Raw genomic sequence first — 57671 nt, 5'->3', positions numbered from 1 at the left:
CCTGGTACTGCTCCCCGGGGAAGACGCTGATGGCCGTCGGGATGGTGACGCCCTTGGCGTCGAAGAAGCCGCCCCGGTACTCCCAGTACAGGCGGGACGCCGAGACGCCGGTGCCCGTCAGCCAGTAGAGCGTGATGTTGTCGAGGACCTCGTCCCGGGTCAGCTGCCCCGAGTCGCTCGTGGTGCGGTGCAGGGCCGCGGCGACCGCTGCGGCCGGCTGGCCGTCGGCGTCGTTGTGGTCCAGGAGCCACGCGGCCAGGCCGACCGGTGAGTCGGCGATGCCGTACAGGGTCTGCGGCCGCGCGGCCATGTACCGGGCGTACTCGACCTGCCGGTAGGTCCTGAGCAGCTGCTCGCAGGCCCGGTGCTCCTCCGCCGCGAGACCGGCCGGCGGCGGGCCGCCGGCCAGGAGCACCCGGTCGACGTCGGCCGGGACGGTCGCCGGCATGTTGGTGTGGATGCCCAGCAGGCCCACGGGTGCCTGCAACCCCATCTGGTCGACGACGAACGCGCCCCAGTCGCCGCCCTGCGCGACGTAGCGGGTGTAGCCGAGGCGCTCCATCAGGACCGCCCAGGCCCGGGCCATGCGCTCGGGGCCCCAGCCGGGGCTGGTCGGCTTGCCCGAGAACCCGTAGCCGGGCATCGACGGGACCACCACGTGGAAGGCGTCCGACGCGCTCCCTCCATGGGCCGTGGGGTCGGTGAGCGGCCCGATGATCTTGAGCTGCTCGACGACCGAGCCGGGCCAACCGTGGTTCACGACCAGGGGCAGCGCGCCGTCGTGCGGCGACCGGACGTGGAGGAAGTGGATGTCGAGCCCGTCGATCTCGGTGACGAACTGCGGCAGGGCGTTCAGCCGTGCCTCGCAGGCGCGCCAGTCGTAGTCGGTGGCCCAGCGGTGCGCGAGCTCCTGCATGGTGGCCAGCGGCACGCCCTGCGACGTGTCGGGCACCGTCTCGCGCTCGGGCCAGACGGTCCCGGCGATGCGCCTGCGCATCTCGGCGAGCGCCTCGTCCGGCACGTCGACGTGGAACGGGCGGATCGCCCGTCCGGTGTCGTGCTCGAGTGCGGTCATGGTGGGGGTTCCCCCTCGGTCTGCGGTGGCGGCGGCCGGTCACGCAGCGGGCCGGCCGGAGGTACGGGTCAGCCGAAGGTGACGGCGAAGGCCCGCACGCCGGGGTCGGAGAAGCTGATCTCGAACGTCCGCTCGACGACCGGGTGGCGCTGGCGGACGAGCTGGTGCAGCCGCGGCTCGGTGATCGTGCCGGTGCCGTCGTCGTCCACGTCGTCTCCGTGGTCGACCCCCGGCGGCCGGCCGTCGAGGAGCACGCTGAAGGGCACCGGACCGGTCGGGGCCGGTGCCATGACCAGGTGCAGGTCCCGAGCGGTGAACCGGCAGGCGATCCGCCCGCCGGGCTCGTCCAGCAGCACGGCGTCCGGCTGCACCGTCCACCCGCCGGCGAGGGCCCAGTGCTCCGCGGGCAGACGGGTGGGGGCGGTGTAGCGGAGCGAGCGACCGACCCCCGGCCGCTCCGGGGAGGCGAAGCGCTCGGTGCGCTCGGCTCCGAGGTAGGTCTCCGCCGAGGCGAGGTCGGCCCAGTCGGCGGCCGCCTCGATGCCCTGCCCTTGGACGCCCTGCCCTTGGATGCCCTGCCCCTCGGTGCCCTGCCCCTCCCCCGCGGCCGGCCCGGGGAGCGTGCCGTCGGCGCCGGCCTCGCGGAGCAGCTGCCGGATGACCCCCTCGGACTCCGCGTAGGCACCCTCACCGACGTGCGTGAACCGGATCTGCCCCCGCGCGTCGACGACGTAGAGGGCGGGCCAGTAGGTGTTGGCGAAGGCGGTCCAGATCGCGTAGTCGCTGTCGACCGCGACCGGGTAGCGGATCCGCAGGTCCTCGACCGCCCGGCGGACGTTGCCGACGTCGCGCTCGAACCCGAACTCGGGCGTGTGGACGCCGAGGACGACCAGCCCGACGTCCCGGTAGGCGTCGGCCCAGGCGCGCAGGTAGGGCGCGGTGCGCAGCCAGTTGATGCAGGTGTAGGTCCAGAAGTCCACGGCGACCACCCGGCCGCGCAGTACCTCCGCCGTCAGCGGCGGGGAGTTCAGCCACCCGGTGGCCCCCTCCAGGGAGGGCATGCTGCGGTGAGCGGGGTGGCGACCGGGTGCCCAGCCCGGGCCGCGGACCGCCTCCCGGAGCGCGGCGAGCAGCGACTGGCTCGTCTCCACGGCGAGCCCCGGTCAGCGCAGCGGCCGGAAGGCCGCCCGGACCTCGGCGGCGAACAGCTCGGGCTCCTCCCAGGCGGCGAAGTGGCCGCCGCGGTCGACCTCGCTGAAGTACGTCAGCGTGGGGTAGGACTGCTCGGCCCAGCTGCGCGGCGTCCGCCAGATCTCCCCGGGGAACGTGGTGAAGCCGACCGGGACCGTGACCGGCGGAGGAGCCTGCCCGGACGCCGCCGCGGCCGCCCGGGCGCCGCCGTCCTCCCAGTACGACCGGGCCGCCGAGGCCCCCGTGGCGGTCAGCCAGTACAGCGTGATGTTGTCGAGGACGTGGTCGCGGGTGAGGTTGCCCGCGGGCTGCCCGTCGACGAACGCACGCGCGATCTTGTAGTAGCTGTCGGTGTCGTGGTCGCACATCCAGGCCGCCAGGGCGACGGGCGAGTCCAGCAGGGCGTAGCCGACCGTCTGCGGCCGCGTGGCCATCTCCAGGAAGTACCCGAAGCCGCTCTGCTGGAAGGTGGCCAGCTGCTCCAGCGCCGCCCGCTCCTGCTCCGTGTCCCCCGACGGGGGCGCGCCCAGCACCGTCACGAGCAGGTTCACGTGGATGCCGAGCAGGCCCTCGGGCGCCTGCCGGCCCATCAGGTCGGTCACCGCGGCACCCACGTCGCCACCCTGGGCGACGTAACGGGTGTAGCCGAGGCGCCTCATCAGCTCCGCCCAGGCGCGGGCCACCCGACCCGAGTCCCAGCCCTGCTCGGTCGGCTCGGCGGAGAAGCCGTATCCCGGCAGGGACGGCAGCACCAGGTGGAACGCGTCCTCGGCCCGGCCGCCGTGGGCGGTGGGATCGGTGAGCGGACCGATCGAGTCGAGCATCTCGACGACCGAGCCGGGCCAGCCGTGCGTCATGATCAGCGGCAGCGCGTCCTCGTGCCTCGACCGCACGTGCAGGACGTGCACGTCGACGCCGTCGATCTCGGTCATGAACTGGGGGAGCGCGTTCAGGCGCGCCTCGCAGGCGCGCCAGTCGTAGTCGCTCGCCCAGTAGCGGCAGAGCTCCTGCACCGCCGCGAGCTGCACCCCTTGGGAGCGGTCGGTCACCAACTCCCGGGACGGCCACCGGGTGGCGGCGAGGCGCCGGCGCAGGTCGGCGAGGTCCTCCTCGGGGACGTGGACCTCGAACGGGCGGAGCGCGGTGAGGTCGGCCTCGGTGCGGGGGCCGGGAACGGCAGCGGTCGTGGTGTCGGTGGTGCCGGACGTGGGTTCGGTCGGTGCGGACATCTGCGTCTCCTCGACTCAGACGTCGCGAGGGGGATCCCGCCGCCTCGTCGCTCGGGACTCCCCGTCGCGTGCGTGGGTGGAGGTGGACTCAGCGGCTCGGCCGGTGATCGACGCTCCGTCAGAGGGGAGCTGCTCGGGCCCGTAAGCGATCGAAGCGCCGGCCGCAACTCGACGTCAAGCACCGCCGCGCGCGCCGTGGCGTGCGGTCACCACGCACCACGAGAGGATGCAGGACCACCGGGATCCCGCCGGCCCGGACGTGCACGTCCTAGCCGGCCAGCCGATCGGGCTGCTCGGGCTGCGGTCGGCCGCGCAGCTCGTCGAGGAACGCCTCGGCGACGGCAGCCACCTCGCCCTCGAGCTCGGCGATCGTGGTCCCGATGCCGAAGCGGTCGGTCGCGTCGCCGTGGTGCCCGAACACCGGACCGGCTTCGGTGTCCACGGAGGAGCCGGACACGGCCCCCTCGTCCGACGGGCGCCTGCTCGACCCCGCCGTCCGCCGGGGGTCAGCGGTCGCGGTGCAGGTGCTCGGCGCGGTCCTCGACGGCGCCGTGGCGCACCAGGCTGGCGATGGCCAGGGCGAGCCCGCCCCAGATCACGACCATCGCCACCACCATCATCACGATCGCGGCCGTGCTCATCGGGGTCCTCCCTCGTCGTCTCCCGTTCCCGGGCGGTGGCGGGGGGCCGGGTCCGTCACGGGGGTCGCGTGCAACGGCGCGGCCGGGTCGGAGCCCGGTGGCGGCCCGTCCAGGTGGGTCCCGGCGCGCCACGGCAGCCGGGCGAGGAGGAAACCGACCAGCGGCAGGGCGACGACCAAGCCCCAACCGCAGATCAGCAGCAGCCAGCCGGGGTAGTCCTCGTAGGGCGCGGTGAGGTCGTCCCGCAGCGCGAAGGCGAGCACGACGGCCAGGCCCAGCGGGGTGACGAAGCTCGTCAGCACGCGCCAGCCGGTGCCGACCCGGGGACGGCCGTGGACGTTGAGGTGCTCGCCGAGCCCGGTCAGGGCCCGGATGGCCCAGACGACGACCAGCATGCTGACCAGCGCCACGACCAGGATGCCGTACTGGTTGACGAAGTGGTCGACGACGTCGAGCACGTAGATGCCGCTCGTCGTGCTGAAGAGCACCAGGCTCAGCACCGCGGCGGGAACGCCGACCGCGAGGGTCGCGGTGAGGCGGCCGGTGTCGAGCTTGTCGCGGACGGCGGAGATCACGACCTCGATCACGCTGACCAACGAGGTGATGCCGGCGATGACCAGCGAGCCGAAGAACAGGACGCCGAAGAGGGCGCCGGCCGGGGCCTCGCTGATGATCGTGGGGAAGGCGATGAAGGCCAGCCCGATGCCGTCGCTGGCGACCTCGCCGACCGGGACCCCGCCGGCCTGGGCCATGAAACCCAGGGCGGCGAACACACCGATGCCGGCGAGCAGCTCGAAGCCGGAGTTCGAGAAGCCGACGACGAGGCCGGAGCCGATCATGTCCTCGCGACGGCCGACGTACGAGGCGTACGTGATCATGATGCCGAAGCCGATCGACAGCGAGAAGAAGATCTGGCCGAACGCGGCGGCCCAGACGGGAGCCGAGGCGAGTGCCGACCAGTCGGGCGTGAACAGCGCGTCGAGCCCGGCGGCAGCGCCGTCCAGGAACAGCGCCTGCACCACGAGGACGGCGAAGGCGAGCACCAGCACCGGGATGAAGACCAGCGAGGTCGCACCGATGCCGCGCTGGACGCCCAGGGCCATGATCACGAGGACGGCCAGCCAGACGAGCAGCAGCGGGACCAGCACCCCGGGCACCACGTCGGCGGTGACCTCGACGTCACCGGCCTGGAGGAACTCGCCGAAGAAGAAGCCCTCGGGGTCGGCACCCCAGGCCTCGTCGAGCGAGAAGAAGGTGTAGCGGAGCGCCCAGGCGATGACCGCGGCGTAGTAGACGGCGATGACGAAGCAGATGCCCACCTGCCACCAGCCGAGCCCCTCGGTGCCGCGGCGCAGCCGGGCGAAGGAGAGGGGCGCCGAGCCGCGGTGGCGGTGGCCGATCGCGTAGTCCAGGAGCAGGAACGGGATGCCGGCGGTCAGCAGCGCGACCAGGTAGGGCACCACGAAGGCGCCGCCGCCGTTCTCGTAGGCGACGTAGGGGAACCGCCAGATGTTGCCCAGCCCGACCGCCGACCCGATCGCCGCCAGGATGAAGACGCGCCTGGAGCTGAACGCGCCGCGACGGCGCGCCTCGTCGGGCTGCCCCGCAGCCCGCCCCTCCGTCGTGCTCATGCGACCTCCCGTGTCGTGAGCCGCCGAGCCGGCGAGCCCGTGGCGCACCGGTCGACGTCGCACCGTCGGAGAGAGGATGTCAGGACTGCGGCCCCTCGGCTGCCGGAGGGCCTCGCTCCCACGTGCCCGCGCACCCGCGGATGGGAGCGTCGGCCCCGGAGGAGACGACGAACCGCCCCGGACCAGAGGGTCCGGGGCGGTTCGTCGTCCTGCGGGGCCTCCGCACCACGTGCGGAGGCGGGGTGGAGGTGGCGGGAATCGAACCCGCGTCCTCCGACGCCAGACCAGGGCTTCTCCGAGCGCAGTCCGCTGCGTCTCTGCTCGGCCCTCCCGATCTCACGGACGAGACGGGATGACGGGCCCAGTCGCTGTGGGATGTCCCGGACGCGCCCGCGACCGGCACGCACGGTGAGTCATCTAGCTGATGCCAGGATCCGGGCCGATGACGAACCCGGGCTGACAGAGACGCCTACGCTACTTAGGCAGCGAGGGCGTACTCGCGCTGACTGGAGTCGGCGCTTGTGTTGGTTGCGACGCGTGGTTTACGAGCTCATCGTCGCCTTCCTCGGCTCGCTTCCCCTGGTCGAACGACCGAAGTCGAGACCATTCACCCCCTGTGTAGTTGTGCACCCAGGATAACCGGGCCGGCCACCGGGTTGTTCCCCGGACCGCGCGACCGGCCCCGCACCCGCCGCGTTCCCCCGTGATCACGGGGATCCGGCCCGCCGACACGCCGCCGACGGCGCGCCACCGGGCGAGAAGCCCATGATCACGGCGGAGGGGCCGGTCGTGGCGGGAGGCGACCGGCGAAGGGGCCGGTCACCGCGGCCGGTGGAGCGGCGGCGCAAGGTGCGGGTGGCGGCGTCAGATCCAGTCGCGGCGCTTGAAGACGGCGTACAGCGTGAGGCTGACCCCGACCATGAGCACCAGCGCGAACGGGTAGCCCAGGTGCCACGTCAGCTCGGGCATGTCCTCGAAGTTCATCCCGTACACGGTGCCCACCAGCGTCGGGGCGAACAGGATGGCCGCCCAGGCCGAGATCTTCTTGACCTCCTCGCCCTGCGCGATCGAGGCCTCGGTCAGCTCCCGGATCTCCTCGTTCTGCCGCTGGGCGACGAGGGTGGCGTTGACGGTGAGGATGTCGCGCAGCTGCAGCCGGAAGGCCTCCACCCGCTCGTTGACGCTGGTCACGTGGTCGGCGACGTCCCGGAGGTAGCTGCGCAGCTCCTCGTCGACGCCGTACTTGTCGAACCCGGCGGAGATCGCGGCGAGGATCCCGGTCAGCGGCTGCGCGGCGCGCTGGAACTCCAGCACCTCCTGCGACAGCTCGTAGATGCGCCGCGACACCCGCGGGTCCCCGCCGAAGACCTGCGTCTCGATCTCGTCGATGTCGTTGGCCAGGCCCGCGACCACGGGCGAGTACCCGTCGACGACGGCGTCCAGGATCGCGTAGAGCACCGCCTCGCTGCCCTTGTCGAGCAGGTCCGGCTCGCTCTCCAGCCGCCGGCGCACCCGGGCGAGGTCCGGCGACTCGCTGTGCCGGACGGTGATGGCGAAGTTGGCGCCCAGGAACAGGTGCAGCTCCCCGAACTCGACCTCCTCGGTCGCGTCCAGGTACCGCGCGGCCTTGAGGACGACGAAGAGCGTGTCGCCGTAGCGCTCGAACTTCGGCCGCTGGTGCGCGGTGATCGCGTCCTCGACGGCGAGCTCGGGCAGGTCGAACAGCTCGGCCAGCTCCCCGAGCTCGCGCGGCTCCGGGCGGTAGAGCCCCAGCCAGACGAGGCGCTCGTCGTCCTCGGCCAGCCACTCGTGGCTCTCGGCCACCGAGTCCGGCGTCGCCACCCGCCGGCCCGAGGAGTACACGGCGTTGTCGACGATCCGGGACGGCCGCCGGTCCGGGGCGGGCGCGGGCGCGGCCGCCGGGGCGGGCGCGGCCAGCTTGAGCGCGGGCCGCGGGCGGCGGGTCAGGCTGGACAGGGCGGTGAGGGGCGCACGGCGGCGGTCGGCCACGACGGGACTCCCGGGGGACGCTGGGGCGGGGACGCGTCGGGGGCCCGGCACCCCGCACGGCCGGCGTCCCGGGCCCACCCGGGGGTGGGGCGGACGCCGATCGTCAGCAGGCGGTGGTGCGGACCCCGGTGCCGGTACTGGGCGGTTCGCTGCGCATGCGCTCGACTCCCCTCCCGTACCCGATCACGACGGCCGCCACGGTGGCCGTCGACCATCGTGGCACGGCGGAGCGGCCCCCCGCCCGCCCGGACGGCGAACGCCCCGCCTCCGGGCGGTGAACATCACACGACGCCCGCCCTCCGGCGACCGCCCTCCGGCCCCCGCTGCGCCGCCTCAGACCTCGAGCACCAGGCCGATCATGACCGGCAGCAGCACCACGATCAGCAGCGCGCCGAGCACGTCGAAGCTGATCCCCGACCGGATCATCTTGGTGATCGGGACGACGCCGGAGCCGTAGACGATCGCGTTCTGCGGCGTCGACACCGGCAGCATGAACCCGAACGACGCGGCGAACGTGGCCGCCAGCGCCGGCACGAACGGGTTGATGCCCGCCGCCACGGCCACCGGGATGATGATCGGCACGACGACCGCGGCGGAGGCGGTGTTGCTCGTCGTCTCGCTGATGATGATCGCGAGGACGACGGCGAAGACGGTGATCGCGATCGTGCTGGTCAGCCCCAGCCAGTCGGCCGAGCTGTTGCCGATCGTCTCGGCCAGCCCGGTGTCGGCCAGCAGCGAGCCGAAGATGATCCCGGTGCCGAACAGCAGGATGGTGCCCCAGTCGATCCGCGCCGCGTCCGACCAGTTGAGGGTGAACTCCCGGCTCTTCCAGTCGGTGGGCAGCAGGAACAGCAGCGAGGCGCCGAGCACGGCGACGATGCCCTCGTCGAGGCGGTCGCCGACGGCGGTGTAGAGGCCGGACTCGGTGCCGGCGGTCAGCGCGATGACGCCGGGGAAGATCCACAGCGCCACGGTGGCGCCGAAGGCGATCAGCGTGTTCTTCTCCGCCCGCGAGACGGGGCCGAGCTCGGCCCGCTCGCGCTGCACGTACTCGTGCACGCCCTCGATCCGCCGGATCTCCGGCCGGTTGAGCAGCAGCAGGACCAGCGCCAGCGCGACGAACATCAGCGCGCAGATCGGCGCGGCCATGAGCATCCACTGGAGGAAGCCGATGCGCTCCCCCGTCGCCTCCTCGATCAGCCCGCGGCCGATGAGGTTGGGCGGGGTGCCGACGGGGGTCAGCAGGCCGCCGACGCTCGCGCCGTAGGCGAGCATGAGCATGATCGCGGCACCGACCCGCAGCCGCAGCGGGTCGAAGTCCGGGGCGACCAGCTCCTTGTCCTGGAGCAGCTTGGCGATCACCGAGAGGATGCCGATCGCCGTCGGCAGCAGCATGGCGACCGTGGCGGTGTTCGACACGAACGCCGAGAGCACCGCGGTGATCAGACCGAAGGCGATCACCAGCCGCGCCGTCGAGCCGCCGACCCAGCGCAGCGACAGGACGAACATGGCGAACCGGCGGGCGACACCGTGCTTGAGCATCGCCGCGGCGAGGATGAACGCCCCGATGAAGGTGAACACCGTCGTCGAGCCGAACGGGGCGAGCGCGTCGTCGGCCGGGACGACGCCCAGGACGGCGATGGCCCCGACCCCGATGAGGCCGCCGACCGGGATGGGCACCGGCTCGGTGATCCACAGGACGATGACGCCGAGCAGGATCGCCGCCAGCAGCTGCTGGTCGTCGGGCAGGTCCAGGGGCAGCAGCGCGAAGACGACCGTCACCAGCGGGGCGAGGAACAACCCGACGGTGCGGCGCCCCCTCTCGAACCGCTCCTCGGCCGGGCTGAGCGTCTGCTCCCCGAGGCTGCGGTAGGTGGCGTGCCCGCGGAACGCGGCGTCGACGTCGGTGCGTCGGCCGGACCCGGGTCGGTGCTCGGTGGTGGCCATGGCCGCTCCCCTGTCCCCCGAGGGCTGTGAGCCAGACCATAGAGAGGTCCGCGCTAGCCGGCGACCTCACCGTCGGGCGGGGGCACCCGGAGGGCGACGAGGAAGCGGGACACCATCGCGTAGCCGCCGACGAGCACGGCGAGCTCGACCACCTGCCGGTCGGACAGGTGCGCCCGGACGGCGGCGAACACCGCGTCGGGGACGTCGACCTCCCGCGTCGAGGCGTCGGTGAAGGCCAGGACGGCGGCCTGCGCCGGCGTCCACCCAGGGCCGGCCGCGTCCGGGCGGCGCAGCAGCGCCAGCCGGTCGTCGTCCAGGCCGGCGCGGCGGGCGATCGGCTCGTGCGCCGCCCACTCGAACTCCGCGCGGTTCAGCACCGCCACGCGCAGGACGACCAGCTCGCGCAGGTCCGCGGGCAGGGTCGTCCCCGACCGCAGGGCGCCCAGCATCGCGTTCCACCCCTCGGCGACCGCCGGGCTGTGCAGCAGCAGCCGGTCCAGGGTGGAGAGCCGGCCCCCGCGGCGGGCGGCGAGCAGCTGCGCGGTCGGGCCCTCGGTGGCCGCCTCCGGCAGGCGCGGCGCGCTCACCGGCCGAAGGTGCCCGCCGGGTAGGCGCCGGCGGCCACCAGCCGGGCGGAGAGCCCCTTGCCCAGCTCCACCACCCGGGCCGTGCGCTCCGGGCCGAGGTGCTGCCACGGGGCGGCCGACAGCGCGTCGGTCTCGGCCTCCAGGGTGTCGCGCAGCTCCTGCCCGGCCGGGGTGAGCTCCCCCTCGCCGGCCATGAGGCCGCGGGTGACGAGCCCGGCCACCGCGGCGCCCCACTCCTCCTCCGACCAGCCGCGGGTGGCGCGGGCGGCGGCCGGGGTGAAGCCCCGGCCGGTGGCGCTGTGGGTGATGAGCGCCTCCAGCCCGGACAGGCCGTGCCGGACCAGCGCGGCCACGTGCCCGTCACCGCGGTGCTCGCGCAGCAGGGTGGCGCCGTGCCAGAGCCGGGCGACGGGGTCCTGCGGCCACGGCAGGTCGGCGTGGCCGGCGTACAGCGGCCGGCCCTCGGGGGTGAGCGCCGAGCAGGCCTCGGCGACCAGGTCGGCGAGCTCGGCGACCTCCGGGGCCGCGGCCGCCTCCGGCCCGCCGAGCAACCGGGTGAGCGAGGCGCGGGCACCCTCGACGCGGGCGGCGACGACCTGGTCGGGGCCGGCGAGGGTCCAGGCGCGCGGGACGTGCCGGGCCACCAGCGCGGGGGCGAAGTTGGCGAAGGTCGCGGTCACCGCGCCGGGGCCGACCGCCCCCATCGCGGCCGCCCGACCGGCGAAGTAGCACATGCGACCGGGACGCAGCCCGACCGCGGTGAGGTACTCGTCCTGCTCGGGCGAGAAGTAGACGTGGTTGTGCAGGGGGTCGACGGCGCGGTGGGCGCGGGCGACGGCACGGGGGTCCAGGGCGGGCTGATCGACGCTGACCATGCGCGGCACCCTAGGACCTGCCCACCGGCGGCAGGACGCGGGCCCAGTCGGTGCGGGTGCGCACCGGAGCGAACCCGAGCCGCCGGTACAGCCCCAGGGCGCCGCTCGGGTTCTCGGTGTCGACCTGCAGCCCCGCGGTGCCGCACCCGGCCGCGGCGCCGGCGTGCAGGGCGGCGACGACGGCGGCCGAGGCGATGCCCCGCCCGCGCGCCGACCGCAGCACCCCGATCTGCCCGAAGTGGCTCTGCTGCACGCCGGTCGCCCGGGTGTCGGCCTCGAAGACGTAGGCGAGCACGTAGCCCACGACGGCGCCGTCGGCGAGGGCGAGCACCGACAGGTCCGGGCGGAAGGCGCGCTGGCCGGTGAACCACGCCCGCCAGGTCGCCTCGTCCCGCTCCGAGGAGCCGTGGTGGTCGGTGAAGGCCTGGTTGTGCACCCGGCGGACCTCGTCGTCCCGGTCCGCGGCGAACGGCACCAGCTCGATGCCGGGGACCGCGGGCACCGGGGGCAGGTCGGTCAGCGGCCGGGCCATGTCGGAGTACCAGCGCTCCGGCACCAGCCCGGCCCGGCGCACCAGCGGCTCCAGCCCGGTCATGCCCGGGTGGACGCCGACGACCAGCCGGGCCGGCGCCTCCGGGTGCACCTCGCGGTGCTGCTCGCCGCCGCGGTCCAGCAGCCAGGCGAGCAGCTCCCGGCCGATCCCGTGCCCGCGCCAGGCCGGGTGGACGCGGCCCTCGAGCCCCACCCGGTAGGCGTCCCGGACCCCGCGGGAGCCGACCGCGACCGCCCACGCGACGAGCGCCCCCTCGGCGGTGCACACCGCCCGGCCGTCGGCGGCCAGGTCGACCAGGTCCTCGGCCCACCACTCGGTGAGGTCGGCGGCGTCGAGGTTCTCCCTCGTGTCGTCGACCGGCTCGGCGTCGGCCAGCAGCACGGCGACGGCCTCGACGTCGGCGGGGGCGAGGGCACGGGCGACGAGGTCACCGGGGAGGTCCAGCACGGGCGCAGCGTAGGGACGCCCGCCCGGTGCGTCGACCGGGTTCCCGGCCGCACCGTGCGTCGCCGCCACGCCGGTGCGCTCCCGGCCGCGACCGCGGGCGTTGTCGCCCCCCCGGGCGGCTGCGGACCATGACGCGGGCACGGGGGCCGACCGGAGGAGCCGACATGCCCCACTACCTCTTCATCGGCAGCTACGCCCCGCAGGGTGCCCAGGCCGTCATGGCCGCGGGGGGCACCGCCCGCCGGACCGCCATCGAGAAGATGGCCGCGGACGTCGGCGGTCGCGTGGAGTCCTTCTACTTCGGCTTCGGCACCGATGACGTCTACTCGATCGCCGAACTGCCGGACAACAGGTCTGCGGCCGCCATGGCGCTCACCGTCAACGGCAGCGGGGTGGCCGACGTGCGGACCGTCGTCCTCATGTCCCCCGAGGAGGTGGACGAGGTGGCGAAGGTGAAGGCCGAGTACCGCCCGCCGACCGCCTGACGACCGCTGCCGGAGGGAGCGGGTCGACCGGGTCGCCACCCGGCACGACCGGGTCGCCACCCGGCACGACCGGGTTGCGGCCCGGCACGACCGGCCGCCAGCATCGGCGCACGCCGCCGAGAGGAGGGCCCGTGCCCCGCTTCCTGGTCATCGCCTCCTACTCACCGCAGGGCGCTCGGGCGGTGATGGCCGGGGGCGGGTCGGCCCGCCGGAGCGTGTTCGAGCACGCCGTCCTGGACCTGCACGGCCGGCTGGAGACGTTCGACTTCGCCCTCGGCGAGGACGACGTCTACGCCCTGGTCGACCTGCCCGACGCGGCCGCCGCGGCGGCGCTGTCGCTGACCATCAGCGGCGGCGGGGTGGCCGCCGTCCGCACCGTCGTGCTGCTCAGCCCCGAGGAGGTCGACCGCGCGGCGCAGCTGCACCCGCACTACCCGGTCCGGGGCTGAGCGGTCGGCCCCCCGCCGCCGCCGGTGACCCGCCGCAGGAACGGCAGCACGGCCCGCTCCACGGCGGCCGGGTCGTCGTGCATCGGCCAGTGGCCGCTGCCCTCGAGGACCACGACCTCGGCCTCCGGAAAGGTCTCCCGCTGCCGCTCGGCGTAGGCCACCGGCAGGTAGGGGTCGTGCCGACCCCACAGCACGAGCACGGGCAGGTCACGGCCCTGCAGCCGTCGGTGCAGGTCCTCCGAGACCGCTGCTGCGTCCGTGGCCCGGTAGAGCCGCAGGACTGCGCGGCGGCAGCCCGGGTCCTTGAGGTCGCGGTACATCCGCGCCACGGTCTCGGGTGGCAGCCCCCGGGGATTGCCGTGGCGGAGCAGCAGCCGCATGGCAGGCAGCGTGGCGGTGGCCATGAAGGCCTCCCCGACCCCGGTGGTGCGCCAGACGCGGGCCAGGTAGTGCCAGCGGTAGCCGCGCAGCACCCCGATGTCGACGAGGGTGAGGCTGGCGACGCGGTCGAGGTGGTCGGCGGCCCACCACAGCCCCCACGGCCCGCCGAAGTCGTGCAGCACCAGGTGGGCGCGGCGCACGCCGAGCGCGTCGAGGACCCCGCCGAGGTGCCGGGCGTACCCGTCGACGGTGTGGACGAAGGTGCCGGGCTTGTCGGCACGGCCGAAACCCGGCATGTCCGGGGCGACGGCCCGCGCGAACGTCCCCGTGCGCGACACCAGGCCCCGCCAGTCCTCCGCCGGACCGGGGTTGCCGTGCACGAACACGACGGCCTCCTCGGCGTCGGCCGGTCCGGCGTGCAGGTACGGCGAGCGCACACCGGCGACGGTGACGACGGCCTCCTCCACCGGAGCAGCCTGCTCGGGGGCCGTCTGCTCGGGGGCAGTCTGCTCGGGGACGGCCTGCGCCGGGGCGCTGGCCGGTACTCCCGCTGCGGTGGGGGTCGGGGCGGTGGGTGGGGTGCCCATGGCTGGTCCTCCCTCGGACGCGTCTCCGTGGGGGGTGATGCCACACCCCGGGTGCGGGCCGGTCCAGTGACGATGGACCCTGCTCAGTCGGGCAGGTAGAGGCAGAAGGGGTGGCCGGCCGGGTCGAGGCAGACCCGCACGTGCTCCTGCGGCTGGTGCCCCGCCACGGTCGCCCCGGCCTCGACGGCCAGGGCCACGGCCGCCTCGAGGTCGTCGACGGCGATGTCCAGGTGGGCCTGCATCCGCGGGTCGCCGTCCCCGGCCGGCCACACCGGCCGGACGTGCCGCTCCTCCCGCTGGAAGGACAGCCCCGCGCCGCCGTCCGGCGCGCGCAGGGTGACCCACTCGGGGCTGTCCTCGTCCACCCGGAAGCCGAGCAGCCGGGCGTAGAAGCGCGCCAGGACCTGCGGGTCGGGGGTGTCGAGGACGGTGGCGGTCAGGCGGAACGGCACGGGTCGTCCCTCCGGCCGGGTCCGGGGTCCGCGGCCGCCGCCGCGGGCAGCGGACGGGTGGCCCCGGCGGCGAGCGCCCCCAGGGCGAGCACGGCCGTCACGACGAGGAGCGCGCGCAGGATGCCGCCCCCCTCGGCGAGGAAGCCGATCAGCGGCGGACCCGCGAGGAAGGCGGTGTACCCGACGGCGCTGACCACCGAGACCCGGGCGGCCGCTCGCCGGGGGTCGTCGGCGGCGGCGCTCATGCCGACCGGGAAGCCCAGCGCCGCCCCGGCGCCCCAGAGCACGGCGCCCGCGACCGCCCACGGTGCCGCCGGGGCCAGCACGAACAGCAGCACGCCGGCCAAAGCGGTCCCCGCGCCCACGCGCAGCACCGGCACCCGGCCGAAGCGGTCGAGCAGCGCGCCACCGACCAGGCGCACCACCGTCATGGCGGCGACGAACACGGCGAACCCGGCGGCCGCCAGGGCCCCGCTGACCCCGTAGCCGTCGACCAGCGCCACCGCCAGCCAGTCGTTGGCCGTGCCCTCGGTGAACGCGAAGGCCAGCACCAGCAGCCCGACGAGCAGGGTGCGCGGCTCCCGCCACGCCTCCCCCACGCCGGACCGGCCCGGCCCGGCGTCCTCCTCGGCCGCGTACACCGGCAGGAACCAGCGCACCGCGACGGCCAGCGCGGCCAGGACGAGCACGGCGGTGAGCACCAGCTGCGCGGCCAGGGGCACCCGCAGGGCCGCGGCCCCCGCGCCGGCCAGCGCGCCCGCGACGGTGCCCAGGCTGAAGCCGGCGTGCAGCCGCGGCATGACCGAGCGGCCCAGCCGCTGCTCGACGTCCGCCCCCTCGACGTTCATCGAGACGTCCCAGACCCCGACGCCGGCACCGGTGAGGAACAGCCCGACGCCGGCGAGCTGGGCGGACGGCCACGTCAGGCCGGCGCTGAGCACGAGCAGGCCGGCGACGGCCAGCGCCCCGGCGGAGAGCACGCTGCGCGCCGGCGCCAGCCGGTGCACCAGCGGCCCGGCGGACGGCAGGGCGAGCACCGAGCCGATCGCCATGCAGAGCAGCAGCAGCCCGAGACCGGCGGGGGTGAGGTCCAGCCGGTCGCGGGCGGCCGGGACCCGGGCGATCCACGAGGCGAAGGCCAGCCCGTTGAGGACGAAGACGACCGTGACCGCGACGCGCGCCCGCTCGATCCGCGCGGCGTCGGGCTCTGCGACCGGCAGCGGGCGCACGGGGACCTCCGGGAAGAGAGCGGGTCGGCCGATCGAATCGATTCGACGGCTGGGGACGAGGATAGCCCCCCGCGTTCCCGTACGGTCAAGCCGAGATCCGATCCCGCCCGCCGAGGAGGCCCGTGAGCCAGCCGCGCCCGACCCTGGCCGCGGTGGCGGCCCGCGCCGGCGTGGCCCTGTCCACGGCGTCGCTGGTCTACTCCGGCTCCGAGCGGGTGGCCCCGGGCACGCGGGAGCGGGTGCTCAGCGCCGCCGCCGAGCTCGGCTACGGCGGCCCCGACCCGGTGGCCCGGTCCCTGCGCTCGCGGCGCAGCGGCATCGTCGGCGCGGTCGTCGGCGAGCGGCTCATGTACGCCTTCCGCGACCCGGTGGCCGTGCTCCTGCTCGACGGCATCACCGAGGTGCTCGGCCCGCTCGGCGTGGGCCTGCTCCTGCTGCCCGGCGACCGGGAGCGCAGCGGCCCCTCGGTCGCGCAGCTCTCGCGGGTCCCCCTCGACGCGGCCGTCTACGCCACCTGCGGGCTCGAGGACGACCCCGCCCTCGAGCACCTCCGGCGGCGCGGCGTGCCCGTCGTCGCCGTCGAGGGGCCGGTGGCCGACGACCTCGTGCTGGTCGGCATCGAGGACCGCGCCGGCAGCGCCGCGCTGGCCGGGCACCTGCGGGACCTGGGGCACCGGCGGGTCGCGGTCGTCGCGATGCCGCTGCGCCTGGACGGCACCCGCGGCCCGGTCGACGCCGCCCGCCGGTCGCTGGTGCACTACCGCGACGTCCGCGAGCGGCTGCTCGGCGTCGAGCAGGTGCTCGGCCCGGTGCCGGCCGTCGAGACCGCGGCCAACGCCGTCGAGGAGGGCGAGCGCGCCGCCCGCGCGCTGCTCGACCGGCCCGCGGCCACCCGGCCGACCGCGGTGATCGCGCAGAGCGACCTGCTCGCCGCCGGGGTGCTGCGCGCCGCCGCGGCGCTCGGCCTCGCCGTGCCCGGAGACCTCAGCGTGGTGGGCTTCGACGGCGTCGACCTGCCCTGGCTGGCGCCCGCCGTGCTCACCACGGCGGTGCAGCCGACGCAGGAGAAGGGCCGCGCCGCCGGGCGGGCCGCGGCCGCGCTGATCGAGGGCCGCCGTCCCGACGACCTGGTCCTGCCCGTCGAGCTGCGCGTGGGCACCACGACCGGCCCGGTGCCGCCCGGGGGTTAGACCAGGCCGAAGAGGCGGGCGCCGTTGTCGTGCAGCACCGCCCGCAGCCAGTCCTCGCCCAGCCCGAGCCGGTGCAGCGCGGCGAGCTGGTGGGCGTACTCGTAGGGGATGGACGGGAAGTCGCTGCCGAGGAGCACCTTGTCCCGCAGCGCGGCCAGGCGGGGCCGGTCGGCGGGGTCGAAGGGCATCAGCCGCTCGGTGAAGTCGGTGGCGAACATCGTGGTGTCCAGGTGCACCCGCTCGTAGCGCTCGGCGAGGTCGAGGAACTCGCGGTACTCCGGCATGCCGAGGTGGGCGATGACCAGCTGCAGCCCCGGGTGCCGTTCCAGCAGCCCGGTCATCGGCTCGGGGCCGGTGTGCTCGCCGGCCAGCGGCCCGGAGCCGCAGTGGATGACCACCGGGGTGCCGGACTCGGCCAGGCGCGCCCAGACCGGGTCGAGCAGCGGGTGCCGGGGATCGAAGGCGCCCACCTGGACGTGCACCTTGAACACCCGCGCCCCGGCCTCGAGGGCCTCCGCGACGTAGTGCGGGGCCTCCGGCTCGGGGTAGAAGGTCGCCGACCGCAGCACCTGCGGGTTCGCGTCGGCGAACTCCCCCGACCAGTCGTTGAGCCAGGTCGCCATGCCGGGCTTGTGGGGGTAGGGCAGCGTCGGGAAGGCCCGGACGCCGAGCCGGGCCAGGTGCGCCAGCCGCTCGTCGTCCGGCCACGGGTAGCGGATCGGCCAGGCGGACCCGTAGTGCGTCTCGGCCTGCCGGAAGTAGGCCCAGACCTTCTCCTGCACCCGCGGGGGGAGGAAGTGCACGTGCACGTCGACCAGCCCGGGCAGGCCCAGCTCCCGCCAGTACCGCGGGACGTCGGCGTCGTCGGCCGGCGGCGCGACCAGGTCGTCCCCGGTCATCGCAGCGTGACCACGACCTTGCCGCGGACGTGCCCGCCGGCGACCAGCTCCTGCGCCTCGGCCGTGCGCTCCAGCGGGAAGGCGCGGGCGATCGCCACCCGCAGCTGGCCGGCGTCGGCCATGCGGGCCAGCTCCTCGAGGTCGTGCCGCTCGGGCCGGACGAAGACGTAGCGCCCACCCATGTCGTTGACCGCCGGGTCGACGACGCTGGCGATGCGGGAGACGTCGCGGACCTGCTTGGGCGCGTCCTCCAACGCCGGCCCCCCGACCAGGTCCAGGACGGCGTCCACCGGCTCGGCCAGCTGCCCGCTGACCGGCCCGGCCGAGTAGTCCAGGACCTCGGCGGCCCCGGCGTCACGCAGGAAGCCGTGGTTGCGCGGACCGGCGGTGCCGATGACGTGCGCGCCGAGGGCGGCGGCGATCTGGACGGCGAAGAAGCCCACCCCGCCCGCGGCCCGGTGCACCAGGACCCGGTCGCCCTCGCCGACCGCGAGCGCCTCGGTCAGCGCCTGGTAGGCGGTCAGCCCGGCCAGCGGCAGCGCCGCGGCCTCGGCGAAGGACAGCGAGGCGGGCCTGGGGGCCACGCAGCGCTGCGGGGCGGGGACGAGCTCGGCCACCGTCCCCCACTGGACGTCGTCCCGCCGCACGTAGCCGAAGACCTCCTCACCGGCGCGGACGTCGACCACCGCCGGGCCCACGGCCTCGACGGTGCCCGCGACGTCCCAGCCCGGCACGATCGGGAAGTGGTGCGGGTAGGCCCCGGCCAGGAACCCCTGGCGGATCGCCATGTCGACCGGGTTGACCCCGGCGGCGTGCACCCGCACCAGCACGGTGTCGGGGCCGACCGGCGGGTCGGGCAGGTCGTCGCGCAGGGAGAGGACGTCGACGCCCCCGAAGCGGTCGTAGGCGATGCCGCGCATGGCGCCCACCGTAGGGCCGGGCCCGGCCCCCGGCTCACCCGGTCAGCGGCGGCCCTTCACGTAGCGGCCGAACGCCCGCTGGATCTCCCGGCGCGAGTCGCGTTCGGCGAGGTCCTGCCGCTTGTCGTAGGACTTCTTGCCCTTGGCCAGCGCCAGGGTCGCCTTGACCTTGCCGTCCTTGAAGTAGAGGTCCAGCGGCACCAGCGTCAGCCCGCCCTCGCGGGTCTTGCCGATCAGCTTGTCGATCTCGGCGCGGTGCATGAGCACCTTGCGCTTGCGGCGCGGGGCGTGGTTGGTCCACGTGCCCTGCGTGTACTCGGGGATGTGCACGTGCTGCAACCACACCTCGCCGTCGTCCACGGTGGCGAACCCGTCGACGAGCGAGGCCCGGCCGGCACGCAGGCTCTTCACCTCGGTGCCGGTGAGGACCAGGCCCACCTCGTAGGTGTCGAGGATCGAGTAGTCGTGCCGCGCCTTCTTGTTCTGGGCGATCAGCTTGCGCCCCTGCTCCCGCGGCATGGGCCCAGGCTACCGGCCGCGACATGCTGGGACGGCCCGCCGTCCGGGGCCCGCGCCGAGCCTGCGAGGCGCCGGGGGGCCGGTCCTCCTAGAGCCGCACGTACAGGCGCAGGGTCACGTAGGCGGCGATCGCGGCCAGCCCCACGCCGGCGGCGGCGATGATCGGGCTGATCGTGGCGATCGCGCCCCAGTCGACCGGCGGGATGATCCCGGCCTTGATCGGGCCGGCCAGCGTGCGGTCGACGAACAGGACCTTGGTGAGCACCAGCCCGCCGACGGCCAGCGCGGCACCGATCAGCCCGGCGACCGCGGCCTCCAGGATGAACGGCAGCTGCGTGTACCAGCGCGAGGCGCCCACCAGCCGCATGATGTTGGTCTCGTTGCGCCGGTTGAACGCCGCCAGCTGGATCGTGTTGGAGATCAGCAGCAGGGCGGCCAGCGCCTGGACCACCGCGACCGCGATCGTCGCGTTGCGGGCCCCGTTGAGCAGGCTGAACAGCCGGTCGAGGAAGTCACCCTCGTCCCGGACCTGGTCGACGCCGTTCTGCCCGTTGGGGAACTCCGCCGCGATGACCTCGTAGCGCTCCGGGTTGACCAGCTCGACGCGGAAGCTCTCCGGCAGCGCGTCGGCCGGCGTGTTCTGCACCAGCTCGGGCTGCTGGGAGAACTGCTGCTGGAAGCGCGCGTAGGCCTCGTCCTTGGACTCGTAGAGGTAGCTGGCCACCTCCGGCGAGTCGGCGAGCTGCTGCTCGATGGCGCTGCGCTGCTCGTCGGTGACGTCGTCGCTGAGGAAGATGGAGACCTGGACCTTGTCGTAGTAGATCTCCTTCATGTCGGAGATCATCCCGGCGATCAGCAGGCCGGTGCCCATGAGCCCGAGGGAGATGGCCGTGGTCAGGATCATCGCGACCGTCATGGTCAGGTTGCGACGCAGCCCGGTGGCCACCTCGGAGAGCACGAAGTTGACGCGCATGGAGTTCCTGTCGTGGTAGCGGGGGGACGCGGGTCAGCGAGCGGCGCTCGGCGACCGCGGAGGGCTCGGGCGGCTCAGCGGCCCACGCCGTAGACGCCCCGCGACTGGTCGCGGGTGACGGCTCCCCCGTTGAGCTCGATGACGCGGCGGCGCATGGAGTCGACGATGTGGTAGTCGTGCGTCGCCATGACCACGGTGGTGCCGGTGCGGTTGATCCGCTCCAGCAGCAGCATGATCCCCTCGCTGGTCTCCGGGTCGAGGTTCCCGGTGGGCTCGTCGGCCAGCAGCACCAGCGGCCGGTTCACGAACGCGCGGGCGATCGCCACCCGCTGCTGCTCACCACCGGAGAGCTCGTGGGGCAGGCGGTTGGCCTTGCCCTCCAGACCGACCATCTCCAGCACCTCGGGGACGACGCGCTTGATGGTCCGCTGCGGCTTGTTGATCACCTCGAGCGCGAAGGCGACGTTCTGCGCGACCGTGCGGTTGCGCAGCAGCCGGAAGTCCTGGAAGACGCAGCCGATCGTGCGGCGGAACTTCGGCACCTGCCACTTGCTCATGGTGTTGAGCGTCTTGCCGTTGACCGTGACCGTCCCGCGGGTGGGGTCGTCCTCCTTGAGCAGCAGCCGCAGGAAGGTCGACTTGCCCGACCCGGAGGAGCCGATGAGGAAGACGAACTCGCCCTTGTCGATCTCGGTCGACACGTCGTCGAGCGCCGGCCGCCCACTGGCCGGGTACAGCTTGGTGACGTGTTGCAGTTCGATCACGAGGCGCCACGGTACCTTCCCCGAGGCGCGATCCGGGCCCTCCGCGCGGAGGCGCCCCGGGACCGGCCTCGCACAGCGTGACGGGGCCGCCGCCGATCGCGGGACCCCCGTCACCCAGCGTGGCCTACTCCCGCCGACCGCGGGGGGCCGGTGTGACGAAGGGGACGGTTGGGGCGGGGAGCCGCTGGGCACCACGCCCGACCGCTCACCCGGCGGGCACCGTCTCCTGCTGCTTGCGCCACCGGATGCCCGCCTCGATGAAGGAGTCGATGTCCCCGTCGAGGACGGCGGTGGTGTTGCCGGTCTCCTGCTCGGTCCGCAGGTCCTTGACCATCTGGTAGGGGTGCAGCACGTAGGAGCGCATCTGGTTGCCCCAGCTGCTGCCCTCCCCCTTGAGCGCGTCCATCTCGGCGCGCTGCTCCTCCTGCCGCTTGGCCAGCAGCCGGGCCTGCAGCACGCGCAGCGCGGCGGCCCGGTTCTGGATCTGGCTCTTCTCGTTCTGGCAGGAGACCACGATGCCGGTGGGCAGGTGGGTGATGCGGACGGCGGAGTCGGTGGTGTTCACGCTCTGCCCGCCCGGCCCGGAGGAACGGAAGACGTCGATCCGCATCTCGTTCTCCGGGATCTCGACGTGGTCGGTCTGCTCGACGACCGGCATGACCTCGACCCCGGCGAACGACGTCTGGCGGCGGCCCTGGTTGTCGAACGGCGAGATGCGCACCAGCCGGTGGGTGCCCTGCTCGACCGAGAGGGTGCCGTAGGCGTAGGGCTGCTTGACGGCGAAGGTGGCCGACTTGATGCCGGCCTCCTCCGCGTAGGAGGTGTCGTAGACCTCGGTCGGGTACCCGTGCCGCTCGGCCCAGCGCAGGTACATCCGCAGCAGCATCTCGGCGAAGTCGGCGGCGTCCACCCCGCCGGCCTCCGACCGGATGGTCACCAGCGCCTCGCGGGAGTCGTAGGGCCCCGAGAGCAGCGTGCGGACCTCGAGCTCGTCGATCTCCCCGCGCAGCGCGGCCAGCTCCCGCTCGGCCTCGGCGGCGGTGGCCTCGTCGTCCTCCTCGACGGCCATCTCGTGCAGCACGCCGGCGTCGTCGAGCCGGCGGCGCAGCTCCTCGACCCGGCGCAGGTCCCCCTGCAGGTAGGACAGCTTGGAGGTCAGCGCCTGCGCGGCCTCGACGTCGTCCCAGAGGTCGGGCGCGGCGGCCTGCTGCTCGAGGTCGGCGACCTCGCGGCGGAGTCGGTCGACGTCGAGGACCGCCTCGATCGACCGGAGGGTCGTGTCGAGCTCGTCCAGGACGACGGAGAAGTCAGCGGCTGCCACGTCGACCCAGGGTAGTGCGCCCCCGCGGCGGGTAGGCACGCATGGCATGAGCGAACCGCGCCGGCGGCGGACCCGGGAGGACTACGCCCGCGGTCTGCCCGACCACCACGACCCCACCGCGGGCATCGGCGGGGCCCGCCCCGCCCGGTCCGCGCTCACCCTGCGCCTGGTGCTGGCCGCCTTCGGCCTGGTGGTCTGCACCGTCCTCGGCCTGCTGTGGCTGGCGACCGACCTGCCCGCCTGGCCGGCGGTGGTGCTGTTCGTGCTCGCCGCGATCGCCCTGGTCGACCTGGGCGTGGTCACCCGGCGGAAGGCGCGCGGCGAGCCCGGCTGACCCGGCTCAGGCCCCGCCCTCGGCGTGCACCCGCCGCTCGGCCATCCAGCCCGGCACCGCCCCGGCGGGCATGGGGGCGGCGATGTGGAAGCCCTGGGCGAGGGTGCAGCCGAGCTCGCCGACCAGGGCGAGCTGCTCGGCGGTCTCGACGCCCTCGGCCTGGCAGCGCAGCCCCCAGACCCGGCCGAGCGCCACCACCGCGGCGATCGCCGCGGCCGCCTGGCGACGCCGGCCGCCCGCGACGGCCACCAGGCTGCGGTCGACGGTGAGCACCCCGGCGGGCACCGTGGCCAGCTCGACCAGCGAGGAGAAGCCGCTGCCGAAGTCGTCGAGGGCCACCTCCACCCCGGCGAGGCGCAGCGCGGTCAGCTGGGCGGCGGCGTGCTCGGTGTCCTCGCTGACGGCGCTCTCGGCGACCTCCACCTGCAGCAGCTCGGGCGGCAGACCGGCCTCGGCCAGGGCGGCGAGGACGTCGTCGACCAGCGTGCCGCCGGCGACGTAGGCGGCCCCCACGTTCACCCCGGTGACCAGCCAGAGCCCGTCGGCCGCCCAGGCGGCCGCCTGGCGGGCGGCGGTGCGCAGCACCCAGCGGGTGAGGGGGCCGACCAGGTCGTGCTGCGCGGCGCACGGCAGGAAGTCGGCCGGCAGCAGCAGCCCGCGCTCGGGGTGCCGCCAGCGCAGCAGCGCCTCGACCCCGGTGCAGCGGCCCGAGGGCAGGTGCAGCACCGGCTGGTAGTGCAGCTCCAGCTGGTCGCCGTGCAGCGCCTCGCGCAGCTCGGCGGCGACCGTCGCCCGCCGCTGCGCGGCCGAGCGCAGGTCGGCGGTGAACAGCCGGACGCGGTTGCGCCCGGCGGCCTTGGCCGCGTACATGGCCAGGTCGGCGTCGCGGACCAGGTCGGTGGAGCGGACCGGCGGCGCGTCCGGGTCCGCGGCCTCGGCCAGGCCGATCCCGGCGATGCCGATGCTCACGCCGAGCCGCACGATCCGGCCGGCCAGCTCGAAGGGCCGGTCCACGCTGGCCCGGCAGCGGTCGGCGAGCGCCTCGGCGCCGGCGGTGTCGCAGTCCCGGCAGAGGACGACGAACTCGTCCCCGCCCAGCCGGCCGACGGTGTCCCCGGCGCGGGTCGAGCCGGTCAGCCGGCCGGCGATCTGGCGCAGCAGGTCGTCGCCGGCCTCGTGGCCGAGGGAGTCGTTGACGTCCTTGAAGCCGTCGACGTCGAGGAAGAGGACCGACACCGGGCCCCGCTCGGGCCGGCCCAGCTCGGCATCGATGAGCTCGTGCAGGTGCGCGCGGTTGGGCAGCTCGGTGAGGGTGTCGTGCCGGGCCCGCCAGTCCGAGGCGCGCTCGGCGCGGACCCGGGAGGTGACGTCGGTGTGGGTGACGACGACCTGCCCGGCCTGGTCGACCCGCGAGGCCTGCAGGTGGTACCAGCGGGTGCCGTCGCGCTGCTCGAGGGCGTAGTCGGCCTGCACGCTGTCGCACTCGCCGCGGGAGAGCGCCCGCAGCCGCTCGATGAGGTTGCCGGTGTCGTCGTCGGCGACCAGGCGGTGGGCCATCGCGAAGTAGTCGCCGTCCACCCCGACCCGGACCCGGTCGTCGTCGAGCAGTTCGGCGGCGTGCTCCCAGGCGGTGTTGGTGAGCAGCACCCGGCCGTCGGGGTCGATGAGCAGCGTCGGGGAGGGCAGCGCGTCGAGGACCGCCTCCACGACGACCGCCGGCGCGCTCGGGCGCCCGCCGCTGCGCCGCACGTCGAGGGGGAGCTCCGCCCCGCCCGCCGTCCCGCTCCGCACCCCGCCGTCCCCGCTCAGCTGTCCGGGTCGCGGGTCTCGGCCGCGACCCACTCCAGGTAGGCGGGGTCGCCGCCGACGAGCGGGAGGGCGATGACGCACGGCACGTCGTACGGGTGGACCTCCCCGGTGCGGGCGACGATGGCCGGCACCAGCGAGCGGCGGGTGTGCAGGGCCACGCGGGCCTCGGCCTCGTCGTGCACGGCGCCCTCCCACCGGTACACCGACCGGATCCGCTCCACCTGGTGACCGCAGGCGGCCAGCCGCTCCTCGACCAGCGCACGGGTGTGGCGGGCCAGCCAGTCGGCGTCGGCGGCCGTCACCACCACCTCGCAGAAGTCCTCGTCCACGCCGCCCATCCTCTCCCGCGCTCCATCGGGGTGGGTGGAGGGGACCGTGCCCGGGGTAGGGCTGCCGCCATGAACGAGGAGATGAGCGTCCGAGTCGACGCCGACGAGTACGTGGTCCGCCCGCAGGACGGGATGCTGAAGGTGGGCCGCCGGGTCGGCGGCGACGTCGCCTGGCTGGACGAGGTCGACCCCGGCACCCTGACCGAGGCCGCCCGCACCGCCCTCGACCGCGGGGACGCCGACGACGACGCCCTGCGGACCGCGCTGCGCGGGCTGGCCCAGGCCGAGGTCGAGCGCGGCGGCTGACCCCGGTCGGCCCGGTCGCCGGCCGCCGCGGGTGCGCCACCCGCGGCGGCCGCGCCGGGGCCCGGGATCAGCCGCCCAGGGCGGCCGCACCCCCTCAGCCGCGCAGGGCGGCGTAGACCCGCTCGGCGTGGTCGTACACGAGGAAGTGCCCCTCACCGGGGAACCAGTGCGCCGAGCAGCGGGGCAGCATCGCGGCCAGGGCCCGGCCGAGCGGCACGGGAACGATCCAGTCCTGGGTGCCGTGCCACAGGTGCACCTGCTGCCGCACCCGGGCGAGCGGGAAGCCCCACGGGCGGAACAGCAGCGCGCGGTCCTCGGCGAGCGGGGCCGCGCCGTTGCGCAACCCCTCGCTGAAGGTCCGGGCGAGCACCCGGCGGACCCCCGGCCGGCCGATCACCCGGCGGTCGGCCGGGGCCAGCCGTAGCTGCAGGTAGCGCGGGATGAGCGCCGGCCGCACCGCCAGCGGCGCGAACACCGGCTGCAGCAGCCCCGCGGCCGGGGAGGGCCGGTGGGCGACCGCACGCAGCCGGCGCGGCACCCAGCCGGGCCACGGCCACGGCACGTCGGGCGGCGGCGCCCCGCCCAGCACGCCGATGGTGTGCACCCGGTCGCCGAGGGCGTGCGCGCAGGCGAGCGCGTAGGCGGCACCGCCGGACAGACTCAGGACTGCGCACCGGTCGACGCCCAGGTGGTCGAGCAGCTGGGCGGCGTCGTCGGGCCAGTCGAGCACCCGGCGGCCCGGCTGCGGGTCGGAACGGCCGAAACCCGGGCGGTCGGGGACGACCAGCCGCACCCCCCAGCGGCGGTAGGCGTCAGGGTCCTCGACGTGGTGCTCCAACCGCGAGCTCGGGGAGCCGTGGCAGCCCAGCACCGGGCGGCCGTCCGGGTCCCCCCACTCGGCGTAGGCCAGCGTGCGGCCGTCGCGGAGGCGGACGGACCCCTCGCGGGGTCCCGGGCCGGTGCGCACGGCCCTGCCCTACCCCGGCGGCCGCCGCCGCACCCGGGCGGCGGACCGCGCGGGCGTCAGAGCCGCGGTGCGGTCGCCGGCTGGCCGAGCAGGAGCAGCTCGGCGTCGGTGGTCTCGAGCGGCCGGGCGAAGACGTAGCCCTGCGCGGAGTCGCAGCCGGACCGGGCCAGCGCCCGCCGCTGGGCCTCGGTCTCCACGCCCTCGGCGAGGACCTCCAGGCCCAGCGCGTGGCCGAGCTCGAGCAGGCCGCGCAGGAGGGGCGGCAGCCCGCCGTCCTCCGGCAGCTCGGCGACGAACGACCGGTCGATCTTGAGGACGTCGACGGTGAACTGCTGCAGGTGGTGCAGCGAGGAGTAGCCGGTGCCGAAGTCGTCGAGGGCCAGCCGGACGCCGAGCGCCCGCAGCCCGGCCAGCGACTCGGCGGCCCGCGCCGGGTCCTGCACCAGGGCGGTCTCGGTGACCTCGAGCACCAGGGCCTCCGGTGGCAGGCCCGAGCCGGCCAGCGCGGCGCGCACCGAGTCCAGCAGGCCCGGCGAGGTCAGCTGCGCGGCGGAGACGTTGACGGCCATGGTGAGCCCGGCGGCGGCCGGGTGCTCCCGGCGCCAGGCCGCCGCGGTGCGGCAGGCCTCGTGCAGCACCCACTCGCCGATCGCCCCGATGAGGCCGAGGTCCTCGGCGACCGGCACGAACCGGGCCGGCGGCACCGGGCCGAGCACCGGGGAGTCCCAGCGCAGCAGGGCCTCGAACCCCACGACCCGGCCGTCGGCGAGGTCGACGACCGGCTGGTGCACCAGCCGGAGCTGGCCGCCCGCCAGCGCCCCGGACAGCTCCTGCTCCACCAGCCGGCGCTCGACCGTGGCCGCGCGCATGGCCGGGTCGAACAGCGCCAGACGCCCCCGGCCGGCGACCTTGGCCTCGTACATGGCGATGTCCGCGTCACGCACCAGGGAGTCCGCGTCGGCCCCCTCGGTCGCCACGACGACGCCCAGGCTCGCCGACACCGGCACCTGCTGGCCGGCGATCTCGACCGGGTGGCACAGCGCCTCCAGCACCCGGCCGGCGGCCGCCTCGGCCTCGCCCGGGGCGTCGGAGGTCAGCTCGGCGAGGACAGCGAACTCGTCCCCGCCCAGGCGGGCGACGGTGTCCCCGGCCCGCATCGCGCCCCGCAGCCGGCCGGCGACCTCGACGAGCAGCGCGTCGCCGGCCGCGTGGCCGAGGGTGTCGTTGACGGCCTTGAACCGGTCGAGGTCGACGAAGACGACGGCCGGCGCGGAGGAGCCCCGCCGCCGGCGGCGCAGCGCCTGCTCGACGCGGTCGGTGAACAGCGCCCGGTTGGCCAGCCCGGTGAGGGGGTCGTGGAAGGCCTGGTGGGCCAGTGCCGCCTCGGCGCCCTTGCGGTCGGTGATGTCGGTGACGTGGACGACGACGCCGCCGACGTCGGGGTCGGTGCGCAGGTCGACCAGCCGGACGGCCACCCATCGGTCCGCGCCGTCCCGCCGGCAGGGCAGCTCGGCCTCGACCACCGAGCCGCCGGCCGCCAACGCCCGGTCGAAGACCACCCGGACCTGGGCGCGGTCCACGCCGGTCAGCCGGATCAGGTCCTCGGCACTCGCCCGGACGCCCGGCTCCAGCCCGTCGAGCGCGGCGAGGGTCGAGGGGCCGCTGAGCAGCCGGCCGCGTTCGTCCACCACGACCACGGCGTCGGAGGAGTGCCGGGCGAGGGCGGCGCTGTACCGCTGCTGGGAGGCGACGAGCGCACGGGCCGCGGACTCGGCGCGCAGCAGCCGGGAGGTGCGGACGAACACGATCAGGGTCAGCACGAGCGTGCCGCTGAACATGCTCGCGTGCGTGCCCCCGGAGCCCACCACGTCCTCGACGAGGTGGAGGCCGGCCGGCACCAGCAGCGTGCTCATGCTGATCGCCAGCCGCCCCGTCCCGAGGGGCCGCTCGGCCCGCTCGGTGCCGGCCGGGGCCCGCTGCCGGGTGGCCGCGGCCAGCAGCAGCGCGCCGCACAGCCAGCCGGTGTCCAACCAGGTGCTCACCACGTCGGCGTCGGCCAGCAGCAGGTAGGTCATGTCGGAGACCAGCCAGGAGGCCGCGCCGGCGGCGAGGGCGAGGGCGGCCCGGTCACCGCGGGGACGGGTGGCCAGCAGGCGGAAGACGAGGCCGATCAGGGCGGCGTCCAGGGCCGGGTACAGCGCCCAGACCAGCCGGGTGAACGGGTGCAGGGTGTCGTCGGCGACGAGCTCGGCCACGGAGAACTGCCAGGCGAGCAGGAAGGCCGCGACGAACACCGCGGCGCCGTCCAGCCAGCCGTCCACCTGCTGGGGACGGCCGCGCCCGCGGCCGCTCGCCATGCGCCAGATGCCGGCGGCGAGGGACACGTAGGCGGCCAGGTAGGCACCGTCGGCCACGGACACGGCGGGCGCCGCGCCGATCCAGTCCTGCAGGATCCACAAGGACTCCCCGGTGGCGTTGAGGCCCACGCCGAGCGCGACCAACGCCGTCCCCGGTGGCGCGCCGTCCCGCTGCACCGCCCACCAGGCGATCGCGGCGGCCGCCCACACCACGCCCAGGTACACCACGTCGGCGACGAGGCCGTCGAGCACCGGGTAACCGACGAGGGCCGCCAGCAGGCCCACGAGCACGCCGGCGGTCCCGCCGCCGGCCTGCGCGGGGTCCCGCCGGTCCGCCGTCCCGAGCCGGGCACTCCCGCCCACGGGCCACCTCCTCCGTCCGGACACGTTCCGGACGGCCATCGGCCCCGGGCGGGGGCCGCTGGAGGGCGGGGCAGGCGGGCTTCCCCCGGCGGGGGGGGCGAGGTGTTGCGGATCGCCGGCAACCGTGAGACCACTGAGGACGCCCAGCGCGGCCAGCGTCGTCGCTCCGGTTCTTACCTGCCGCTTCGGACCGGCGATCCGCCCTTCCACGCTAGCCCGTGCGCTGCCGGATCGGCAGGGCCGTCCTGTTGCGGTCTCGTTGAGATCTGCACCACCCCGGGTCAGCCGCCCGCCAGCTCGGCGGCGGCCTCCGGCCACCAGCGGCCCGCGGGGGGCCCGCCGCGGCAGGTGCCGTCGGAGTCCCCGGGCTGCTTGACCCACAGCAGCGCGTCGACCCGCTCGAGGTCGGGATCGGTGGTCGGGGACTCCCCGAGCAGCCGTCCCTCCGGGTTGCACCAGCGGTCCTCGTCCGACCCGGTCTCCGGCACCGGCCCGGCGCCGTTGCGGCTGGTGTCGATGACGAAGTGGGCGGCCGGCGTCCCCGGCGGCGCGCCCTCCTCCAGCTGCCGGGACAGCGCCAGCCCGTACTCGGCGCTGGCCTCGGTGGTCTCGAAGTTGGCCACGTTGAGGGCGAACCCCTCGGCCCGGTCGACGCCGCTGCGCCGCAGGGCCTCGGCCAGGGCCGGCAGGTCCTGGATCCAGCCGGCGTTGCCGGCGTCGACGTACACGCGGGCCCCCGGCTGCCGGTCGAGGATCGCGACCGCCTGGGCGAGCAGCTCGAAGCGCGCCGCGGGGTCGACGCCCGCGCAGCCGACCAGGGCGTGCGCCACGGAGTCCGGCTCCAGGACGACGACCGCGGGGCGGTCCCCGAGGGCGGCGGCGAAGCTGCCGATCCAGCTCAGGTAGCCGTCGACGTCGGCGGCCCCGCCGGCGGAGTAGGAGCCGCAGTCCCGCCCGGGGATGTTGTAGGCGACCAGGACGGGCACCCGGTCCTCGGCCGCCGCGGCCTCGGACACCTCCAGCACCGCCGGGTAGGGGTTCTCCGGCGTGGCCACCCAGGTGGCGGTCGGCTGCTCGGCGAAGGGGGCCAGCGTCTCGGCGTCCGCCGTCCGGCCCTCCTCGAGCGCCTGCCGGACGGCGCGGGGGCCGTGGCCCTCCGGGTTGACCCACAGCCGCCCCGGTAGGCGGTCGCGCTCCACGGCGGCGGCCGCGGGATCGGCCGGGGCGCCCCGGCCCCGGCCGTCGTCGGACGCCGCGGCGCCGCCGCAGGCCACGGCCCCCACCGCCGCGGTGGCCAGCGCGAGCGCCCGCAGGGACCGCCGGGACGTGCGCCTCATGCGACGCGCACCCACCGTGCCGGGGAGGGGATCCCGGCGGCGTCGAGCACCACGAGCATGTACCAGCCGGAGGGGGTGAGCCCCTCCTCGACCGGGACGCTCAGCTCGTACGTGCCGGAGCCCGACCCGCAGCAGCCGTCGGGGCAGCCGGCCGGGTCGTCGGCCGCGTGCCCGGCCGACCCGTGGTCACCGGCCGGGCAGGGCTCCTCCCCCGCCGGGGCCTCCTCCACCGCCGGGGCCACGTCTTCCGCCGGGGCCACGTCCAGGGCGATCGAGCGCTGCTCCGGGTCGGTCTGGTGGGTCACGGCACTGGGCCGCAGCAGCCGGGCCTCGGCGACGTCGGTGTCGGCGGACACGGTGAACGTGCCGCCGCGGGTGATCTCGGTCGGGGCGGAGGTGATCGCGGGGCGCTCCCCGGCGTGCAGGTACGGCGGCGAGAAGATCTCGATCCGCGTCTCGAACGTCCCCGGGATCGTGTTCTCCGCGTCGGAGAACAGCGGGTCCGAGCCCATGGTCATGACCCGCCCGTCGGGCAGCAGCACCGCGGTGGCGTGGTAGTTGCGCCCGATCTCGTTCGGCGCAGCGGGCAGGACCTCCCCCGTCGCCGGGTCGAACATCGTGGTCAGGTGCAGGTCGCTCTGCGAGTTGCCGCGGTAGCCCACCGAGCCCCCGGTGATCAGGGTGCGGTCGTCGGGCAGCGTGACGGCGTTGAGGTAGCGGGCCGGGCTCGGGTGGTCGGGCAGCGCCGTGTACCGCGGCTGCGGCTCGGTGAGGTCGACGACGTCGAAGCGGGCCGTGGACTCCTCGCTGTCACCGACTCCCCCGCCGCCGATGATCGCGACCCGCTGGTCCTGCGCCGGGGCGAGGAAGAAGGAGGTCGCGGTCTCGTTGAACCCGGGGTCGCGCAGGCCGAGGACGTCCTGCCAGGAGTTGTCCCGCAGGTCCCAGATGCCGGGCTGGCGCCCCTCGAGGTGCGAGCCGTAGCCGGTGTTGGCGCCGCTGTAGAAGATCCGGTTCCCGTCGGCGAGCCGGTGCAGGCCCGGGTAGGTCGGGAAGTAGCGCTCGAGCTCCGGCGCCGCCGACCAGGTCCGGGTGGCCGGGTCGTAGACCTCGTTGTCCCCGTCGATGACCACGCCGTGCTCGTCGAGGCCGGAGACGGCCAGCACCCGGCCGCCCTCCAGGCCCACCAGCGTCGGGTACCACCGGGACTCGGTGAGCCGGCCGGCCCGGCGGTAGGTCTCGGTGGCGACGTCGAACTCGTACGAGGCGTCCAGCCCCCGGTAGTTCTGCTTGTCCAGGGTGAGGCTGTCGGCCAGGCCGTAGACGTCGTCGCGCCGCGCCGGCTCGACGTCCGGGATGCGGAACTGCCGGCTGCCGGTGACGACGTACTCCTCGCCCTCGGCCTCGGCCTCCACCCACACCGTCTGCTCCCCGGCCATGCGGGTGCCGTCGGGCATGGTGTGCGCGGGGGGCACCGTGACGTCCTCGGTCGACACCCAGGTGAGGCCGTCGGCGGTGAAGCGGGTGCCGGCGGGGAGGGCCACCGTGCCGTCGTCCCGCTCGTTCTTGACGGTGAGCACGCCGGCGGCGCGGTCGACGTCCCCGGCGAGCACCTCGTAGCGGCGGGTGCCGCCGGCGACGAGCAGGTTGCCGTCGGGCAGGTAGGCGTGCCCGGAGCAGAACAGGTCCTCCGGGGTGGGGACCTCCTTCGTCTCCCCCGTGACCGGGTCCCACACGACCGTGCGGAAGGTGCCCGCCTCGAAGTCCTGGGCGTCGTTGCCCGACCCGGCGATCAGGAGCACCTTGCCGGTGTACAGCAGCGCGGCGTGGATGGCCTGGACGCGGTACTCCTCGGGGAGCTCGACGGTCTCCCAGGAGCCGTACCGCGCCTGGTAGTCCGGCCGGCTGCGCTGGAAGTCGGTGTAGGCCGCGGCGACGACGTCGGTCACCACGGGGCCGTTGGCGGCGACGAGGCCGGCCACCGTGAGGCTGATGAGGGCGGCGTTGCGCAGCCGGCGCAGCGGCCGGGGCCTGCGGCGGGTCATCGGGGGGTCTCCTGCGGGACGGGGAGGGCGGCGGAGAGGGCGGCACGGTTGCCGATGAAGGCGACCGCGGGAGCGGGCAGCCCGTCGGCCCGCGCGTCGCGGGGGGCGGGGAGGGCCGGCGTGGGCGCGGGAGCGGGCCGGCGCAGGCGGGCACGGACCAGCCCGGTGACCCAGATGCCGCCGGGCAGCAGGCAGGCCAGCAGGGTGAGCACCGCCCAGCCGCGGATCTCGGGGTGGGTGTACCCCCGGACCTGCGAGAGCCCCAGCGCCGTCACCAGCACGGCCGCCCAGACCAGGTGCTTGGAGAAGGTGAGCACCCGGTCGCCGTCGACCGCGCCCTTGCGGGTGACGGCGAAGGTGATGGCACGGTTGCGGACGGCGGCCCACAGGGCGCTCACGTACACCGGCGTGGAGAAGACCGACATCAGCATGCCGCCGACGCCCGAGGACCCCTCCTCCTCGTGCGGGCTGACGTTGTGCCGGCGGTTCCACAGGTAGACGGCGACCTGCAGGACGGCGGCGTTGACGTAGAGCATCGCCCACAGCTGCGCGGAGACCAGCAGGCCCGCCACCCCGGTCAGCAGGTAGGCGACCAGGTTGCTGATGCCGAGGACCCAGCTGAGCGCGGCCGCCGGGTAGAAGGACATCAGCAGCGCGTAGTGCGCGCGCCGCCAGAACGACAGGCGCCAGGCGACCCGCCAGAAGAGCCGCAGGACGACCTCGTCGGTCCCCCGCGCCCACCGGCCCTGCTGGGTGAAGTAGTCCCGCCAGGTCGAGGGCCCCTCGCCCACGGCCAGGACGTCGGGGGTGTAGACCGACCCCCACGGCCGGCCCGTGACCGGGTTGCGGCTGGAGTGCCACACGATGCTGGTCGCGGCGTCCTCGGTGATGGAGTCCTGCAGCCCGCCGATGGCCCGCAGCGCCGAGAGCCGGACGGCGTTGTTGGTGCCGACGAACATGGCGGTGGTGAACCGGTTGGCGGCGCGCTGCAGCACGCTGTGGAAGAGGTACTGCTGCGACTCCGCGCCGCGGGTGACGAGGTTGTCGTAGTTGCCGTAGACCTGCGGGCCCACGACGAAGGCGACGTCCGGGTCGTGGAAGTAGCCCATGAGCCGCTCGGCGAAGTTCGGCAGCGGCACGTGGTCGGAGTCCACCGACAGCCAGAAGTCGTAGCCGTCGCCGTGCGCCTCCAACCAGGCGTTGTAGTTGCCGTGCTTGGTCTTGGCCTTGTTGGGGCCGGTCGGCTGGTTCCACCGCGCCACCCCGTGCCGGGTGAAGTGCCGGACGCCGAGCTCGGCGCACATGGCCCGGACGTCGGGGTCGTCGCCCTCGTCGAGCAGCCAGACGTCGAGGACCCCGTCGTAGGTGACGGCGAGGGCGCCCTCCAGCGTCCGCCGCACCATGTCCAGCGGCTCCTTGCCGGGGACGATGGTGGTGAGGAACGCGATCCGCTGGCCCGTCAGCGGGGTCATCGGCAGCGGGTCGCGGGCGTTGAGGGTCGCCACGGTGAGGGTGAAGACGTTCACCAGGCGCAGCAGCTCGATGACCGCGACGCTGCCGATCAGCGCCAGGGCGAGCGCCGCCCGCCAGCCGCCGTCGAGCTCGGGGTGGTGCGCCGGCTGCAGCAGCCAGAGGAGGAACACGGCCTCGAAGGTCAGCGCCCCGGCGACCAGCAGGTACGCCCGGGAGCGGGCCGCCCCGCGGGTCACCGGGCGGAAGCGGACCCGCGGGTCCTGCGGCGGGTCCTGGAGGGGCCCCGCGAGCTCGCTGAAGTCGTCGTAGGGGTAGTCGGGACGAGCAGCGCGCTCAGTCACGGGGGGACGTGACCACGGGGCTGCCTCCTCTCCGTTGGCACGTGCCGACCGGGGGGACCGGCCGCGACCCGGGGCGGGGTGGCACGTGGGCGATCAGGGGCATGGGGCCGGCGACCGCCGCCGGGGGGCGGCACGCGGTCGCGCGGGCATCAGGAGGTCAGGGGGACCGGCCGGGGAGCGGGGGTCCGGGGGGATCCGGGTGCCGGGGTCGGCCGGGATGGGTCGCGAGAGCGCGGCGCAGGTCCTCCCCCGTTCACATCACCGACCGGACGGCGGTCTCGCCACTCGCTCCCCGAACGGTCTGGCGACCGGTTCTCCCACCGGCCGCGCCGTCGCGGCGGCCGTGGGGACCGTTCGGATCGTCACGTCGTCTCCCACCTGGCTCCCAGGTGCTGCACCGACGCTAAGGACCGCTCGTCACGCTCAGCAATCGACCGGCGCTGTTTCACCAGGTCGTGTGACCCGCCGCCGGGGACAGCGGTGACGTCCGGTCACCGCTCGGGCGCGCTGCCGTCCGGCCCGCCGTCTCGTACCGTGGGGCGTGACCTCGACGGGCCCCCTGCCGGCGGACCTCGTCCTCGAGGGCGGCGGGGTCAAGGGCATCGCGCTGACCGGCGCCGCCGTCGAGCTGCTGGGCAGCTACCGGTTCGAGCGGGTGGCCGGCTCCTCGGCCGGCGCGGTGGTGGCGGCGTTCCTCGCCGTGGGCCTGTCCGCCGACGAGGTGCGGCGGACCGCCGACCGGCTCGAGTACGACCGGATCCCCGACTCCTGGGCGCCGGTCCCGCTGCTCGCCCCCGCGGTGGGGCTGCTGACCCGCTCGGGGCTGCACCCGGGGCGCTACATCACCGAGTGGGTGCGCCGGGAGCTGGCCGACCTGGGGGTGGTCACCTTCGGCGACCTGCGCCGCGAGGACCCCGGCGACGACCCGTCACTTGCGCCCTGGCAGCGCTACCGGCTGGTGGTGACGGCGACCGACGTGACCCGCGGCCGGCTGCTGCGGCTGCCCTGGGACTACCGGGAGTACGGCTTGGACCCCGACCGTCAACCGGTGGCCGAGGCGGTCCGGGCGTCGCTGGCCATCCCCTTCTTCCTCGCCCCGCGCCGGCTGCGGGACCCGCGCGCCGGCCGGACCTCGACCCTGGTGGACGGCGGGGTGCTGTCCAACTTCCCCATCGAGGTCTTCGACCGCACGGACGCCGCCCGGCCCCGCTGGCCGACCTTCGGCATCGGGGTGGGTGACACGCTCTCCGACGAGGACGTGTCGGTGTTCGGCGTCGGCCACCCGCCGCCGCTGCGGCTGCTCGACTCGCTGGTGGCCACCACCGTCACCGCGCGGGACCGCACCTACCTGGCCCGCCCGTGCGTGCGCCGCCGGGCCTTCTCCGTGGACACCACCGGCACCGGGCTCACCGAGTTCGACATCGGCGCGGCCGAGCGCGCCCGCCTCGCCGCGGCCGGCGCGCGGGCGGCCCGGGAGTTCCTGGCCGGGTGGGACTGGGCGGAGTACCTCCGCGAGTGCCGCGGCGTGGCCGACCCCCCGCCGTCCTGACGACCCGGCCCACGTCAGCGCAGCAGGTCGAGGACCCGGCGAGCGGACCGGTCGGCCTGGGCGAGCACGGCGGTCCCGACCTCGGCGAGGAGCTGGCCCCGGGCGAGGGCGGCGGACTCCGCGGCCACATCGGCGTCGCGGATCCGCGCCTCCGCCGCCAGGGCGTTCTCGGCGGCGACGGCCAGCCGGGTGATCCGGGAGGAGAGCCGGTTGTCGACCGCGCCCAGCTCGGCCCGGAGGGTGGCGACCCGGCCGAGGGCCAGGTCGACGGCCCGGAGGGTGCCGCCGGTCCCGGCGTCCCCGACGTAGACCGGGGTGAGCGCGGCGGCGTCGTCCGCGGTCGAGGTCGGGCCGGGCGCCTCCCCGGTGAGGACCAGGCCCCCGGCGGTCGCGAGCAGGGCGACCTCGCTGCCGAGGGCGGCCGCCGCCGCGGCGTCGAGCCGGTCGAGGTGCTCCTGCGCCGTCGCCGCGCCGGTGTAGTCGACCGACCCGAGGTCGAACGAGCGCCCGCCGTACTCGACCGTCCCGGCCAGTCCCGCGAAGCTCGCGGCGTACGCCCCGGAGGAGAGGAAGTCCCCGGCCACGGTCAGCCGGCCGGCCTCCGGCGTTGCGCGGGCGGCGGGGACGGCGGGGTCCACGGCGTGGGGGACGGCGAGCCCCCCGGGCGCGCCCGTGTACCGCGGGGTGAGCGCGGCGGCGTCGTCCGCGGTCGAGGCCGGGCCGGGGGTCTCGCCGGTGAGGACCAGCCCGGCGGCCGTGGCGACGAACGGGGTGACGCCGCCGCCGAGGGCGGCCACCACCGCGGCGTTGAGCCGCTCGAGGTGCTCCTGCGCGGTGCCCGCTCCGGTGTGGTCCACCGAGGAGAGGTCGAACGAGCGCCCGCCGTACTCGACCGTCCCGACCAGCGCGGCGAAGCGCGCGGCATACGCCCCCGCGGAGGTGAAGTCACCGGCCAGGGTCAGCCGGCCGGCGGCGGGCGTGCTCGGTTCGGCGGCGACGGCCGCGGCGACCGCGTGCGGCAGCCCGAGCCCGTCGGTGACGTCGACCGCGGAGAGCCCGAGCCCGGCGGTGTCCACCCCCCGGCCGGAGAGGCCGATGACGACCCGGAGGGTGTCGCCGGCGTCCGGCCCGACCTGGAGCAGGCCGTCGAGACCCCCGTCGAGAACGGGGACGCCGTGGAACGCGGTGGTCCCCGCGATGCGGTCGAGCTCCTGCTTGAGCTGGTCGAACTCCGCGCGGGTGGCCGCCACGGCGGCGGCGTCCAGGGCACCGGCGCCGGCGGCCTGCACGGTCAGGTCCCGCATCCGGCGCAGCACGGCGGTGACCCCGTCGAGCGCTCCGTCGGCGACCCGGACCAGGCCGAGGCCGTCCTGGGCGTTGCGGACGGCCTGCGCCGTCCCGCGGACCTGGGCGCGCAGCCCCTCCGAGACGGCCAGCCCGGCCGCGTCGTCGGCGGCTCGGGTGATCCGGAGGCCCGAGGAGAGCCGCCGCAGCGACGTCGCCACGGTCTGCTCGGTCCGGCCCAGGGCGCGGTGGGCGTCGAGTGCCGCCACGTGGGTGGTGACGCCCATGACCACCCCGCGCACCTCCCTGTGTCGAGCTCCACCCCGCCCGTGCGGCGGGGGCCGGGTTCACCACATCGGCACCACGCGTCCCGCCCTCCACTCCAAACCGGTGCATCCGCCCCGGAGGTGGTGCTCCCGGGGGCTGTCCCCGGGGTGACCGTCCGGAGGAGCCCCGACCGCGCTGGTCGGGGCTCCTCGGGACGGTGCGCCGGGTCGGCGCCGAGCGGTCAGACGGGCAGGCCGCCGCAGGTGCTCGAGCAGTCCACGCGCCAGATGGCGGTGCCCAGCGCGGCGAACCGGGCGGAGGGCAGCAGGCGCTCCCCGTTCGGCCCGGTGACCGCGGACCCGCCGGTCCCGGCCGCCGGCTCCTGGCCGTCCCCGGGGGTGCCCGGCGCGGGCGCGGCACCCCCGGGTGCCGGGGCGGGCGCGTCCGGACCGCCGGTGACGTCGAGGTAGGTCAGGCCGGCGGTGAGCACCGTGGACGTGCCGTCGGGTGCGAACACGAACACGTCGTAGCCGCCGGCCACCCGCGCCGGGGTGGTGAACGACAGGCTGGTCGTCGACGCGGACAGGACGGTCGCCTGCGCGGTGGACCCGACCCGGACCCGGGCGCCGGCCGGGATCGCCTCGCCGGTGACCACCACGCGGGTGCCGCCGGCGGTGCTGACCCGGGTGGGGCTGATGGAGGTCAGCCGGAAGGGGCCCACCTGCGGGTAGGTCTTCACCCCGCCCAGGTCGGGTGCGGTGCCGCCGCTCGGGGCCGGGATCGAGCCGCCCGGTGCCGGGGTGCTGCCGTCGGGGGCAGGCGTGCGGCCGCCCGGGGTCGGGGTGGCGCCGCCCGGGGTGGGCGTGCTGCTGCCCGGGGTTGGGGTCGAACTCCCCGGCGCGGGCGCCGACCCGCCCGGCGCAGGGCTGGAGCCGCCCGGGGTGGGGGTGGCGCCCCCCGGGGCAGGTGCGCTGCCCGGTGCGGGCGCGGCGCCGCCGGGGGCGGGGGTGCTGCCACCCGGCGCCGGGGTCGAGCTCCCGGGGGTCGGGGTGCTGCTGCCCGGGGCCGGGGTCGAGCCGCCCGGGACCGGCGTCGAGCCGCCGGGCGCGGGGGCCGAGCCGCCGGGGGCCGAGCCGCCGGGCGCGGGGGTCGACGCGCCGGGGACCGGGGTACCCGGGGCGGGCCCGCCGTCGGCGGGCACCGGAGCGCCTGCCTCGCCGACCAGCAGGGGCGCGGCGTGGGCCAGGCCCACCGGGGTGCCGCCCTGCACCAGGTGCGCGGTCAGCACGTAGCGGCCCTCGGCCAGGTCGGTGGAGGGGGAGACCACCAGCGACCCCAGCCCGGCCAGGTAGCCCAGGTTGAAGTCCGCCTCCCCGCTGTCGTCGGTGCGCACCGTCGTCCCGTTCACGGTGACCGGGTGGTCGGTCAGTGCGTAGACGCTGCCCTCGTGCTCCATGCCCAGCCCCAGCCGCACCGAGTACGTCGCGCCACCGCCGCTGCCGGAGACGACCACCTGCGGGACGACGGTGCCGGCCTCGGCGACCATCCCCGAGAAGGTGTAGGTGACCGGAGCCGGGGTGCCGCCCAGCGCCGACAGCGACAGCCGCCCGCCGGTGACCGATTTGCCGGCGAACGCGGCGACCGGCTGCACGTCGGCCAGCAGGGCGCCGACCAGCTCGGCCGCGGTGGCCGCCTCGTCGTGCGCCCGGTAGAGGGCGAACGCGGCCGCGACGTGCGGCGCGGCGATCGAGGTCCCCGACACCGCCCGGTACCCGCCGTCGTTGTGGGTGGTGACCACGTGAGTGCCCGGCGCGAACAGGTCGACGCTCGTGGCGCCGTAGGCCGAGGAGGCGCTCACCGTGTCCGACGCGGTGCTGTTGCCGACAGTGACCAGGTTCTCCGCGATCAGCGAGGCCGGGTAGAACAGCGAGGTGTCGCGGTCGAGGGCGTCGTTGCCCGCCGCTGCCACCACGACGACGCCCTTGCTGTTCGCGTAGGCGATGGCGTCCGTGAGGATCTGCGCGCTGTTGTTCCCGCCCCAGGAGGCGTTGACGACGTCGGCGCCGTTGTCGGCGGCGTAGCGGATGGCCTGCGCGCCCAGGCGCAGGTCGACGCTCGACCCGCCACCGATGACCAGCGGCATGATGGTCACGTCCGGGGCCACTCCGGCCGACCCGTGGCCGTTGCCGGCGCGGGCGCCGACGACGCCCGCCACGCCGGTGCCGTGGCCGCTGTCCCCGCCGTTGGTGACATCGGCGTTGTTCGCGTAGAAGTTCCAGCCGTGGCAGTCACCGGCGTATCCGTTGCCGTCGGTGTCGCCGGCGCCGCAGGGCTGGCCCGGGTTGGTCCACAGCGCCCCGGCGAGGTCGGGGTGGCTGGTCATCACCCCGGTGTCGATCACGGCGACGGTCAGGCCGCGGCCGGTCCCGGCCTGCCAGCCGACCGGGGCGGCGACGTCGGCGCCGGCGACCGCGGCCTGGTTGTACGCGTTGCTGCCGGTGTTGGACAGGTTGTAGCCGTAGAGCGCCCAGTACGGGTCGGTGATCGGCTGCCCGGACGCGACCTCGCCGGGCACCGACACCGTCGCCTCGGCGTCGGGTAGCACGGCGCGCACCGTCCGCGGGGTGATGCCGAACCCGGCGACCAGCGCGCTGCCGTCGAAGAGCAGCTGCGCGGAGTCGACCGCCCCGGCCGCCTCGAGCGCGGCGAGAGCGGCGGTGTCGATGCCGCCCTCGGCGGTCACCACCAGCCGGGTGCGCCCGTCACCGGCCGGGCCGTAGCCATCGGCGACCTCGATCGGCGGCTCGGCGAGCGCGCTGTCGATCGCGGCCGCGCCGCCGAAGCCGAGCCCGGCGGCCGCGACCACAGCCACCGCCCTGCTCCGCCGGCTCGTCCACCGGCCCGTCGGACCGCCGTCGGCCCGTGTCGCTGCGCGCATCGTCTTCCCGTTCGTGCAGGGATTCCCCCGGAGGGCGTGGGTGCCGGCCGAGAACACACTCTCGGGCCGGAGCTGCACGTATTTCGTCGGATACAGTGCGTTACTACAAGGCCTGCGCGGCGACTGTCCCCCCGTCGGGTCAGTCCGGACGGCCGACCCCGGGGGCGCAGACCGGCCAGCAGGGTTCCGCAGCAGAGCCGGTGGAAGGCGCCTGCGCCCCGACGCCGGCCGAGGTCAGGCAGCAGGCGGCGCGCAGCCGGCCGACAGGGCTTCAGCCGGTGGCCCACGGCCAGGGCCGTCCGGGACCACCGGCCGGGGCCACGGGGTCAGGGGTCGACGTAGCGGTCGCGCTCGACGGTGAACGCGCCGGTGGCGGTGTTGGCGTCGACGAACTCCGGCATCAGCGGGATCCGCACGGTCACCGTCACGCACACGGTGAACTCCTCCCCCGGCACCAGAACCGGCGCGTACGACCCCGCCGCCGCGCAGCCCGCACCGGGCGGGGCGTAGGCCACCGCAACGTCGGCGGCGTCCACCGCCTGGTCGGCCACCGCCAGCTGCGCCGCCCGCTCCGCACGCGTCATCCCGGTGACCGCGTCCGGCGCGGTCCCGATCGCCCGCCCGGCCTCCCGCGCCGCGGCGGTGGAGGCGAACACCCCGCGCTGCACCGCCGAGAACCCGGCCACCACGTACACCAGCGGCACGAACACGACGATCGCGACGAACACGAAGTCCACCAGCGCCGAGCCCCGCTGCCCGGCCAGCATGCCCAGCCGGGCCCGCAGCCACCTCACGGCGACTCCTCCACCGCCCGCCCGGTGACCTGCAGTGGCAGCAGCGACCCCAGGCCGGCCAGCAGCGTCGGGACCGCCCCCGAGCAGCGCACCACCACCAGCCGCAGCCCGCTGACGTCGGTCTCCTCGCCGGCCGCGCACCGCAGCCCGGCCGCGGTCGCGTCCGACGTCGCCGCGGCCACCACCGCCAGCGTCCGGTCCGCCCCGGCCGCCGCCGGCACGTCGGCGTTCGCCGCGAACCGCGCGCCCTCCTGCGCCCCGGCGGTCACCACGTTGCGCACGTGCACGTAGACGGCCACCTGCAGCACCGCCAGCAGCAGCACGACGACCAGCACCGAGACCAGCACGAACTCCACCACCGCGCCGCCGCGCTCGGAACCGGCCGCGCCCGGGAGCCGCCGCTCAGCCACCGGCGGTGACCGACGCCAGCGCGTTGGTCACCGCCGCCACGACCGCCTCGCGGAACGGGACCAGGATGGCCAGCACCAGGGCCGCCGTCATCACCGTGATCATCACCCAGCCCGGCACGTCACCCCGCTCGGGGTCCTCCACCCGCAGCCGGGCCGCCAGCGCGGCGAGAACGGTGAGCAACAGCAGGCGAGCACGCATCATCGAGCGTCCTTCCGGTCGGGTCCGCGGGCTCATCGCGCCAGCGAGACGATGCTGATCAACCCCGGGAACAGGGCGAACCTCCTGTAACCATTCGGGGTATGCTTTACGCGTGCCCGACCGCAAGCGCGTGCTGATCTACACCCGCATCTCTAAGGACGACACCGGTGAGGGTCAGTCCAACGACAGACAGGAAGCCGCTTGTCGGGCCATCGCAGAGGCCCGAGGTTGGGAGGTCGTGGGCCACGAGGCAGACATCTCCTACAGCGCCTACTCAGGCAAGAACCGGCCCGGCTGGGACCGCGTCGTGGAGGCGATGCGGAGCGGCACAGTCGACGTGGTCATGGCATGGGCCATCGACCGGGTCACCCGCAGCACAGCCGAATTCATCGAGATCGCGAAGATCTGCCGCGACACCGGCGTCGGCATCACCACGGCGACCGGTGATGTTGACCTGTCCACGGACATGGGCAAGGCGATCGGCACGATCATGTCGGTCATCGCCGAGCTGGAGGTTGAGCGCAAGGCTTCGCGCCAGCGGCTGGCCAACCAGCAACGGGCCGCTCAAGGGAAGCCGTGGTCGAGCGGCTGGCGAGCCTTCGGCTACGAACTGGACGGCACGGTGATCTCCGCCGAGGCCAACCTAATCCGCAAGGCGGCGGACGACGTCCTGGCCGGCGCATCCCTGCGGTCAATCGTGAGCGAGTGGAAGGCCCTGGGCGTGAGTACGCCACGAAGCGCCAAGGGGGTAGACGGGTGGACGCACAACGGTCTGCGCAAGATCTTGCTCAATCCCCGGAACGCCGGCCTGGCCACCTACAAGGGCGAGGTGATTGGCCACGGCGCCTGGGAGCCGATCATCTCGCCCGAGACACATGCTCTGCTGGTCGCGAAGCTGACAGACCCCTCACGCCTTAGGCGTAGGGAGAGCCGAGGCAGAAAGGCTCTCAACTTGCTGACCGGCATCGCCCGCTGTGCGGTCTGCGAGGAGCCGGTAAACGCAGGCTCCGGCTACAAAGGCCGGCTGATCTACCAATGCGGGAACTACCACATCAGCACTCCGCGCGACGAGGCTGACCAGCTCGTTAGGACAACCATCGTCACGACGATGCTCATTACGCGGCCAGGCCTGCTGATGCCGCTTCCGGAACGAGGGATGCCCTCCAAGCTGTGGGAGGAGCTACAGGCGATACAGGAGCGGATGAACGCGGTCGCCACCTCATTCGCCAGCGGCGTACTCAACGAGACCGCCATGATCGCCGCGAGTAAGGCGCTCCAGGAGCAGCGGTCCGACATCGAGCGGCAGATCGCGGAGGCGGAGGTGGCAACGAACGTACCCACCTCCATGGAGCAGGTACGCCACTTTGAGAGCCTCACCCTGGACGAGCAACGGGCCCTCCTCGCGAAGGTCGCGCGGATCAAGCTGCATCCTCGGGGACGGGGCAAAAAGAACGTGCCCATCGAACACCAGGTGACCATGGACCTGCGCACGATCTACAAGGCTAGGGAGCGGCCACTACTCCCCTTCAACTACAAGGACGGCGACACCAGCTACGCCACCGAGCGGGAACACTGGTTCACAGCCCTGGACGAGCGTCCCGGCCACCGCCCGATCCCCAAGGAGGGGTTTTCGGTCTCCACGCCTCCTTTGGAGACCCAGCCGACTGGCCCGTCACCAACGGAACACCACTAAGGGAAATCGGAGTGCACGACGGCATCAAGTGCATCGTCCGGCCGTGCGCTCGCCGATTGGAAAGCAGGTCCAACAAGCAGCCGCCGGGGCAGCGGTTCATGGATGGCTTATCATCAGTGCTGGACGATGCCAACTAGTCCTGCTCTAGCGGATCGGCAACGTGACCGCGTATGAACGCAGAGCGCTAAGCGCGGTCGTCGAAGATCGGCGTCGACGGACAGCATTACCTCCCCCGCCATGACGGAGGATGTCCGTCTTTCCGTGCGGCTGGAGCCGTCGCAGCTCGCCACACCAAGACGTCGAGGTGACTCTGCACTCCGCCGCCGAGGTCTTCGTGCGGCGCTGAGGGACGGTGACATCCTCGAGCACTACTCACCCCGCGTCGCGGCCACGGTATTTCCGGTTGCGCAGTCGCCGAGCGGTGACAAGACGGTTGTTGAGCGTGCTTCTCGGGATGCCCATCGCCTTGGCGAGGACGTTGACCGGCTCCCGGTGGGTGGCGGCGACGGTCTCGAATAAGTGCAGTAATGCGTCGTAGTAGGTATTCACGTCGGGTGCCGAGCGGGGACCCTCGGGAAGCTCTGCCAGTGCGGCCGCCAAAGTCTCTACATACTCCCGGTCTGCTTGCTCGCCCCGCTTCTCCGCGAACTCCGCGGCCATGTTGCCGAGGTGGCGCTCGAGCCGTCGCATGACGCCGGTAGTCACCCCGCGGCGCAGGACCTCGGGCCTGATGTCTTGGGCAGGCTGGATTAGCACCTCGCGCGGCCCGGGGACTTCACCCGGCGGGTCGTCGGCGTACCCCCACCAGCGCGCTGCGATCTGCCAGCCGGCTTCGCTGCGGTGGATCTCCACGGACCAGTCGGGCTGGGGCCTAACCGCGGGAAACATCGCCCGGGAGTTGGTCGTCCTGCGCGAAGTATCAGGCATGGGCACAGCTTGACCGGACGTTCAGTCAACGCCAAACAGGCCCACGCCGAGCAACGCCCGTTCGGGGCGGGGCCAGCACCGCGGGCAGCGGGTGGGGGGTGAGTCATCTCACACTAGGTTTGGCTTGTCAGGGCCAGGCTTGACAGAGTTAGTGTTGGAGTCGTTCCCAGGAGGACGAATGCAGCCCCGCAGTGCGAGACCGGCATTAGACGAGGAGGACCCCATGAACACCTGTTCGACTACACAAGGCCGGCGCGCACTCTGACGCCGGCTCACCTGCCCACGGGACGAGGGCCGCGCCCGCCTCCCGCGGGGAGCGCCCCGGTGAGAGGCGCCCAGGACAGCTGGGCCTCGCGCCCACCAAGTCCAGCACCCACATCTCGAGAGGGACGTCCAGGCGCAGACGGAATCACTTCGGGCCAGCCCGCCTCTGGTGCTTGACCCCTGCCTTCTCCGCACCAATCACACGAGAAAGTCACCATGCCCTACAACCGCACCCCCACCGGCCCGTTCCGGCACGACGAGGCCGAGGCCGCGCTCGCCGCCTGGCAGGACCTTCAGGCGCAGCTCGAGGACGCCGTCGAGGACCTGCGTGCTCATCTGCTCAGCGGCCAGGCCCGCCCGAACAATCTGAGCACGCTGGCCGCGGAATGGAGTCACGCCCGCGACACGCTCGAGGTGACCGCCCTGGCCGTGGAAGGCTGCTGGCTTCAGTTGCAGCAGGCCGAGAGTGATGTGGCCGACGGCCCGCCCCGGCTGGCCGCCGTGATCGCCCGGGCCGTCTCGGACGTCTACAGCGGACGCGCCCTCACCAAGCTCACCACTGATCCGGACAGCGTGTATTGGGGCCCGTTCGGCGCCCCGGAGCTGTGCTTGCTCCAGCAGGAGCCCGAGCAGAACGAGGACGGCGTCCTCTCCGGCGAGCTGACCCTGACCTACTTCCGGGCCCCGGACACGGACCCTCTGGACACCGACGGGCTGAGCCGGGTCTTCTCCGAGCGCGGATACAACGTCGAGATCATCGCCCGGGGAAGCACCCACACCGCGGACGAGCACACGGACGTCGTGCTCTTTCGGGTGCACAGGGCGTTCTGACCGGCGCCTCGTCCTGTTCCCGCGCCGCCAGCCGTAGCCGTGGCTGGTGGCGCGGGGACGGCGAATCGTCCAACTGCGCGGTGCACACCTGCTGGCCCGCCTCGCTCCCGGGCACGTAAAGACGGCCGGCAGCCAGGCCGGGACCTCCGGGAGCGGCGCGCCCGGTACGCACCCGGGCCGGTGGCCCGGCTCGACGGGGCGACGCCACCCACTTGATCCCGGACTCCTGGCAGGCAGCTCGCATCTGCCGGTACCGCGGTGCCGACTCGACCTTTCTCAGCTCGGCCGGTGCCTCGGCTACTGGCATCTCTGCTGTGTGCCCATTCCTGGGCGGCCAGTTGGGTCAAGGCATCGCCTTGATCCGCCTTTAATCGCCACCTGCGCCCGTGAGACAGCCTAACGGACATCCCTTAAGGATTAACACAGCGCCATGCTCGCGCGCCAGGAAGGGCCACAGGTGGCTTATCGCTAGGCCGCTGGCAACCCCGCGCCATCATCACGAGGAGGCGATGGCCGACAGAATCAGCAAAGGAACAAGGCCGTGACCAAGGCAGACGCTGTCGAGCAGTTGACCATGGCAGTGCTCGGCCCAGAGCTCGGTCCGAGACTGCTGGCCAGCCGGGCGATCCTGCCCGTCCAGGCGGACAAGAAGCCCGCCGCAGGCATCCGGAACTTCAACGACGGCGTCGACCTAGACCAGTTAAAGGGGCCATGGGCGGGTCTGGCGCTGATCAACGGCGAACTATCCGGTGTGCTCGTGGTGGACATCGACAGGACCGACCTGGCCCCGCCGGTGCCCTTCAACGTGACGACCGAGAAGGGCGGGCACATCTGGCTCCCCTGGAAGGGAGAACACCGGCAGCGCAGCTACGTCCCAGGCGTGGACATCCTGGGCACTGGTGGCTACGCCATCTTCACCGGCCCCGGCAAAGAGTTCATCTCCTCAGCCTTCGCTGACCCGGCCCTGGTCTGGGACTGGCTGTCGTCCCTGTCAGGACAGGAATTGGAACCCTCTGCACCTGCACCTGCACCTGCACCTGCACCTGCACCTGCACCTGCACCTGCACCTGCACCTGCACCAAGGACGTGTACCTGTACTGCTACTGACGCCTGTACTTGCACTTCTACTTCTACCTTGAAGATAGTTGACACAGGGAATGACGCCAGAGCTTATGCCCAGGGAGTGTTGCCAGAGAGTGAGAACAGAGAGTGTGTGTACAGGGAGAAGCTGGCGGCGCTGGGCTTCGACCTGAGAGTGGACACGATCACGAAGACCTACGCCTCCCAGATGAAGAACACGCCCGAGGGCTCCCGCAATGTGCTGTGCCACCGCTACGCCCTGGAGGTCTACCGATGCGGTGGTGATCTGGAAACCCTGGCGGAGGCAGCCGTTGACAGCGGTCTGGACCCGCGGGAGGTCAGGGCCACCCTTGCCCAGGCCAGAGCGGACATCGACTTCGATTACCGCCCCGAGACCGAGGTGTACGAGCGGGTGCAGGTCTGGCTGGAGGCACACAAGGACGTCTTCCGCGGGGTGATGCTGGACATCGCCCAGGAGCTGGCCTACGAGGCCATCGTGACCAACAGCACCCGACCGCTGGTCAGCCAGACCAGGACGGCGATGAGCATCGGCCACGACCGGTCCTACGTGGGGCGGGTCCTGGGCATTATGCAGAAGAAGCACAAGGCGGTGCGAATCCACAGGAACACAGGGACGTGGAGCAACGGAAAGAGCCACTGCAACAACTACGAGCTGACGGTCAACGGCAACACGATCTGATGCGACACCCAGAATGGGACGCCGGAGAGGTAAGTGAAATGCCGCCGCGTCAGGGGACTTTCTTGGCCTCGGGCTGAACGAATTAGCCATCCGTACCCGATGCTGTGATTCCCCGTCAGAGTGGCCTGCAATCGCCCTGAGAGCCACGCTGAGAGGCTCGCGAGCGCCCCTCGTCCTTTCACCTTCCCCGGCAATCTGTTGCGCTTGCAGGACAAAGGAGCGGGTTACGTCTCGTCGATGCGCCCGGGTGATCACCGGGCTGCATCAAGACCTGACCACCCGGCGCAGGTCACGAACGAAGACATTACTGCAGCCGGATGAGTTACCACGCCTGATCAGGAGCGTGGGTCGAGGGGCGGTCGTCCGCGGCGGAGGTCCTGTCCCAGACCTCCCCTATCAACTTCACCAGACCCCGTCATTGTCACCTCTACGACATAGCCCCATAAGCGCAATGGGGCCGACCTGCTCGGGACCTGGATCCGAACCCATGAACCAGACCGGAAGGACCACAGCCGCCAGTGACCACGACGACCGATCAGGAACGAGAACGGAACTGGCAGTGCTTGCACTGCGGTACTCCCCTGCCGGAAGATGCGGGCGCACGCCGCCGCTACTGCGACCGGGCCTGCAACGACGCCCACGACCAGAACCAGCGCAATCAGGAACGGCCCGCGATTTCCTGTCAGCGCTGCGGGCAGGCCATGCCGGGCAAGCGGCGCCAGGCCAAGTGGTGCAGCAACTTGTGTAAGGACCGAGCGCGCGGGGATCGCGACCGGGACAAGCGCAACGAGGCGGCGCGGGAGCGCACCCGAGCAAAGCGAGACAGGGAGTACGACGCCCGCTCTGATCTGTGGGCGGTGTGCTGGCGGTGCGGCGACCTGTTCCTGCTCAAGCGCCGGGACACCCACTGCGAGCGCCCGGAGTGCCGGCGAGCCAGGAAGGCCCTCGCGACCAGGCTGCATGTTGCAGCGCAGCGGGTTCGTCAGGCGGGCTTCGGGGCCGCAGTCAAGACCTTCACACTCCAGGACGTCTACGAACGCGACAACGGCCACTGCTACCTATGCGGGCTCCCTACCACCGGGGATCTCGACGACGGCGGGCAGGCCGCCAGCGCAGTGCTGGAACATGTCCTCCCCATCCAGCTGGGCGGGGCGCACACGCTGGACAACGTGCGCTTGGCCCACCGTCAGTGCAAGACGGTCAAGGGTTCCCGGTCCGTCGAGGAAGCCCGCACGGTGTTGGCTGCGCGCGAGCCGGTGCCGATACCCGAACAGGAGGCCGCCACCGTCGTCCCGCTGATCGAGCTGGCCTACGCGCTGGCCCGCCGGCTGCGGGAGGTGCCGCGCGAGAGGCCCGGCGGTCGCCCTCTGATCACAGCGCTGCCAGCCGAGCCGGCTGACCCGGACCCAGACCCAGACGAGTAGGTCACCGGCCTTCGTGCGGGCCCAAGCCGGGCCAAGGTACCGAGGAGATCGTCAGCAGCTCGATCAAAGAATGCGGGAGGACGACGACCTCCTGCCCAGCTACCTCCATCGGAGCGAGGTGAGCGCCTCGGCCTCAGCACCCATCCGCCGCGGTTTCGCCCAACTGCTGCCGCCCCTCGGCACCCCGGCCAGCCCACCGAAACATTGCGGACGCTCACCGGAACGCCCGAAAGGCCGCCGACGAGTCCCCACCAAGCCATCCCGCCATTCACAGCGCCGCTGCCTGACGTTGAAGGCGAGCTTAGAACACCACTGCGTCCACAAATTCGGTTCCCGCTGGATACGACGAACAGGAGCACGACGCACGGTAGCGGGACCAATGACCCTGCGGCCGAGGCGAGCTGCAGGGGATCATGAGAAGCCTGGAGGCACGTCCTCGGGGAGGGGACTGCAATGCATTACGGCCCAGACCATGCTGAAGCGGATCGGTTGGCGCGCCAGCGGGAGGACGAGCGGCGGATCGCACGCAAGCTGGAGGATGAACGGCTCGCGCACAATCGGGAGGCTCAAGCGCGACTGGCCGCGAACCAATGGTTTTGTCCTGTCGACGGCGCACCTGGCCATACACCTGGTTCCTGCCGCACGTGTATCCAGCGAGAACAGGATGAGCAAAACCGCCTCGCTCGCGAACGCCAGGAGCGCCTAGCACAGCAGGCCCGGCAGCAGGCGGATCAGTATATTGACCTCGGGCCATCAACTTCCGACACGTCGTCACCGGAAACGGTTCATGATGAACCTCACTCCGCCTCAGAGGCTGAGGCTCGTGCGCGCGCTCGAGCTGTCCTCCGGGAGGCTGATAGCGGGGCCAGCGAGGCGGCCCGCGAGCAGTTCGAGAGGGATCGCAAGGTCTATAAGGACTGGCTGAGCCTAGAGACATGGGGGCAGGTCCACCATGCAATAGAACTCCGGGTTCTCGATCTATTCCCCGGTGTGTACACGGCTGATGAGCTCAATGACTTCGGCAATATGCGCGGTATTCCGCGAGAACTAACCAAAGCTGAGTTGGCATCTGGGACAATCGACATCAGACCCGAAGGTACGCGAATGCAACTGCACAATGTTGCCATCAGGGAGCGTTGGAACCGCGCCTACGTTGACTTGCTGTGCGCATTGGAAGAGCGCGATGTGGGACCCGGTGACCCGGTGTACGCACCCCTGGTTCGACGCTTTCTGGAGGACGCGCGAGACGCGGTTGACTATACACTTGGTCAGTTTTTCACTGAGGCGAAAGACTCTAGCCATCAGGCCGAGCAGTCTGCGCCTCTCCAGCTGTCTGACGTGACGTGGGGGCGTGCGGAAGATGCGAAGGCAGTATGGATCTGCCCCGTCGATGGAAGCCGCAACGACCAGCCAGGCTTTTGTATTGCCTGCACGGCCAGGCGTCAGGCCGAGCAGGGTGGCCAGTAGCGGCGGATGAGTTGGCCACATCCTGGACAAATTCGAAGAAGCGGTTTCGGGAGACAAGATGGCTGCATGAGCTTGAGACTTACGGTGAACGAGCTCGTTACTCCAAAGTTTCGACCGCTGCCCGGATTAGCAACTGAGGCATGGAGCTCACATGAAACCGATCAGCCTGATACCGGGCCAGTGGCAACAGCATCCCCTGTATCCATGGTGCAAAGTGCAGCTTTCGTTTGATTCCAATGTTGTCTGGTTCGGCAAGGCCCCCGGCATTGACTTCGTTGCCCACCACACAGTTCGGGACATACCCGTCGGGAGATGGTGGCGAGTAGTCCCCAACAACGCTTTTACACCGGGACAGCAGGCTGCTGGCACCCTGCCTCCCAAGATCCCGGTTGAGCTCTTCCGGGAACCGGGCGGCACAATCCGCCTCAAGTGGCGGTGACTGTGGGCAGTCACGGTCTGATCTTGCTGCACAGAGACCTTACCGTGGAAGTTGCGACGGCTCTGCGGGCAGTCCTCTGAAGCAGATGCGCCTCCGCCCAGGCTGCTGGTCAGGCTTCGTGACCACTAGCCGGGGTCGACCTCGCACTGTTCTGCAACTCCCGCACTTCGGTTCTGCAGAGCAGGCAGGAGGCGCACTGCCTCGCGGTCTGCTGGCATCTCACGCTCCTGCGGACGGGGCCTGTCGGGCCGTCGGTCACGCGGCCCAGCAGGCCCACAGCCCCGAGGCGCCGCTACCGCTCCGGGATCCCCGGGCGGAGTTGTGCGCTGTACGGCTCCACCATTCTCATACCCAGTAAGGCCGGGCTCCTACCACGGTTTTGAGGCTGATCGACTTTGGCACCGTGGCGGAATCTTGGCTGCTGAGACCAGGCGATCTGCGTCAGAGGGGCCGCGGGGTCATACCCCCCCCCCACTCCTGCAGTCGGGGGATCAGAGCCAGTCGTGGTGCCTGGGACTTCGACCACGACAGCAGCCTCTTCAAGCGGCACCTGCTTAAGGCCACGGCCGAGTTGCCGACCGACGTTGCTTCCTACGCCGGCTGCGGCCCGTCACACGGCGGCAACCAGACCGTCTGCACCGCCCTGTAGGCAACGTCGTTAGTGGCCAGCCGACGATGCCGATTCCGCCGAGAGTCGAGGCCAAGGGCAGCTAAGTCGCCGAGCGCTTCATCCAGTCCTGCCAGGGCATGGCCATCGACGCCGAGCACGCCACCGTGGACGTCGTCGGCATCGTCTCCAGCGTCCAGGACGCCTACAACCGCCTCGGCACAACGATCTGCATCCCCGGCTCGCCGGCCATCATCCGGCCGTGGAGCTGCTCAGCGATCAAGCTCAGGCGCGAGCAGATGCCGCTCTGCGGCCTGAGCGGCGAGCTCAGCGACGTCAAGGAAGACCATCTGTTGCTCATGTCCCTTGGCGGCCACCCGACTGACCCGAAGGACAGTCTGGTCCGAAAAGGGCGTGCCGAAAGCAAAGAAGGTCGTCGAGCGGGAATTACATAGGCGGGCCCGTGACGGCCGGCGGACGCGCGACGAGGCGCAGCGGCCTATTTGGTCCGATTGGACGACGGCGCTGCAGCACCAGACGAGCCAGCTTCACTTGGTAGACATCTTGGGCGGCGCGTGCACCACCACGTCCAAGCCCGCGTCTGCTAGGTCGCGCATGAGTGTTCCAGGCAGTCCGTCCTCATTCTGCAGGTCACTGTCCTGCGCTAGATTAACGATGATCCGGTGACCGTCTCGCGACAACAAGTGACCTTGGCGCTTCATCTCTCGCTCGAGGAGCGCGATTATTCCTCTAATTTCCGCCGAATCGTCATAGAACGACGTCAAGGGATTACGGAAGCCGCCACCACCGCCGCGCTGATCGCGGACGATCTGTAGGATCTCTTCGAGCAGATCCCTCTCGCTCCGCTGTGGTGGGTCGACCTCCGACAGAGTGGCGTGCTCTTCCTCGATCCGGTCCAGCTGCTGCTTCAGTTGGCCCCACAAGGCACGGAAGACACCGGTCAGGGCTTGGTCAGACATTGGACGGTCAAGGACGCCGTTGATCGCTACCGAGATGTCCTTGACGCCCGTCTCGTCCGCCGGCTTCATCATGAACTGGCTGAGCGGGCCCTTAACATCCGTTGGCCGCAGCCGGAAGAGCAGCGGGACGACCCGGCCCCTCTCGATAGCCTTACCGAGCGCTCCGGCCTCGAAGTGCAGCCATGGCGCCGTCAGGTTGTCTGGCGTCAGGCAGAGGATGCCGAAGTCCGTGGACTCCAGCTGGGTCGAGACCTCGTCGTTCCAGCGCACGCCGGCGTGATTGTCCCGCTCCGACATGTACGGCTCGACCGCCTGGATCACCATCGGCAGCCAGTCCCGTAGCGCGCCGGCGATCTGGCGGCTCTGTTCCCCCGACCAGCTGATGAAGACCTTCACCCCGGCAGCCTAACCGCGGGGGTGACGGGCAGGCGCGTGACGGATGTTCCCAAAGTGGCGCAGGGGGACCGTGGGGCGAAAGGGAATGCCTCATTCTCGGCACTTTCGCGATACTTTCCGCCCACCGCGCCCCTTGCTGCGAGACTGACAGCGTGCTACTCGCCGACCTGTCACACATTAACGGCCACAAGATCGACTGGGGAAGCGTCCCCGTCTGGGTAGGCGCCGTTCTAACAGGCGGGTCCTTGCTCTTGGGCTTCTACCTAATGTTGCGTGACCGGAGGATGGACGAGCAGGAACAGGCGCGCATGCTGGCGTGCTACCTAACGAACATCAACGAAGAGCCAGCTATAGCTCTCCACAATGCCTCTACCATCAACGTAACAAGTGTGACCGTCACGGGCTATGCATATCCTCGGGGTCTTGGACGCACCTTCGCAGCTTTGAGAAGCAGAGGTGACTTCTTCGGACATGTAGACGAAATAGAACCTGGACGTAAGATTGTCAAGGCGGTGAGGGTGTACGGCGGCGACAAGGACGTCGTCGATTGGTCCATATACAACGAGAGGACAAGACTGCAGTTCATCGACGGGTACGGAAACAGCTGGACCAGGATGGGCATCGGGGAGCCCTTGCGCAGGGGTTTTCGCGAGTGGACTTTGCTATATGGGCTTCGGCTAGCCGTTAGACGACTGCGAGACCGAATTGTCGACCTAGCATATCTGTGCGAAGCTGTTATCGCGTATCCATCCCGCCTGGTTGCTGCACTTATCGCCAAGCGCTGACTGCATTGACGTGCAGCTTTTGCCAAATCTGTCAGATGGCAGCAGGCAGACTTGCGACGGTACTTTCGCCTGGAAAGTCCCGGACGGCACGACGAACGACCTAGCCGGGCTCTTCGTACCTGTGGTGGGCGTGAGGGACTCGCGCATGTGAGCTGAGGCCGGAAAGGGCCGAGGCCTTCCAAGATCGGAAGCGACCAAGCTGCCCGACCGGAAGGCCTCGACGGTGTCCGAGCCTACGGCGTGCGCACGCGCGCGCGGCGAATTATGCTACCATTCCTCAGTCTCATCTTGAGACTCGTGAATCTCGCAACGATTCCAGCGGTTCTGAGGCGTGGCATGGGTATCCACTGCCGCTTAGTCGCTGGCCGCGCATCCGGAGCGACTGAGGGGTCCTCACCAAAGGAAACGAGCGCCCCCCGGGACTTAGCGTCCCCTACCCATTTCGGCGGACACCGACCGAGATCTGCCGGCAACTGAACCCGCGTGCCTGGCGCGACTTTCCAACCCGACGTGAGTAACCATCGGGAACAATCCTCCCGATCCCCTGGAGACTGGATGACAACTCTAGAATGAGGGCCGGCATTCAGGTCGGTGACCTCAAGCGTAAGCCTTTCGTTCGGGTGCACCAGGATTTGGAGGTTTCCCTCGACTAGCGCGGCTCCGACAGAGATGTCGACTCTTCCTCCCGTGGCCCAACTCTGGGCCACATCGAGCGACGATCCCGACGAAATCTCAACCCCGCCAAGATCCAGATCTCCTCCGAGGTTCATCCGAGCAATAACGAGTTCGCCATGGATACGGGCTTGCGAGAAAGTGACATCATGTCGGAATGTGGGGCCGTAGATGAGGCAGCGCCCGATGAAGGTCCGCTACTCCATCCCTGCCGAGCACGTGATCGCGGGGATCACGGTGGAGCTGCGGGTCGGCCCGGACACCGTGGCCGTTCACGCGATCGGCCCGGATCCGCGGCTGCTGGTCGAGCACCGGCGGGCCCGGCACCGCGGTGACGACCAGATCGACCCCGCGCACTCGGATGGGCTGCCCGACGGCCGGGGCCGGGCGGTCACCCTCACCGACCCCACCGTCGAGCAGCCGGCGACCGATTGGCTCGAGCCGGTGGGACTGCTGCTCGACTGCCCCGGCATGGGCGTTGCGGTGGCCCGCCGTGACCCCCGCGTCTACGACGCCGCCGCCGGCCTGAGCGGGCAGATCGGCGGTGCGGCATGACCGACAGGGCGCCCGAGGGGCTGGTGGCCGACCGGATCCGCCGGCACGCCGAACGTCTGCTGCTGCACCACCTCGCCGACGAGGCCCCGGCGCTGGCCGCCCGGGCCGAGGCCGCCCAGTTGGGCTATCTGGACTTCCTCGACCAGGTCCTCGAGGAAGAGGTCGGCGTGCGCGAGGGGCGCCGGTTCCGCAACGCCCTCAAGCTCTCCGGGCTGCCGCACCACAAGACCCTGGATGAGTTCGACTTCGCCTTCCAGCCCGACCTCGACCCCCGCCGGATCCGTGACCTGGCGACCCTGGGGTTTGTGCGGGCCCGCGCCAACGTGGCCCTGCTCGGGCCACCCGGGGTGGGCAAGACCCACATCGCCGTGGCCCTGCGGTCGCGGCCTGCCAGGCCGGCTTCTCGGTCTACTTCACCAGCGTCGACGACCTGGTCCGCCAGCTGCGCGAGGCCGAGACGCTGGGCCGGTTCGCCAAGAAGCTGCAGACCTACCTCAAACCATCGGTGCTGGTCCTCGACGAGGTCGGCTACCTGCCGCTCTCCCGCGCCGAGGCGAACATGCTCTTCCAGCTCGTCGCCCGCCGCTACGAACGCGGCTCCATCGTGCTGACCTCGAACAAGGCCTTCTCCGAATGGGGCGCCATCACCGGCGACGAGGTGCTGGCCACCGCCATCCTCGACCGGCTGCTGCACCACTGCGACGTGCTCTCCATCAACGGCCCCAGCTACCGGCTCAAGGACCGATTCCTCACCCCACCGGAGCCGCCGATGCCATGATCAGACCGCCGCGGGAACGACACGTCAGGCCGTACGCCCAACGACACGTGAGGTCGTACGCCGACACCTCATCTTCCCCAACGCGCTGCGGCGCGCCGCGACCACCGCCGAGATACCGACCCGGCGGCTGTCCGCCGTCGAGTCGAGCACGCTGCTGCAGGCCCTGGAGGACATCCCGGATCCGCGCCGACGGCCGGGTGGACGTGACCGCGCTGAAGGCGGCGCTGACCGGCTGGGTGCTCGACCGCCGCTCAGCCGCCGAGCCGGCCGCGGCCGGCGGCCCGCTGGCTGAGCGGCGGGTGGTGCTGGCCGCCGATGGCAAGACGCTACACGGAGCACGCCAACCCGACGGCTCGCATACCAAGCTGTTGTGCCTGTTCGACCACGCCCATGCCCTGGTCCTGGCCCAGACGCCAGTGCTCGACAAGGACGAGATCGCTGCCTTCACCACCCGCCCTGGCAGCCCTGCCCGACGGGCGCGAGGTGCTGGTCACCGCCGATGCGCTGCACTGCCAGCGCGACCATGCCCGCTGGCTGCGCTCGCGCGGCGGGCACTACCTATTCACGATCAAGGCGAACCAGCCGACGCTGCGCCGGGCGGTGGCCGCGCTGCCGTGGGCCCAGGTGCCCGGCTCCCGCCGCCGGCAGGCCGGCCACGGCCGCACCGACTCCCGTTCGATCAAGGTTCTCGACCTCGACGGTCACCCGATCCAGGCGCTGTTTCCGCACGCGCAGCGGGCGATCAAGGTCGTTCGCCGGCGGCGGTGTCGACGCATATCGGCGACCTCGCTGTTCGGCTTCAGCCGAGTTGCAAGGCACGGAAGGCACGGACGGCACACGACACGTGCTCCTCCTGGGCCAAGCGCAGAACTTCAGCCTGGCCATGCGCTCTCCAGGCTCACGGGGGGCTCACTGTCTCAGCCCTGGGCAATGACAGGTAGCGAAGCCCGGCAGCTGCCGTGCTGCCGGGCCTCTCCCCCACCGCGGTTCAGTTGCCGGCGGCGCGGAACTGGTCGACGACGCTCTGCGGGATGCGCCCGCGCGGCGAGACATCGATCTTGTTAGCCTTCGCCCAGGCGCGGACGGCCTGGGGGCTGTAGTCGACCGGAGCGGCCACCTTCGCGCCGGTGGTGGTGGCCCGGGACGGGCTTCGCCGGCCACCGACCTTCCGGGCGACCCGGACGTACCGGTCCAGCGCCGCCCGCAGCTCGCTCGCGTGGTCGTTGGTCAGGTCGATCTCATACTGGCGGCCGTCGAGGGCGAAGCTGATGGTCTCACCGCCGCCCTGCCCGATCTCGGTGTCGTCCAGGTCGTCGACAAGACGGATAACAGTACGCTGCGCCATCAATACTCCCTCATTCGGCGAATGCACCGACAATACCGCAGGAGATAGGCTCGAGCCTCGGACAGTGCCTCCGAGGAGTGAATGGACGCATGCCGCCCGCGATGCTCTGGCAGTGCCTTACCGGCGCTCGGAGACTGCGGCGATGTCCCGTCACCCAGCGTTCACTCAATTGCTGACGAGCTCGGCCTCGGTGGCTGTCTGCACTCCCACTGAACACTGCCTTAATTGACCGGAGTCAGTGGCGTGGCGGAAACCGGCAGCCACGGGCCGTGGCTAGCACTACCGCCAACGAGGAGAACGGCCACCGAAAGGTGCCCGCCCAGGATTCGAAGGAAGCCAGCCACTCGGCTCACAGAGGCACTACTGGCAACCCGCCTCCCACTCGGTGGCGCCAGAAGCCTAGAGCCGGCGTCACGTTCGATGCGGGGCTGCCGCGAGAAGTCGCGTCCGCGCGTGAGGCAACCGGACACCCCAATCGACGCGAAGGGCCTGGCCGTCGGCGTGGATACGGAGTGCCGGATTCTGCGACGCACAGCGGGCGGCGCGCAGCGGCCGACGTCAGCGTAGGCGTGGCGCGGACCGGACGATCACTCAGGAGGAGTCCAGTGCCATGTCCCCGTCCGGCAGCCCGAGCAACGGACGCTGGTGGAAGGTCGAGCGGAGCTACCGCGGTCGGCCGAGGGTGCACTTCACCTGAGGGGCTACTCGCTGACGGCTATCAAAGAAGCACCCCAGAGTGGCCCATCCAAGGACATTGGCCGCCGCACGGGCCAGCCTGACCAATGACCAATGAAGCCCCGACAGCCCTCGATCTCAAAACACCTCTCATTGGTGTTCGTCGTCAAGCGGGCTTCGCACCCGGCTCTGCAGATCCACCGTCAATTCAGTTCGAAGTAAGGAGAAGGCAGTGTATAGCCGTTCGTAGTCCGCTTGGGCGGTAACCCACATCTCCCTGGGGCCATCGTTCTCTGCAACAGATGCAAGTTCCTCTTGCAGTCTCCTGTAGGCTAATTGCGCCTCGCGAGAGAGGTACATTCCTCCCTGGTCCGAGAAGTACCACTCCTTGAGCTTCAAGGTCAGCGCTCGTGCGTCGTTGTACGTGAAACGAAGGTTGGGAGGATAGCGCGACAGTTGCTTCCCTAGCTGTACTGCTCGGACAGGTTGGTCAAGCGGGTGATGGGCGGGCGGTTGCCGATCGCGGTGTGGGGCCGGTGATGGTTGTACTCGTGCAGCCAGGCCGGCAGGGCTTTCCGGCGGGCTGACTCGCTGAG

At 72.7% G+C, this 57671-nt stretch carries 50 protein-coding genes, 1 other RNA gene and 1 pseudogene (1 of these 52 running past the window's edge); 15 read left to right on the top strand and 37 right to left on the bottom strand.

Annotation, left to right across the window (positions count from 1 at the left end):
• From ACI8AC_RS15390 to ACI8AC_RS15335, 12 genes are all read right to left on the bottom strand, one after another.
• On the bottom strand, window positions 1-1075 hold the 5' portion of the coding sequence (locus tag ACI8AC_RS15390; RefSeq protein WP_456898667.1) for an alpha/beta fold hydrolase. 167 nt of this gene lie to the left of the window's left edge; only the first 1075 of its 1242 coding nucleotides appear in the window; its start codon is at window positions 1073-1075; its stop codon lies beyond the left edge, outside the window.
• Between the two features lie 68 nt (window positions 1076-1143).
• A complete protein-coding gene (locus ACI8AC_RS15385) occupies window positions 1144-2226 on the bottom strand; it encodes a thioredoxin family protein (RefSeq protein ID WP_456898666.1) in 1083 nt (360 codons plus the stop codon).
• Between the two features lie 12 nt (window positions 2227-2238).
• Window positions 2239-3495 (bottom strand): epoxide hydrolase family protein, encoded by a 1257-nt coding sequence (locus tag ACI8AC_RS15380; protein WP_456898665.1) that lies wholly within the window; start codon window positions 3493-3495, stop codon window positions 2239-2241.
• 268 nt (window positions 3496-3763) lie between these two features.
• Window positions 3764-3952 carry a hypothetical protein gene (locus ACI8AC_RS15375; protein WP_456898664.1) on the bottom strand — a complete coding sequence of 63 codons (189 nt, stop codon included), beginning with the start codon at window positions 3950-3952 and terminating at the stop codon, window positions 3764-3766.
• Between the two features lie 49 nt (window positions 3953-4001).
• On the bottom strand, window positions 4002-4136 hold the full coding sequence (locus ACI8AC_RS15370; RefSeq protein ID WP_456898663.1) for a methionine/alanine import family NSS transporter small subunit: 135 nt from the start codon (window positions 4134-4136) through the stop codon (window positions 4002-4004).
• Window positions 4133-5767 (bottom strand): sodium-dependent transporter, encoded by a 1635-nt coding sequence (locus ACI8AC_RS15365; protein ID WP_456898662.1) that lies wholly within the window; start codon window positions 5765-5767, stop codon window positions 4133-4135. The genes ACI8AC_RS15370 and ACI8AC_RS15365 overlap by 4 nt, the downstream gene beginning before the upstream one ends.
• A gap of 240 nt (window positions 5768-6007) precedes the next feature.
• Window positions 6008-6382, bottom strand: a transfer-messenger RNA (tmRNA) gene (ssrA, locus tag ACI8AC_RS15360).
• 249 nt (window positions 6383-6631) lie between these two features.
• Window positions 6632-7777 (bottom strand): magnesium and cobalt transport protein CorA, encoded by a 1146-nt coding sequence (locus ACI8AC_RS15355; RefSeq protein WP_456898661.1) that lies wholly within the window; start codon window positions 7775-7777, stop codon window positions 6632-6634.
• 333 nt (window positions 7778-8110) lie between these two features.
• On the bottom strand, window positions 8111-9724 hold the full coding sequence (locus ACI8AC_RS15350; RefSeq protein ID WP_456898660.1) for an SLC13 family permease: 1614 nt from the start codon (window positions 9722-9724) through the stop codon (window positions 8111-8113).
• Window positions 9725-9777: 53 nt separating this feature from the next.
• Entirely contained in the window at window positions 9778-10311 is a 534-nt protein-coding gene (locus tag ACI8AC_RS15345; RefSeq protein WP_456898659.1) for a carboxymuconolactone decarboxylase family protein, read from the bottom strand.
• Entirely contained in the window at window positions 10308-11186 is an 879-nt protein-coding gene (locus ACI8AC_RS15340; RefSeq protein WP_456898658.1) for an SCO6745 family protein, read from the bottom strand. The genes ACI8AC_RS15345 and ACI8AC_RS15340 overlap by 4 nt, the downstream gene beginning before the upstream one ends.
• Before the next feature lie 10 nt (window positions 11187-11196).
• Complete coding sequence (locus tag ACI8AC_RS15335; protein WP_456898657.1) at window positions 11197-12186, bottom strand: GNAT family N-acetyltransferase; 990 nt, start codon at window positions 12184-12186, stop codon at window positions 11197-11199.
• Window positions 12187-12350: 164 nt separating this feature from the next.
• Between ACI8AC_RS15335 and ACI8AC_RS15330 the strand changes: the two genes are divergently transcribed.
• On the top strand, window positions 12351-12671 hold the full coding sequence (locus ACI8AC_RS15330; RefSeq protein ID WP_456898656.1) for a GYD domain-containing protein: 321 nt from the start codon (window positions 12351-12353) through the stop codon (window positions 12669-12671).
• 131 nt (window positions 12672-12802) lie between these two features.
• Window positions 12803-13120, top strand: a complete 318-nt coding sequence (locus tag ACI8AC_RS15325; protein WP_456898655.1) for a GYD domain-containing protein — start codon at window positions 12803-12805, stop codon at window positions 13118-13120.
• Here ACI8AC_RS15325 and ACI8AC_RS15320 read toward each other — a convergent pair.
• The 3 genes from ACI8AC_RS15320 to ACI8AC_RS15310 form a co-directional block, all read right to left on the bottom strand.
• Window positions 13102-14088, bottom strand: coding sequence for an alpha/beta fold hydrolase (locus ACI8AC_RS15320; protein ID WP_456898654.1), 987 nt, complete (start codon window positions 14086-14088; stop codon window positions 13102-13104). The genes ACI8AC_RS15325 and ACI8AC_RS15320 overlap by 19 nt on opposite strands.
• An 83-nt stretch (window positions 14089-14171) precedes the next feature.
• A complete protein-coding gene (locus tag ACI8AC_RS15315) occupies window positions 14172-14540 on the bottom strand; it encodes a VOC family protein (RefSeq protein WP_456898653.1) in 369 nt (122 codons plus the stop codon).
• Window positions 14525-15769 carry an MFS transporter gene (locus ACI8AC_RS15310; RefSeq protein ID WP_456898652.1) on the bottom strand — a complete coding sequence of 415 codons (1245 nt, stop codon included), beginning with the start codon at window positions 15767-15769 and terminating at the stop codon, window positions 14525-14527. The genes ACI8AC_RS15315 and ACI8AC_RS15310 overlap by 16 nt, the downstream gene beginning before the upstream one ends.
• Before the next feature lie 122 nt (window positions 15770-15891).
• Here ACI8AC_RS15310 and ACI8AC_RS15305 point away from each other — a divergent pair, with 122 nt between their 5' ends.
• A complete protein-coding gene (locus tag ACI8AC_RS15305) occupies window positions 15892-16959 on the top strand; it encodes a substrate-binding domain-containing protein (protein ID WP_456898651.1) in 1068 nt (355 codons plus the stop codon).
• Here ACI8AC_RS15305 and ACI8AC_RS15300 read toward each other — a convergent pair.
• The 6 genes from ACI8AC_RS15300 to prfB form a co-directional block, all read right to left on the bottom strand.
• Window positions 16956-17858, bottom strand: coding sequence for an amidohydrolase family protein (locus tag ACI8AC_RS15300; protein WP_456898650.1), 903 nt, complete (start codon window positions 17856-17858; stop codon window positions 16956-16958). The two genes, ACI8AC_RS15305 and ACI8AC_RS15300, sit on opposite strands and share 4 nt — an antisense overlap.
• Window positions 17855-18778: an NADP-dependent oxidoreductase gene (locus ACI8AC_RS15295; protein ID WP_456898649.1), complete on the bottom strand. Its 924-nt coding sequence runs from the start codon at window positions 18776-18778 to the stop codon at window positions 17855-17857. The genes ACI8AC_RS15300 and ACI8AC_RS15295 overlap by 4 nt, the downstream gene beginning before the upstream one ends.
• Window positions 18779-18820: 42 nt before the next feature.
• On the bottom strand, window positions 18821-19297 hold the full coding sequence (gene smpB, locus ACI8AC_RS15290) for an SsrA-binding protein SmpB (RefSeq protein ID WP_117377969.1): 477 nt from the start codon (window positions 19295-19297) through the stop codon (window positions 18821-18823).
• An 88-nt stretch (window positions 19298-19385) separates the two neighbouring features.
• The gene (gene ftsX / locus ACI8AC_RS15285; protein ID WP_456898648.1) at window positions 19386-20270 is read right to left on the bottom strand and encodes a permease-like cell division protein FtsX; all 885 of its coding nucleotides are present in this window, start codon (window positions 20268-20270) and stop codon (window positions 19386-19388) included.
• Between the two features lie 74 nt (window positions 20271-20344).
• Window positions 20345-21034, bottom strand: coding sequence for a cell division ATP-binding protein FtsE (gene ftsE / locus ACI8AC_RS15280; RefSeq protein WP_456898647.1), 690 nt, complete (start codon window positions 21032-21034; stop codon window positions 20345-20347).
• Window positions 21035-21239: 205 nt separating this feature from the next.
• The gene (prfB, locus tag ACI8AC_RS15275; protein ID WP_456898646.1) at window positions 21240-22355 is read right to left on the bottom strand and encodes a peptide chain release factor 2; all 1116 of its coding nucleotides are present in this window, start codon (window positions 22353-22355) and stop codon (window positions 21240-21242) included.
• A gap of 46 nt (window positions 22356-22401) precedes the next feature.
• Here prfB and ACI8AC_RS15270 point away from each other — a divergent pair, with 46 nt between their 5' ends.
• Complete coding sequence (locus tag ACI8AC_RS15270; RefSeq protein ID WP_456898645.1) at window positions 22402-22689, top strand: DUF6343 family protein; 288 nt, start codon at window positions 22402-22404, stop codon at window positions 22687-22689.
• A 6-nt stretch (window positions 22690-22695) separates the two neighbouring features.
• Here ACI8AC_RS15270 and ACI8AC_RS15265 read toward each other — a convergent pair whose 3' ends face one another.
• Together ACI8AC_RS15265 and cutA are read right to left on the bottom strand one after the other, a co-directional pair.
• Window positions 22696-24480, bottom strand: coding sequence for a putative bifunctional diguanylate cyclase/phosphodiesterase (locus tag ACI8AC_RS15265; RefSeq protein ID WP_456898644.1), 1785 nt, complete (start codon window positions 24478-24480; stop codon window positions 22696-22698).
• A 14-nt stretch (window positions 24481-24494) separates the two neighbouring features.
• On the bottom strand, window positions 24495-24827 hold the full coding sequence (gene cutA, locus ACI8AC_RS15260) for a divalent-cation tolerance protein CutA (protein WP_456898643.1): 333 nt from the start codon (window positions 24825-24827) through the stop codon (window positions 24495-24497).
• Between the two features lie 81 nt (window positions 24828-24908).
• On the opposite strand from cutA, the gene ACI8AC_RS15255 reads away from it, so the two are divergent.
• Complete coding sequence (locus ACI8AC_RS15255) at window positions 24909-25133, top strand: hypothetical protein (protein ID WP_456898642.1); 225 nt, start codon at window positions 24909-24911, stop codon at window positions 25131-25133.
• Window positions 25134-25227: 94 nt separating this feature from the next.
• Here the strand turns inward: ACI8AC_RS15255 and ACI8AC_RS15250 are convergent, their stop codons facing one another.
• The 5 genes from ACI8AC_RS15250 to ACI8AC_RS15230 all read right to left on the bottom strand — a co-directional run bounded on the left by ACI8AC_RS15250 (window position 25228) and on the right by ACI8AC_RS15230 (window position 34016).
• Window positions 25228-26100 (bottom strand): alpha/beta fold hydrolase, encoded by an 873-nt coding sequence (locus ACI8AC_RS15250; RefSeq protein ID WP_456898641.1) that lies wholly within the window; start codon window positions 26098-26100, stop codon window positions 25228-25230.
• A gap of 56 nt (window positions 26101-26156) precedes the next feature.
• The gene (locus ACI8AC_RS15245) at window positions 26157-28820 is read right to left on the bottom strand and encodes a putative bifunctional diguanylate cyclase/phosphodiesterase (protein ID WP_456898640.1); all 2664 of its coding nucleotides are present in this window, start codon (window positions 28818-28820) and stop codon (window positions 26157-26159) included.
• A gap of 281 nt (window positions 28821-29101) precedes the next feature.
• Window positions 29102-30157, bottom strand: coding sequence for a glycoside hydrolase family 6 protein (locus tag ACI8AC_RS15240; protein WP_456898639.1), 1056 nt, complete (start codon window positions 30155-30157; stop codon window positions 29102-29104).
• Window positions 30154-32202, bottom strand: a complete 2049-nt coding sequence (gene glxA, locus ACI8AC_RS15235; protein WP_456898638.1) for a radical copper oxidase GlxA — start codon at window positions 32200-32202, stop codon at window positions 30154-30156. The genes ACI8AC_RS15240 and glxA overlap by 4 nt, the downstream gene beginning before the upstream one ends.
• Window positions 32199-34016, bottom strand: a complete 1818-nt coding sequence (locus ACI8AC_RS15230) for a glycosyltransferase family 2 protein (protein WP_456898637.1) — start codon at window positions 34014-34016, stop codon at window positions 32199-32201. Before ACI8AC_RS15230 ends, glxA begins: the two co-directional genes overlap by 4 nt.
• Window positions 34017-34557: 541 nt before the next feature.
• Here ACI8AC_RS15230 and ACI8AC_RS15225 point away from each other — a divergent pair.
• Window positions 34558-35565, top strand: coding sequence for a patatin-like phospholipase family protein (locus ACI8AC_RS15225; RefSeq protein WP_456898636.1), 1008 nt, complete (start codon window positions 34558-34560; stop codon window positions 35563-35565).
• Between the two features lie 14 nt (window positions 35566-35579).
• Here the strand turns inward: ACI8AC_RS15225 and ACI8AC_RS15220 are convergent, their stop codons facing one another.
• The 5 genes from ACI8AC_RS15220 to ACI8AC_RS15200 form a co-directional block, all read right to left on the bottom strand.
• Entirely contained in the window at window positions 35580-37136 is a 1557-nt protein-coding gene (locus tag ACI8AC_RS15220) for a flagellin N-terminal helical domain-containing protein (RefSeq protein WP_456898710.1), read from the bottom strand.
• A 221-nt stretch (window positions 37137-37357) separates the two neighbouring features.
• On the bottom strand, window positions 37358-39988 hold the full coding sequence (locus ACI8AC_RS15215; RefSeq protein ID WP_456898635.1) for a S8 family serine peptidase: 2631 nt from the start codon (window positions 39986-39988) through the stop codon (window positions 37358-37360).
• Between the two features lie 392 nt (window positions 39989-40380).
• Window positions 40381-40848: a hypothetical protein gene (locus tag ACI8AC_RS15210; protein ID WP_456898634.1), complete on the bottom strand. Its 468-nt coding sequence runs from the start codon at window positions 40846-40848 to the stop codon at window positions 40381-40383.
• Entirely contained in the window at window positions 40845-41258 is a 414-nt protein-coding gene (locus ACI8AC_RS15205) for a TadE/TadG family type IV pilus assembly protein (protein ID WP_456898633.1), read from the bottom strand. Before ACI8AC_RS15205 ends, ACI8AC_RS15210 begins: the two co-directional genes overlap by 4 nt.
• Entirely contained in the window at window positions 41251-41460 is a 210-nt protein-coding gene (locus ACI8AC_RS15200) for a hypothetical protein (RefSeq protein WP_456898632.1), read from the bottom strand. The genes ACI8AC_RS15205 and ACI8AC_RS15200 overlap by 8 nt, the downstream gene beginning before the upstream one ends.
• Before the next feature lie 109 nt (window positions 41461-41569).
• On the opposite strand from ACI8AC_RS15200, the gene ACI8AC_RS15195 reads away from it, so the two are divergent.
• On the top strand, window positions 41570-43150 hold the full coding sequence (locus ACI8AC_RS15195; RefSeq protein ID WP_456898631.1) for a recombinase family protein: 1581 nt from the start codon (window positions 41570-41572) through the stop codon (window positions 43148-43150).
• A gap of 372 nt (window positions 43151-43522) precedes the next feature.
• Here ACI8AC_RS15195 and ACI8AC_RS15190 read toward each other — a convergent pair whose 3' ends face one another.
• Window positions 43523-44002 carry a hypothetical protein gene (locus ACI8AC_RS15190; RefSeq protein ID WP_456898630.1) on the bottom strand — a complete coding sequence of 160 codons (480 nt, stop codon included), beginning with the start codon at window positions 44000-44002 and terminating at the stop codon, window positions 43523-43525.
• Between the two features lie 555 nt (window positions 44003-44557).
• On the opposite strand from ACI8AC_RS15190, the gene ACI8AC_RS15185 reads away from it, so the two are divergent.
• From ACI8AC_RS15185 to ACI8AC_RS15165, 5 genes are all read left to right on the top strand, one after another.
• Window positions 44558-45172 (top strand): hypothetical protein, encoded by a 615-nt coding sequence (locus tag ACI8AC_RS15185; RefSeq protein WP_456898629.1) that lies wholly within the window; start codon window positions 44558-44560, stop codon window positions 45170-45172.
• A gap of 541 nt (window positions 45173-45713) precedes the next feature.
• Window positions 45714-46952 carry a hypothetical protein gene (locus ACI8AC_RS15180; protein ID WP_456898628.1) on the top strand — a complete coding sequence of 413 codons (1239 nt, stop codon included), beginning with the start codon at window positions 45714-45716 and terminating at the stop codon, window positions 46950-46952.
• Between the two features lie 518 nt (window positions 46953-47470).
• Window positions 47471-48376, top strand: a complete 906-nt coding sequence (locus tag ACI8AC_RS15175; protein ID WP_456898627.1) for an HNH endonuclease — start codon at window positions 47471-47473, stop codon at window positions 48374-48376.
• A 453-nt stretch (window positions 48377-48829) separates the two neighbouring features.
• On the top strand, window positions 48830-49843 hold the full coding sequence (locus ACI8AC_RS15170) for a hypothetical protein (protein WP_456898626.1): 1014 nt from the start codon (window positions 48830-48832) through the stop codon (window positions 49841-49843).
• Window positions 49844-51029: 1186 nt separating this feature from the next.
• Window positions 51030-51344, top strand: a complete 315-nt coding sequence (locus ACI8AC_RS15165) for a hypothetical protein (protein WP_456898625.1) — start codon at window positions 51030-51032, stop codon at window positions 51342-51344.
• A gap of 93 nt (window positions 51345-51437) precedes the next feature.
• Here the strand turns inward: ACI8AC_RS15165 and ACI8AC_RS15160 are convergent, their stop codons facing one another.
• Complete coding sequence (locus ACI8AC_RS15160; protein ID WP_456898624.1) at window positions 51438-52265, bottom strand: toll/interleukin-1 receptor domain-containing protein; 828 nt, start codon at window positions 52263-52265, stop codon at window positions 51438-51440.
• 152 nt (window positions 52266-52417) lie between these two features.
• Here ACI8AC_RS15160 and ACI8AC_RS15155 point away from each other — a divergent pair, with 152 nt between their 5' ends.
• The 3 genes and pseudogenes from ACI8AC_RS15155 (at window position 52418) to istB (ending at window position 55055) form a co-directional block, all read left to right on the top strand.
• Window positions 52418-53050 carry a hypothetical protein gene (locus ACI8AC_RS15155; protein WP_456898623.1) on the top strand — a complete coding sequence of 211 codons (633 nt, stop codon included), beginning with the start codon at window positions 52418-52420 and terminating at the stop codon, window positions 53048-53050.
• 843 nt (window positions 53051-53893) lie between these two features.
• Window positions 53894-54277: a hypothetical protein gene (locus ACI8AC_RS15150; RefSeq protein WP_456898622.1), complete on the top strand. Its 384-nt coding sequence runs from the start codon at window positions 53894-53896 to the stop codon at window positions 54275-54277.
• A pseudogene (istB, locus tag ACI8AC_RS15145) lies at window positions 54274-55055 on the top strand (IS21-like element helper ATPase IstB). Before ACI8AC_RS15150 ends, istB begins: the two are co-directional and overlap by 4 nt.
• 988 nt (window positions 55056-56043) lie before the next feature.
• Here istB and ACI8AC_RS15140 read toward each other — a convergent pair.
• Window positions 56044-56400 (bottom strand): histone-like nucleoid-structuring protein Lsr2, encoded by a 357-nt coding sequence (locus ACI8AC_RS15140; RefSeq protein ID WP_456898621.1) that lies wholly within the window; start codon window positions 56398-56400, stop codon window positions 56044-56046.
• A gap of 1139 nt (window positions 56401-57539) precedes the next feature.
• On the bottom strand, window positions 57540-57671 hold a 132-nt coding region (locus tag ACI8AC_RS15135), incomplete at its 5' end, for an integrase core domain-containing protein (protein WP_456898709.1).

The organism is Geodermatophilus sp. SYSU D00758, assembly GCF_054049955.1.
This window is presented reverse-complemented; position numbering and strand designations above follow the sequence as displayed.

Coding starts and splice junctions, on each gene's coding strand:
- ACI8AC_RS15380 (WP_456898665.1), bottom strand. CDS start 3,495: ATGTCCGCACCGACCGAACCCACGTCCGGCACCACCGACACCACGACC.
- ACI8AC_RS15370 (WP_456898663.1), bottom strand. CDS start 4,136: ATGAGCACGGCCGCGATCGTGATGATGGTGGTGGCGATGGTCGTGATC.
- ACI8AC_RS15365 (WP_456898662.1), bottom strand. CDS start 5,767: ATGAGCACGACGGAGGGGCGGGCTGCGGGGCAGCCCGACGAGGCGCGC.
- ACI8AC_RS15350 (WP_456898660.1), bottom strand. CDS start 9,724: ATGGCCACCACCGAGCACCGACCCGGGTCCGGCCGACGCACCGACGTC.
- ACI8AC_RS15340 (WP_456898658.1), bottom strand. CDS start 11,186: ATGGTCAGCGTCGATCAGCCCGCCCTGGACCCCCGTGCCGTCGCCCGC.
- ACI8AC_RS15330 (WP_456898656.1), top strand. CDS start 12,351: ATGCCCCACTACCTCTTCATCGGCAGCTACGCCCCGCAGGGTGCCCAG.
- ACI8AC_RS15320 (WP_456898654.1), bottom strand. CDS start 14,088: ATGGGCACCCCACCCACCGCCCCGACCCCCACCGCAGCGGGAGTACCG.
- ACI8AC_RS15300 (WP_456898650.1), bottom strand. CDS start 17,858: ATGACCGGGGACGACCTGGTCGCGCCGCCGGCCGACGACGCCGACGTC.
- ACI8AC_RS15295 (WP_456898649.1), bottom strand. CDS start 18,778: ATGCGCGGCATCGCCTACGACCGCTTCGGGGGCGTCGACGTCCTCTCC.
- smpB (WP_117377969.1), bottom strand. CDS start 19,297: ATGCCGCGGGAGCAGGGGCGCAAGCTGATCGCCCAGAACAAGAAGGCG.
- ftsX (WP_456898648.1), bottom strand. CDS start 20,270: ATGCGCGTCAACTTCGTGCTCTCCGAGGTGGCCACCGGGCTGCGTCGC.
- ACI8AC_RS15270 (WP_456898645.1), top strand. CDS start 22,402: ATGAGCGAACCGCGCCGGCGGCGGACCCGGGAGGACTACGCCCGCGGT.
- ACI8AC_RS15255 (WP_456898642.1), top strand. CDS start 24,909: ATGAGCGTCCGAGTCGACGCCGACGAGTACGTGGTCCGCCCGCAGGAC.
- ACI8AC_RS15240 (WP_456898639.1), bottom strand. CDS start 30,157: ATGAGGCGCACGTCCCGGCGGTCCCTGCGGGCGCTCGCGCTGGCCACC.
- glxA (WP_456898638.1), bottom strand. CDS start 32,202: ATGACCCGCCGCAGGCCCCGGCCGCTGCGCCGGCTGCGCAACGCCGCC.
- ACI8AC_RS15220 (WP_456898710.1), bottom strand. CDS start 37,136: ATGGGCGTCACCACCCACGTGGCGGCACTCGACGCCCACCGCGCCCTG.
- ACI8AC_RS15200 (WP_456898632.1), bottom strand. CDS start 41,460: ATGATGCGTGCTCGCCTGCTGTTGCTCACCGTTCTCGCCGCGCTGGCG.
- ACI8AC_RS15185 (WP_456898629.1), top strand. CDS start 44,558: ATGCCCTACAACCGCACCCCCACCGGCCCGTTCCGGCACGACGAGGCC.
- ACI8AC_RS15170 (WP_456898626.1), top strand. CDS start 48,830: ATGCATTACGGCCCAGACCATGCTGAAGCGGATCGGTTGGCGCGCCAG.
- ACI8AC_RS15165 (WP_456898625.1), top strand. CDS start 51,030: ATGGCCATCGACGCCGAGCACGCCACCGTGGACGTCGTCGGCATCGTC.
- ACI8AC_RS15150 (WP_456898622.1), top strand. CDS start 53,894: ATGAGGCAGCGCCCGATGAAGGTCCGCTACTCCATCCCTGCCGAGCAC.
- ACI8AC_RS15140 (WP_456898621.1), bottom strand. CDS start 56,400: ATGGCGCAGCGTACTGTTATCCGTCTTGTCGACGACCTGGACGACACC.